Origin of the sequence: Enterobacter sp. JS8-1 (assembly GCF_049187015.1) — a bacterium.
Taxonomy (GTDB): Bacteria; Pseudomonadota; Gammaproteobacteria; order Enterobacterales; family Enterobacteriaceae; genus Enterobacter; species Enterobacter mori.
On record NZ_CP185805.1, the window covers coordinates 285,509 to 341,983 of the forward strand.

Consider the following 56,475-nt stretch of genomic DNA (forward strand, 5'->3'; position numbering starts at 1 on the left):
GCTGTGGCCAACGTTATGGGCGCTGTGGGTGGCGACGCCGGGCGTGCCGCCGCTGTGGATCCTGGCGGTGTTTGTTGCCGGTGTCTGGCTGATGCGTGCTGCAGGCTGTGTAGTAAATGACTACGCAGACCGGAAATTTGACGGACATGTAAAGCGAACGGCTAATCGTCCGTTGCCCAGCGGCCAGGTGACGGAAAAAGAGGCGCGCACGCTGTTTGTGGTGCTGGTGCTGCTCTCCTTCCTGCTGGTGCTAACGCTTAACACCATGACGATCCTGCTGTCTGTCGCCGCGTTGGCACTGGCCTGGATTTACCCGTTTATGAAGCGCTACACCCATCTGCCGCAGGTGGTGCTGGGCGCGGCATTTGGCTGGTCGATTCCAATGGCGTTTGCCGCGGTTAGCGAATCTGTCCCGCTCAGCTGCTGGCTGATGTTCCTGGCGAATATTCTTTGGGCAGTGGCGTACGATACGCAGTACGCGATGGTCGACCGCGATGATGATCTCAAGATTGGCGTCAAGTCGACGGCGATCCTGTTTGGCCGTCAGGACAAACTGATTATCGGCATATTGCAGGTGGCGGTGCTGGCGCTGATGGTGGCGATTGGTCGCCTGAACGGGCTGAACTGGGAATTTTACTGGTCCGTGCTGGTGGCGGGACTGCTGTTCGCGTATCAGCAGAAGCTGATTGCGAAACGCGAGCGTGAAGCCTGCTTCAAAGCGTTTTTAAATAATAACTACGTCGGTCTGGTGCTGTTTTTAGGGCTGGCGATGAGTTACTTCTCATAAAAGAACGGCAGCCGAATGGCTGCCGTTTTGTTTTCTCCCTCTCCCTGTGGGAGAGGGCCGGGGTGAGGGCATCAGGCTGCTGATGACATCACTCGTCCTGCGTCGCGCTCTCAATCGTCAAACGCACGTCCGAGGTAATCAGCTCGGCCAGCATCTGGTAAATCTTGAGCGTCTCTTCCGGTTCAGCATCGCCCGTATCGCTGATAAACCCTTCATCACGCAGCGTCAGCACCAGTGAGCTGAATACCGCTTTGTCGAAGAACTCCGGTGCGTTAATGCCGTGTAGAACAGACAGGCGCTGTGCCAGCGTCCTGCTCTCTTTTTCCAGCGTACCGCGGTTGATCGACGGGTTCGCGCTGAGCAGCCAGAAGGTGATGGCGTAGCGCTGCAGCGTTTCACGGGCACCGGCGGCCAGCAGCTGCAGGGTGCGGGAACGCGACGGGTTGATATGCAGCTCGTCATTAGTCAGGGTAATCAGCCCCTGACGGCGCATCTCTTCCGTCATTTTATCCAGCTCTACCGCCAGCTCATCTTTACTCCAGCGCAGGAACAGCTCCGCTTTCAGCATCGGGTAGATGGCTTCAAGATGGCGCAACAGTTCCTGACGCGAAATGCGGCGATGCTGGGTAATAATGGCCGCCATCAGCGACGGCAACATCAGCATATGCGTGATGTTGTTGCGGTAGTACGTCATCAGCACGGCCTGCTCGCGCGGCAGGATGATGATGTCACCGATGGTGTCTTTCTCGACTTCGAACTTGTTCATCTGCAGCGCGTGGTCGATAAGCTCGCTCGCGGTAGCAGAAGGCACGGTCGAATCAACCGAGTACGGCACGTTGCGCATAATGTTCAGGTAGCAATCAAGCTGCTCGGTCAACTGTTCACGGGTCAGTGAACGCTGGCGAGAGGCCAGAAGCGCGGTACAGCACAGGTTCATGGCGTTCGCCGCACCTGCGTTGTTGATGCGCACCATCAGCTCTGCAGCAATACCGTTTACCGTAGGCGTCAGCCACGCCGGACGTACCGCTTCGATAGGGTCGATAGACTCGCGCCACTCCGGAACATGATTGTTCAGATACGTCATCAGCGGCATCGGTTCGCCAAAGTTCACGTAGCCCTGGCCAAGATTGCGCAGCTTGCTCAGGCCGCGCAGCATCTGCGGCAGGCTCTCTTTCTCTTTGGTCGCACCGCGCAGCTCTTTGGCGTAAGTGCCCACTTCCATGACGTGTTCATAGCCAATGTAGATTGGCACCAGCGTGATCGGACGCGTGCCGCCGCGCAGCATGGCCTGGATGGTCATCGACAGCGTGCCGGTTTTCGGATCGAGCAGACGACCGGTACGGGAACGACCGCCTTCCACGAAGTATTCGACGGAATAGCCGCGGCTGAACAGCTCGCCGAGATATTCACGGAATACGGTGGAATAGAGCTTGTTACCCTTAAAGGTACGGCGAATAAAGAACGCACCCAGACGGCGGAAGATCGGGCCTGCTGGCCAGAAGTTCAGGTTGATACCCGCCGCAATGTGCGGTGGCACCAGCCCCTGGTGATACAACACATAGGAGAGCAGCAGGTAGTCCATGTGGCTGCGGTGGCAGGGCACATAAACAATTTCATGACCGTCATGGGCCAGCTGGCGTACGCGCTCGGCGTTGTGGACGTTAATACCCTGATAGAGACGGTTCCATGTGAAACTCAGGATACGGTCAGAGAGACGAATCATCTCATAGGAGAAGTTTGCCGCGATCTCTTCCATCAGTGCAATGGCGTTTTGCTGTGCTTTCTCGTGGGAAATCTTCTTGCTGCGCGCTTCGTCTTCAACTGCGCGGGCAATCGCTTTGGAGGCCAGCAGCTTGTTGAACAGATCCTGACGCGCCGGGAGACGAGGCCCAACGGCAGCCAGACGCTGGCGTGCGAAGTGCATACGCGCCACGCGCGCCAGTTTTTGTGCGATGATCTTGTCGGTGCCGTGCTCGTCTGCCATACGGCGCAGCGAAACGGAAGGGGAGAAGCGTACAAAGCTGTCGCGTCCCAGCCAGGAGACCGCGAAGAACTTCTGGATGCCGTTGAGCATACGCAGCGGCGGATTCTCTTCGCCTTTTTCGCGGCCCGGACGGCGACCAAACATCACTGAGACCGGCACCATCTGCACATCCAGATCGGGATTGCTGCGGTGCAGGTCGAGATAGTCATGGAACAGCTTGATGGACTCTTCTTTCGGCGTGTAATAGGTAAACACGCGCGGCCCGCCGTGAATAAACACGTAGCGCGGCAGCAGAGTGCCATCAACTTCAAGCGGTTCAAGTGGGTCAGGTAAATCATGCGCCAGACATTGGGCGCGAAGCGTCAGCAGGTCTGCCTTCGAGTTATAAGGCAAAACGTACATAATAGGGCGCGACGTATCGAGCCCTAATTCCAGCGCAGGTTCTGCTGGGATAGACTTACTTTTTACCAGGACGCTTAATGGTAAATTAAGTAATTTGTAGTAAATTCGTGGCCAGCCGGACATAAACGATGTAAAGCCTCTGGTTAATAATGCAATTGCGGCGCAAGGATAACAGAAAGCGCGCAAAATTTCTGTTGTTACCCGTCATACTTCAGGCTACAGCGAAACGCGCTGCTGCCAGAGTTACTGACGCTATTTCCAATAAAAGGTTCTATTAATGGCCAATAATACCACTGGGTTAACTCGAATCATCAAAGCTGCCGGCTATTCATGGAAAGGTTTCCGTGCCGCATGGGTCAATGAAGCCGCGTTTCGCCAGGAGGGCGTTGCCGCTATCGTCGCGGTTATCATCGCCTGTTTCCTTGATGTTGATGCTATTACCCGCGTACTTCTCATCGGCTCTGTTCTTTTGGTGATGATAGTGGAAATTCTCAATAGCGCTATTGAGGCGGTTGTGGACCGTATCGGTTCAGATTTCCACGAACTTTCTGGCCGTGCGAAAGACATGGGGTCTGCCGCTGTGCTGTTGGCGATTATCACGGCAGCGATCACTTGGGTTACGTTGCTTTGGTCACATTTCCGATGAGCCTCGAGGAATAATTAAGTCCCTGGTTTTTTGTGCAGTTTTTGGTTCCAAAATCGCCTTTGACTGTATATACTCACAGCATAACTGTATATACACCCAGGGGGCGGAATGAAAGCGTTAACGACCAGGCAGCAAGAGGTGTTTGATCTCATCCGGGATCATATCGGCCAGACGGGTATGCCACCCACGCGTGCGGAAATCGCTCAGCGTCTGGGCTTCCGTTCTCCAAATGCGGCCGAGGAACACCTGAAAGCGCTGGCGCGCAAAGGTGTGATTGAAATTGTGTCTGGCGCGTCTCGCGGCATTCGTCTGCTGGTGGAAGAAGAGACAGGTATTCCGCTGATTGGTCGTGTCGCCGCAGGTGAACCTCTGTTGGCCCAGCAGCATATTGAAGGTCACTATCAGGTTGATCCTGGTATGTTCAAGCCGAGTGCGGATTTCCTGCTGCGCGTCAGCGGGATGTCTATGAAAGATATCGGCATTCTTGACGGCGATCTGCTGGCCGTTCACAAAACGCAGGATGTACGTAACGGTCAGGTTGTGGTCGCGCGTATTGATGATGAAGTGACCGTCAAACGGCTGAAAAAACAGGGTAATACCGTACAGCTGCTGCCCGAAAATAACGAATTCTCCCCGATTGTGGTGGATCTGCGCGAACAGAACTTCTCCATTGAAGGTCTCGCCGTTGGTGTTATCCGCAACGGTGAATGGCTGTAACTTCTTCCTGACAGGCTACGGGTCTCCGTAGCCTGGATCATTTCCCATTCCCGGTATTTTTCATGTCACTGCTGACGGCTTCTGATAAGGCATTGTGGCGTCTTGCACTGCCGATGATTTTTTCCAATATCACCGTTCCCCTGCTTGGCCTGGTGGACACCGCGGTGATTGGTCATCTGGATTCTCCCGTTTATCTGGGCGGCGTGGCGATTGGCGCAACGGCGACCAGTTTTCTCTTTATGCTCCTGCTCTTCTTACGCATGAGTACCACGGGGCTTACGGCACAAGCCTATGGCGCGAAAGATCCGCTGCGACTGGCGCGGGCGCTGGTTCAGCCACTCATTCTGGCGCTTGGGGCAGGCGCGTTAATCGTTCTGTTTCGCACGCCGCTGATTGATCTGGCTCTGCACATTGTGGGCGGCAGCGAGGCGGTGCTGGAGCAGGCCAGGCGCTTCCTTGAAATCCGCTGGCTCAGCGCGCCCGCATCGCTGGCAAACCTGGTTCTGCTGGGCTGGCTGCTGGGCGTGCAGTACGCTCGTGCGCCGGTCATCCTGTTGGTGGTGGGAAACCTTTTGAACATCGTGCTCGACCTCTGGCTGGTGATGGGCTTGCACATGAACGTACGGGGCGCGGCGCTGGCAACCGCAGTTGCAGAATACAGCACGTTTCTCATCGGACTGTGGATGGTCTGGCGCGTACTGGTCATGCGTGGAATCTCCCTCGTCATGCTGAAAACCGCGTGGCGCGGCAACATCCGCGAGCTGCTGGCGCTGAACCGGGACATCATGTTGCGCTCGCTCCTGCTGCAACTCTGTTTTGGTGCGTTAACGGTTTTTGGTGCCCGTCTTGGGCCTGAGATCGTTGCGGTCAACGCGGTACTGATGACATTGCTGACGTTTACCGCGTATGCGCTGGATGGCTTTGCTTACGCCGTGGAGGCGCACTCCGGGCAGGCATACGGTGCGCGTGAAAGTGGCCAGCTCCGCGAGGTGTGGCGAGCGGCTTGCCGTCAGTCAGGTCTGGTCGCGCTGGCATTCGCACTGATTTATGCCTGTTTCGGCAGCGATATTATCGCGTTACTCACGTCGTTACCGGCTTTACGCGAACTGGCGGGCCACTATCTCATCTGGCAGGTGATCTTACCGGTGGTGGGCGTCTGGTGTTATCTGCTGGACGGCATGTTTATTGGCGCAACGCGCGGCGCGGAGATGCGTAACAGCATGGCGGTCGCGGCTGCAGGTTTTGGCATGACGCTGCTGACCTTACCGTATTTGGGCAACCATGGTTTATGGCTGGCACTGGCGGTTTTCCTGTCGCTGCGCGGATTGTCGCTGGCATTCATCTGGCACCGCCACTGGCAAAACAATACCTGGCTCCCTTCCCGTCACGATATATCGTGACGGTTAAAGATTCCGAATATGAAATCAACCGCCGAATCCTTAACTACAATTATTATCACGTCCAGCAGAAAAGAACGTAACGGACGTTACGACCCAACGCTTAACTAAGAGGACACGATGATGAATAAAGACGAAATCGGCGGCAACTGGAAGCAGTTTAAAGGTAAAGCGAAAGAACAGTGGGGTAAGCTGACGGATGACGATATGACCGTCATTGAAGGTAAACGCGATCAGCTTGTCGGTAAAATCCAGGAGCGTTACGGCTACGCAAAAGACCAGGCGGAAAAAGAAGTGGGCGACTGGGAAAAACGCAACGACTACCGCTGGTAACCGGGCTATACCCGAGAGTACAAGGAAGTACACCCTGAGGGCGGCCCTGAGCCGCCTTTTCTTTTGCCGTTAACGCGGCTTTTTCTTCACGAGAATGGAGTGATCGTGTTGGCATTCATCCTGATGACGACAGGATTCCACCTCCACGCACGCCGAGCACAGCCCGTGCGCTTCAATCACGTTATGACGCAGGGCGAAGCCCATTTTAGCCGCCAGCGTATGCATAATATCTTCCACGCCTTCCGCACACTCTTCCTTTACCGCGCCGCAGCGGTCGCAGATAAACATGGCTGAGGTATGGGTTGGCTGATCGAACAGATGGCACAGTACATAGCTGTTGGTCGATTCAACTTTGTGCACAAACCCTTGTTCCAGCAGGAAATCCAGCGCACGATAAACCGTAGGCGGTTTTGCCTGCGGCTCGCTTGCACGCAGCAAATCCAGCAGGTCATATGCGCTGATGGCACTCTGTTGCAGGCTCATCAGGCGCAATACCTCGAGGCGCTGCGGAGTCAGGCGCACATTGCGTTGCGCACACAGCTTTTCGGCCTGCGCTAACAGCTCTTTTGTGGACTTATCCATTTAGCACCTCGGATGTATAGGATGGAAAACCCTCACTTTATCATGTTCTGGTAAAAACACCGAGATCCACCAGGCTGTGCTATACCTGACGCATCGCAATTCGGGGAATTAACCATGAAAAGACCTGACTGTATTAAGCACTGGCAAGATGTGGAAGGTGCTGACGATTCGACCTATCCCGACAGTAACGAACTTTTTTCCATCGGCGCGCCCCTTGCTCGCAGGCTGGGCTTAGGCCGCATCGGTATTCATCATGAGCGTTTGCCGCCAGGGCGTCGTACGTCTTATCCGCATGCGGAAAGCGACGAAGAAGAGTTTATTTATGTGCTTGAAGGGCATCCGGAGGCCTGGATAAACGGCTACCTGTGGAAGCTTGAGCCAGGAGACAGCGTGGGGTTCCCCGCCGGGACGGGCGTTTGCCATACCTTTATTAACAATACCGACGAAGAGGTGCGGTTGCTGGTTGTCGGCGAGGCCAACAAAAAGCAAAACCGTATCTACTATCCGCTGAACCCGGTTTATGCCGCGACGCGTGAGGACCGCTGGGTAGATCATCCTCCTCAATTTTTTGGGCCGCACAATGGAAAACCCGAGCGGAAATAATTTTCCTCTTCTATAAATATTGAGGGCCGTCACAAATTACAACAGGCCGTAAGGGAATTTTACTTAGGGAAAGAAATAGCGGGTCTTTTACTTCTTATTCACAGCAATAGTTCGTTCCTGTTTGGGTGATAACAGACAGGGGTTATTTCATAACAGACTATAACGGGCATACTGTGAAAAAATATTTTAAATTTTCGGTGGTTAGCATTGCTGTCTCCTTTTTTATGGCAAATCAGGCGGGAGCAGCCAATACCTGGACAGAATCACGTAGCGACGCAATGGGTGGCACGGGCGTCGCTTCGGGCAGCTATGGCAGCGGGGCGTTAATCAACCCCGCGTTGTTGGCAAAGGCGAAACCGGACGATGATGTGACGGTTATTTTACCGTCCGTTGGCGTGCAGGTGACGGATGAAGACAATCTCCAGGATGAGATTGATACCATCAACGATAAAATCAATCACTATAAGGATGTGGTTGATAGCCTTACCCCCATCGAAGTGATTACCAACCCGCTGGGCTCAATCGATCAGTTCCAGGGAGCGGCAAAAGATCTTGCCGATGAACTGGACTATCTCAAAGGCAAAACCGCACGCGCTACGGCAGGCGCGGGGATTGCGGTGAGTATCCCTAACGATATGCTCTCAGTGGCCTTTATGGCGAAAGGCTATGCCCACGGGCGCGTCAGCTCTTCTATCGATCAGCAAGATATTGATTACCTGCGTAGTATCCAAAACAGCGATGCGGTGGCGGCGGGCGTGGCACTGGATGCGGCGCTAAACGGTACCGATCAAATTACGAAAAACCTTAACTCTACAGCGTCTGGCCGGGCGGCAATTGTCTCCGATTATGGTGTTGCCATTGCCCGTCAGTTCGATCTGGGGGGCGTCCCGGTTTCCCTTGGCGTCACGCCAAAACTGCAGAAAACCTGGATCTATAACTACACCACCTCAATTTACGATTACGACAGTAACAAGTGGAACGACAGTCGCTACCGGAAAGACGATACCGGCTTTAACGTGGATGCCGGTATCGCGGCCGATTTCGGCGAGCACTGGACGGTCGGGGTGAGCGGGCAAAACCTGATGTCGCGCGATATCGACACCAAAGACATTCGCATCCGCAACGGGCGCACGGGGGAAGTGGTGAGCTATAAAGACACCTATCAAATCCGTCCGCTGGTGACGGCCGGTGCCGCCTGGCACAACGATCTGGTGACCCTGACCGCCGATGGCGATCTAACTGAAACCAAAGGCTTCAAAAGCGAAGATACCTCGCAGTATGTTGGCGTGGGTGCGGAAGTGACGCCGCTAAGCTGGCTGGCCGTGCGGGCGGGTTATCGTGCCGATATGAAAGGCAACGACAGCAATGTCTTTACCGGCGGTGTTGGCTTTGCGCCATTTAACACCGTCCACGTTGACCTGATGGGCCTGTACGGCGAGGACGAAACCTGGGGCGCAGGAGCACAGTTAAGCATGACGTTTTAACGTGAACCGGAGGCGCTGCGTCTCCGGCTTTTCTTTGTGCTATAGTAGCGCCCCTTTTCCACCAGATGCTTAAAACTTCGCCATGTCGTCAGAACTACAGACTGCTTTCTCCGCACACCGTTTCTCCATTGCGCCGATGCTCGACTGGACGGACAGACACTGCCGTTACTTCCTGCGTCAGCTCTCCCGCCATACGCTGCTGTATACCGAAATGGTGACTACCGGGGCAATTATTCACGGTAAGGGCGACTATCTGGCCTATAGCGAAGAAGAGCATCCGGTTGCGCTGCAGCTGGGCGGCAGCGATCCGGCTGCGCTGGCGCAGTGCGCGAAGCTGGCCGAAGAGCGCGGCTATGACGAAATAAACCTGAACGTGGGTTGCCCGTCCGATCGCGTGCAGAACGGCATGTTCGGCGCGTGCCTGATGGGCAACGCGCAGCTGGTGGCGGACTGCATCAAAGCCATGCGTGACGTCGTCTCTATCCCGGTAACGGTCAAAACCCGTATCGGCATTGATGACCAGGACAGCTACGAATTTCTGTGCAATTTCATCAATACCGTTGCCGGAAAGGGCGAGTGCGAGATGTTCATCATCCACGCGCGTAAAGCCTGGCTTTCCGGCCTCAGCCCGAAAGAGAATCGCGAAATCCCGCCGCTGGACTACCCGCGCGTATACCAGCTGAAGCGCGATTTCCCGCACCTGACGATGTCAATTAACGGCGGCATCAAGTCTCTGGAAGACGCGAAAACGCATCTGGCGCATATGGATGGCGTGATGGTCGGGCGTGAGGCGTATCAGAACCCCGGTATCCTGGCGACGGTCGATCGTGAGATCTTTGGTGTTAAAGATGCAGATACCGATCCGGTTGCGGTCGTGCGTGCCATGTATCCGTATATTGAGCGTGAGCTGAGCAACGGCACCTACCTTGGCCATATCACCCGCCATATGCTTGGCCTGTTCCAGGGTATTCCGGGCGCACGCCAGTGGCGTCGTTACCTGAGCGAGAACGCGCACAAAGCCGGAGCCGATATTGACGTGCTCGAGCATGCGCTGCGCCTGGTGGCAGATAAGCGATAAATTTCACTAAAAGATCGTCAAATTCACCACGCCCCGCCCAACGTTGCGGGGCATTTTGCTTTCAGAACAATACGTTACGTTTGGCATGATTCTTGTAATGCTTTCTGCATCATTCGGGGCTCGTGGGAGAACACCATGCTGGAACTACTTTTTGTGATTGGCTTTTTTGTGATGCTGATGGTGACGGGCATTTCGCTGCTCGGCATTCTCGCGGCGATCGTTGTGGCGACGGTGGTGATGTTTATCGGCGGGTTATTTGCGTTGACGCTCAAACTGTTACCGTGGTTGCTGCTGGCTGTCGCGGTGGTATGGGTGATACGGGCGATTAAATCGCCAAAAGTGCCCAGTTATCAGCGCAATAACCGCTTCCGTTACTAAGGTATTGAGGGGTTCGTCACATACTTGTAACTTTTCCGGCAGTATGCCTTAGAACAGAATAGGATTTACTTATCGAATCTGTCACTATGACTGCCGCTAAAGAATTCATCGAGCTGTACCCTACATACAGCCGAACTAAAAAAAGAAAGGGCTTCCCACGGGAAGCCCAATTTCTTTTTAGGGCCTAGGGGATCAGCAGGCTTGAGCCCTGCGTCGCCCGGCTTTCCAGCACCTCATGCGCGCGCTGCGCATCGGTCAGTGCGTATTTCTGCGCATCCGCCACGTCCACCTTGATCACACCGCTGGCGATCAGCGAGAACAGTTCGTTGCTGGCTTCCTCCAGTTCTTCCCGGTTGGTGATGTATCCTTGCAGGGAAGGGCGAGTCACATACAGAGAACCCTTCTGGTTCAGAATGCCCAGATTAACGCCGGTTACCGCGCCTGACGCATTCCCGAAGCTCACCATCAGACCACGGCGCTGCAGACAGTCCAGCGAGGCTTCCCAGGTATCTTTCCCCACCGAGTCATACACGACCCGCACTTTTTGACCGTGCGTGATCTCTTTTAGCCGTTCAGCAATGCTCTCTTCACGGTAGTTGATGACCTGCCATGCACCGGCCTGCAGCGTACGCTGTGCTTTCTGGGCGCTGCCGACGGTGCCGATGAGCTTCGCGCCCAGCGCCTTCGCCCACTGGCAGGCGATCAGCCCCACGCCACCCGCAGCGGCATGGAACAGGAACTGCTCGTCGGGTTTGATTTCATAGGTTTTGCGCAGCAGGTAAAAGACGGTCAGTCCTTTCAGGAATGAGGCGGCAGCCTGTTCAAAAGAGATGGCATTAGGCAGAAGGGCGGCTTTGTCCGCCGGGACGTTATGAACGGAGCTGTAAGCCCCCAGGGCAGACTGCGCATACACCACGCGGTCGCCCTCTTTGATATGTTTTACGGCGCTGCCAACTTTGATGACCACACCAGCCGCCTCCGTTCCCAGCCCGCTTGGCATCGACGGAGGTGGGTAGAGACCGCCGCGAATGTAGGTGTCGATGTAGTTAATACCAATCGCCTTGTTTTCAACCTGGATTTCATTTTCGCCAGGTGCGGCGGGGGTAAACTCCACCGCTTTAAGCACCTCTGGTCCACCGTGTTTCTGGAATTCAATGCGCGTTGCCATGCTCCCTCCGTAAGAAAAATATGGTAATCTTTCGACCCACTCTTTATCTCGGTAACTCCATTCACTATGGCAGGAAACAAACCCTTCAACAAACAGACTGAACCCCGCGAACGTGATTTCCAGGTCGCCGGGTTAAAAGTCCCGCCGCACTCGATTGAAGCGGAACAGTCGGTGTTGGGCGGTTTAATGCTGGATAACGAACGCTGGGACGACGTCGCTGAGCGCGTCGTGGCGGAAGATTTCTACACCCGTCCGCATCGCCATATTTTTACCGAAATGGCGCGCCTGCAGGAGTCGGGTAGCCCGATCGACCTGATCACGCTCGCGGAATCGCTTGAGCGACTGGGGCAGCTTGATAGCTGTGGCGGGTTCGCCTACCTGGCAGAACTGTCAAAAAATACGCCAAGTGCCGCGAACATTAGCGCTTACGCCGACATCGTGCGTGAACGTGCCGTTGTGCGCGAAATGATCTCGGTAGCGAACGAAATCGCCGAAGCCGGTTTTGACCCGCAGGGTCGCTCCAGCGAAGATCTGCTCGACCTTGCCGAATCCCGCGTCTTTAAGATTGCCGAAAGCCGTGCAAATAAAGACGAAGGCCCAAAAAACATTGCCGATGTGCTCGACGCTACCGTTGCGCGTATCGAACAGCTGTTCCAGCAACCGCACGATGGTGTAACCGGCGTAAACACCGGCTATGACGATCTCAATAAGAAAACCGCCGGTTTGCAGCCGTCGGATTTGATTATCGTCGCCGCGCGTCCGTCGATGGGTAAAACCACTTTTGCAATGAACCTCGTTGAAAACGCGGCGATGTTGCAGGATAAGCCGGTGCTGATCTTCAGTCTTGAAATGCCCTCCGAACAGATCATGATGCGTTCCCTGGCGTCGCTGTCACGCGTGGATCAGACCCGCATTCGTACCGGTCAGCTCGACGATGAGGACTGGGCGCGTATTTCCGGCACCATGGGCATTCTGCTGGAAAAACGGAACATCTATATCGATGATTCCTCCGGCCTGACGCCGACGGAAGTGCGCTCCCGCGCTCGTCGTATCGCCCGCGAACACGGCGGCATCGGCCTTATCATGATCGACTACCTTCAGCTGATGCGCGTCCCGTCGCTCTCCGACAACCGTACGCTGGAAATTGCAGAGATTTCCCGCTCGCTTAAGGCGTTAGCCAAAGAGTTGCACGTGCCGGTGGTGGCGCTGTCGCAGCTTAACCGCTCGCTGGAACAACGTGCCGACAAGCGCCCGGTCAACTCCGACCTGCGTGAATCCGGCTCCATTGAGCAGGATGCCGACTTAATCATGTTCATCTACCGTGATGAGGTTTATCACGAGAACAGCGATCTGAAAGGGATTGCTGAAATTATTATTGGTAAGCAACGTAACGGCCCCATCGGTACGGTACGTCTGACCTTTAACGGACAATGGTCGCGCTTTGATAACTATGCGGGACCGCAGTACGACGACGAATAAGGATTTTACATGCAAGCGGCAACTGTAGTGATTAACCGCCGCGCTCTGCGACACAACCTGCAACGTCTGCGCGAACTGGCACCCGCCAGCAAGCTCGTTGCAGTCGTGAAAGCGAACGCTTACGGACACGGTCTTCTCGAGACCGCGCGAACGCTCCCCGATGCCGACGCCTTTGGCGTCGCCCGTCTTGAAGAAGCTCTCCACCTGCGCGCGGGCGGTATTACCCAACCGATTCTGCTCCTTGAAGGCTTTTTTGAAGCGTCGGACCTGCCAACCATTGCCGACCAGCATCTGCACACGGCGGTACACAATGAAGAACAGCTTGCGGCACTCGAAACCGCCGAGCTGAGCGAGCCGGTGACCGTGTGGATGAAGCTCGACACGGGCATGCACCGTCTGGGCGTGCGCCCGGAAAACGCAGAAGCGTTTTATCATCGCCTGTGTCAGTGCAAAAACGTGCGCCAGCCGGTAAATATCGTCAGCCATTTTGCTCGCGCCGATGAACCGGAGTGTGGTGCGACAGAGAAGCAGCTCGATATCTTCAACACCTTCTGCGAAGGCAAGCCGGGGATGCGTTCCATTGCGGCTTCCGGCGGCATTCTGCTGTGGCCGCAGTCGCACTTCGACTGGGCTCGCCCGGGCATTATCCTTTACGGCGTGTCGCCGCTGGAGGGCAAACCCTGGGGGCCAGATTTCGGTTTCCAGCCGGTGATGTCCCTTGTCTCTAACCTGATCGCCGTGCGCGAGCATAAAGCCGGTGAGCCAGTGGGTTACGGCGGCACATGGACCAGTGAACGCGATACGCGCCTGGGCGTAGTGGCGATGGGGTATGGTGACGGTTATCCGCGTGCCGCACCGACGGGTACGCCGGTTCTGGTCAATGGTCGTGAAGTGAAAATTGTTGGTCGCGTCGCGATGGACATGATCTGTGTTGACCTCGGGCCGGAAGCGCAGGACAAAGCAGGCGATGCAGTGGTGATGTGGGGTGAAGGTTTGCCCGTTGAACGCATTGCTGAATTAACGAAAGTGAGTGCTTACGAACTTATTACACGCCTGACCTCGCGGGTGGCAATGAAGTACATCGACTAACACCTCTTACCAGGGAAGGACAATGTCCCCTTCAGAAATCGCTGCATGTCTGGCTTACGCGCTCTCCGTTTGGCTGGCTGCCAGAAATAACATCCATACGTGGTGGATTGGCATCATAGGCAGCGGGCTTTACGCCTGGGTCTTTTATTCTGTGCAGCTTTATGCGGACGTTTCCCTCCAGTTTTTCTTCATCATCACGAGCATAACGGGGTGGATACACTGGCTTAAAGGGCACCGTGGGGATGTATTACCTGTTCGCCGAACCAGGCCTGGGCATATTGTTATTTTGCTTGCCTGCGCCACAATCGTGGCGGCGGGGTACGGACTGATATTGCATCTCTACACCAATGCCTGGGCGCCTTGGCTGGACTCCCTTATTTTAACATTCAGCATTCTTGCGCAGTTCATGTTGATGGGACGGCGTCTGGAAAATTGGTATGTGTGGCTGGCAGTAAACACGCTGGCAGTTCCGCTGTATGCGACAAGAGAGCTGTATCTGACAGCCGGTTTATACCTGGTGTTTTGGTGTAATGCCTGGCACGGGCTGTATCAATGGCGTAAGGAAATCCGGACGCAATGAAGCGTTACGCAACCGGCCTGGTCGTGGGCAAATTTGCACCTTTACATTTAGGTCATGAAGCGCTTATTCATGCAGCGCTTGCGCAGTGCGAGACGGTCGTTATCATCAGCTATTCATCGCCGGAAATACCGGGCTACGAGCCAGAAAAGCGACTTCACTGGTTACAAACGCTTTTTCCTCAATGCCGCCACCTTGTGCTGTCTCAGCAGGTGATGGCGACCCACGATATTGCGCCACCGCCACCGAATGACGCTGGCGACGACCTCCATCGTCATTACGTTGCCACGCTGTGTGAAGACGTTCTGCACTGTCAGCCACAGGTAGTATTCACCGCCGAAGATTACGGTGACGGCTTTGCCGTTGTGTTAAGCCAGCGTTTCGGGCAGCCGGTTGCGCACATACGGCTCCAGCGACCACAGGGGCCTGAAGCCCCCTCGGGTACACGCATACGCTCTGATGTTCACCGCTACCGTCAGATGATCTCCCCTGAGGTGTATCGCAGCTTTGTTTTTCGTATCTGCTTATTAGGCGGCGAATCGACGGGTAAAAGCACGCTTTCTCAGGCGCTCTCGCAAACCTTAAACGCCCCGTATGTAGCAGAGTTTGGTCGCGAACACTGGGAGGCAAAGAACGGCGTGCTGGAGAAGGACGATCTGCTGCATATTGCCCGGGAGCAGGTGCGCAGAGAGGAATTAGCCTGCACAGCTCCGTATCTGGTGTGTGATACCTCGCCTTTAACCACCCTGTTCTATATGCTCGACCAGTTCGGCAGCGCGCCGCAGGAGCTCATGGCGTTAGCAGAACGAGACTACGCTCTGGTCGTACTCTGTGGCGATGAGTTTCCTTTTGTGCAGGATGGCACCCGACAAGGCGAGGCGTTTCGCCGTCGACAGCAGGCATGGTATGAAGTAGAGCTAACACAGCGAAAGATACCATTTTTGCGCGTACGGGGCTCGTTGTCGGAGCGCATCGCTCAAATTTGCCAACATATCCCGTGGCCGGGCTGATATCGCTCTCGACCTTCTCCCACTTCCGGTTTATTGTTGAAATCCCTGCCTCATCGAATTCCGGAGAACCATCGCGTGTTTCAGAAAGTTGACGCCTATGCCGGCGACCCTATTCTCTCCTTAATGGAGCGTTTCAAAGAAGATCCTCGCAGCGACAAAGTGAACCTCAGTATTGGCCTGTATTACAACGAGGATGGCATTATCCCTCAGTTGAAGGCCGTTGCTGAAGCGGAAGCGCGTCTGAATGCTGTTCCGCACGGCGCCTCTCTTTATCTGCCGATGGAAGGGCTAAATGCCTACCGCAATACCATCGCACCGCTGCTGTTTGGTGCCGATCATGCGGTGCTCGCGCAAAAACGCGTGGCGACCATCCAGACGCTGGGCGGCTCGGGTGCGCTGAAAGTGGGGGCCGACTTCCTGAAAAAATATTTCCCGGATTCAGGCGTATGGGTCAGTGACCCGACGTGGGAAAACCACGTCGCGATCTTCGAGGGCGCAGGCTTCAAAGTGGCGACCTATCCATGGTTCGACAGCGAAACCAACGGCGTGCGCGTTGAAGCGCTGCTGGAAAAACTGAACACGCTGCCTGAGCGCAGTATTGTTCTGCTGCACCCGTGCTGCCATAACCCGACCGGGGCGGATCTCACCCATGCCCAGTGGGATGCGGTGATTGAGGTACTGAAAGCCCGCAACCTGATCCCGTTCCTCGACATTGCCTATCAGGGCTTTGGTGCGGGCATGGGAGACGATGCTTACGCCATCCGCGCCGTGGCCAGCGCCGGGCTGCCAGCGCTGGTCAGCAACTCCTTCTCCAAAATCTTCTCGCTTTACGGCGAGCGCGTGGGCGGTCTGTCCGTGGTGTGTGAAGACGCCGAAGCGGCGGGTCGCGTGCTGGGTCAGCTCAAAGCAACGGTGCGCCGCATCTACTCCAGCCCGCCAAACTTTGGTGCGCAGGTGGTGGCGACGGTTCTCGGTGACGAAAAGCTGAAAGCGTCCTGGCTTGCTGAAGTGGAAGCAATGCGTAAGCGCATTCTGTCGATGCGTCAGGAGCTGGTTAACGTCCTGAAAGAGGCCGTGCCGGGGCATAACTTCGACTACCTGCTCAAGCAGCGCGGAATGTTCAGCTACACCGGACTGAGCGCGGCGCAGGTCGATCGCCTGCGCGAAGAGTTCGGCGTCTACCTGATCGCCAGCGGTCGTATGTGTGTGGCGGGTCTGAATGCCAGCAACGTCCAGCGCGTAGCGCAGGCGTTTGCCGCTGTGATGTAAGTACTCACTTACTCCCTCTCCCGTGGGAGAGGGCCGGGGTGAGGGCATCAGGTCGCTCAGGACTCTTGCCCGGTGGCGCTTTGCTTACCGGGCCTACGGGCTGGGTGTTCTCCCTCTCTCTGTGGGTGTACGGTCCGGGGACATAGTGAACACTTGTTCGGGGACATGGTAGACACTTACAACTAAGGCATAAGAACCCGTTTATGGAGTCGCTTATGCCCTGGGATGCGAGAGATACCATGTCATTACGTACCGAGTTTGTTTTGTTCGCCTCGCAGGACGGGGCGAACATCCGTTCCCTCTGCCGTCGCTTCGGCATTTCACCGGCCACCGGCTACAAGTGGCTTCGCCGCTGGGCGGAGGAAGGGGCCGCCGGCCTTCAGGACCGCCCGCGCATACCGCACCATTCCCCGAACCGCTCATCTGACGACATCACTGCCCTGCTGCGTATGGCCCATGACCGCCATCAACGCTGGGGCGCACGCAAGATAAAGCGCTGGCTCGAAGACCAGGGGCACACCATGCCCGCCTTCAGCACCGTCCATAACCTGATGGCCCGTCACGGCCTGCTGCCGGGCACTTCACCGGGCATTCCCGCCACGGGACGCTTCGAACACGACGCGCCGAACCGCCTCTGGCAGATGGACTTTAAGGGCCACTTTCCCTTTGGCGGTGGCCGCTGCCATCCGCTCACCCTCCTGGACGACCATTCCCGTTTTTCCCTGTGCCTGGCGCACTGTACCGATGAACGGCGCGAGACCGTGCAGCAGCAACTGGTCAGCGTGTTTGAACGTTACGGCCTGCCGGACCGGATGACGATGGACAACGGCTCACCGTGGGGAGACACCACCGGCACCTGGACGGCGCTGGAGCTGTGGCTGATGCGCCACGGTATCCGGGTGGGGCATTCCCGGCCTTATCATCCGCAGACGCAGGGCAAGCTGGAGCGTTTTCACCGCAGCCTGAAGGCGGAAGTGCTGCAGGGCAAGTGGTTCGCGAGCGAGGGTGAACTGCAGCGCGCCTTCGACCACTGGCGGACGGTGTACAACCTTGAACGCCCGCATGAGGCGCTGGATATGGCGGTACCGGGCTCGCGGTATAAGCCGTCTGCACGACAATACAGCGGCAACACCACGCCCCCGGAATACGACGAGGGCGTGATGGTCAGGAAAGTGGATATCAGCGGAAAGCTGAGCGTGAAAGGGGTAAGTCTGAGCGCAGGCAAGGCGTTCAGGGGAGAACGGGTCGGGCTGAAGGAGACGCAGGAAGACGGCAGCTACGAGGTGTGGTGGTACAGCACGAAAGTGGGGGTGATCGACCTGAAGAAAAAGTCGATCACCATGGGTAAAGGATGTTAAAAAGTGTTCACCATGTCCCCGAACACCTGTCTACCATGTCCCCGGACCGTACAGTGGGAGAGGGTTGGGGTGAGGGCATCAGGCTGCTCAGGTCTATGTCACGCTCTGTGATCGTCTTCTTTTTATTCAGCTCCATAAGCAAAAACTCCTTCCCTTCACCTCCCGCTGGGGTTATGGTCGGATAGTTTTTTGACCATCCGCTCAAATTAAAACGATAACAAACTGAATATTCAGGGGAAAATATGCGCAAGATCACACTGGCGCTCAGCGCCGCCTGCTTATTGTTCTCGCTTAATAGCGCCGTCGTCGCGCGTGCTTCAGCACCGACGCCACTTTACACCGGTACTACCGCCGCCATTCTTGCCGAGCAGGCACCCATTCACTGGGTCTCTGTGGCACAAATCGAAAACAGTCTGGTAGGCCGTCCGCCGATGGCCGTTGGCTTCGACATTGACGATACCGTCCTCTTCTCGAGTCCGGGCTTCTGGCGAGGCAAAAAAACCTGGTCGCCAGACAGCGAAGCGTATCTGAAGAACCCGGAGTTCTGGGAAAAAATGAACAACGGCTGGGACGAATTCAGCATCCCGAAAGAGGTGGCACGCGCGCTGATCGCCATGCATGTTAAGCGCGGCGACAGCATTTACTTTGTCACCGGACGGAGCCAGACCAAAACGGAAACCGTTTCAAAGACGCTGCAGGATGATTTCCTGATCCCGGCTGCCAGCATGAACCCGGTCATTTTTGCGGGTGATAAAGAAGGGCAAAACACCAAAACCCAGTGGCTGGAACAGAAAAATATCAAAGTGTTCTACGGCGATTCAGATAACGACATCACCGCCGCTCACGACGCAGGAGCCAGAGGGATCAGGGTATTACGCGCCTCTAACTCGACCTATCGACCGCTGCCAATGGCCGGGAAATTTGGCGAAGAGGTGATCGTCAACTCGGAGTATTAAGTACACGGCAGCGAGTTTGACTCTTTTTTAATCAAATCTCGCTGCTTCGGGTTTTACCTTTCGTCTTCTTGCTGCACACTTAGAAAGATTCATCTTTCATCACGGAGCAGCATATGTGGTACCAACAGACCCTGACCTTAAGCGCTAAATCACGCGGATTTCACCTGGTGACGGATGAAGTCATCGGGCAACTCCGCGACCTGTCGCGCGTCAGAACGGGTTTGCTGCATCTGCTGCTTCAGCACACGTCCGCCTCTCTCACGCTTAATGAAAATTGCGATCCCACCGTCCGGTCCGACATGGAGCACCATTTTCTGAAGAGCGTCCCGGACAACGCGCCTTATGAGCATGACTATGAGGGGGCTGACGACATGCCTTCGCATATTAAATCTTCTTTGCTGGGCGTATCGTTGATGCTGCCGGTTCACAATGGACGGCTGGTATTGGGAACGTGGCAGGGGATCTGGCTGGGAGAGCATCGCATTCACGGTGGTTCGCGTAAAATTATCGCCACGCTACAAGGGGAATAAAGATGACAATTTCGGAGATACTTCAGTACTGCATGAGCAAGCCGGGCGCGGAGCAAAGCGTCCACAGCGACTGGAAAGCCACGCAGATTAAGGTGGGGGATGTGCTGTTTGCGATGGTGAAAGAGGTGGAAGGCCGTCCGGCGGCGTCACTGAAGACCAGCCCGGAGCTGGCCGATTTATTGCGTCAGCAGCACGATGATGTCAGACCAAGCAAGCATCTGAATAAAGCGCACTGGAGCACTGTGTATCTCGACGGTTCCATTCCCGGGTCGCAAATTTACTACCTGGTGGACGCGTCCTATCAGCAGGCGGTTGAGCTGCTGCCGGAAACGACCCGACAGCAGCTCTCCGTGTGATAATTACAGCAACGGTTTGAGGAAGCGTGCAGTGTGCGAGGCTTCGCACTCTGCAACGGTCTCTGGCGTACCGGAGACGAGGATTTCACCGCCGCCGCTGCCGCCTTCCGGGCCGAGATCGACAATCCAGTCCGCGGTTTTAATCACGTCCAGGTTGTGTTCGATGACCACGATGGTGTTGCCCTGATCGCGCAACTGATGCAGCACCTCAAGCAATTGCTGAATGTCGGCAAAGTGCAGACCGGTCGTCGGCTCATCAAGAATGTACAGCGTCTGACCGGTGCCGCGTTTTGACAGCTCACGCGCCAGCTTCACGCGCTGCGCTTCACCGCCGGACAGCGTGGTGGCGGACTGTCCCAGACGAATGTAGGTCAGGCCCACGTCCATCAGCGTTTGCAGCTTACGCGCCAGCGCAGGGACGGCGTCAAAGAACTCGCGCGCCTCTTCGATGGTCATGTCCAGCACTTCGTGAATGGTCTTGCCTTTGTACTTAATCTCCAGCGTTTCGCGGTTATAGCGCTTGCCTTTGCACTGGTCGCACGGCACGTAAATATCCGGCAGGAAGTGCATCTCAACCTTGATCACGCCATCGCCCTGGCACGCTTCACAGCGGCCGCCGCGCACGTTAAAGCTGAAACGTCCTGGCGTATACCCGCGCGAACGTGATTCCGGTACGCCGGCGAAGAGTTCACGTACGGGCGTGAAGACGCCGGTATAGGTCGCCGGGTTAGAGCGCGGGGTACGGCCAATCGGGCTCTGGTCGATGTCGATAACCTTATCGAAATGCTCCAGCCCCTGAATGTCGCGGTACGGCGCAGGCTCGGCCAGCGTCGCGCCGTTCAGCGCCGTCTGCGCAATCGGGAACAGCGTATCGTTGATCAGCGTCGATTTACCGGAACCGGACACGCCGGTGATACAGGTAAACAGGCCAACCGGCAGCGTCAGGGTGACGTCTTTCAGGTTGTTACCGCGTGCGCCGGTCAGCTTCAGCACTTTTTCCGGATCTGCCGCTACGCGCTGTTTCGGCACTTCAATTTTGCGCTTGCCGCTCATGAACTGGCCAGTCAGCGACTCGGGCACCGCCATAATGTCTTTCAGCGTCCCTTCAGCAACGACCTGGCCGCCGTGCACGCCAGCGCCTGGACCGATGTCTATGACGTGATCAGCCGCGCGGATCGCATCTTCGTCGTGCTCGACCACGATGACCGTGTTGCCGAGGTTGCGCAGGTGAACCAGCGTGCCGAGCAGACGCTCGTTGTCGCGCTGGTGCAGGCCGATGGACGGCTCATCCAGCACGTACATCACGCCAACCAGACCGGCGCCAATCTGGCTCGCCAGGCGGATACGCTGGGCTTCACCGCCGGAGAGCGTTTCTGCCGAGCGGGAAAGCGTCAGGTAGTTCAGGCCGACGTTCACGAGGAACTTCAGGCGATCGCCAATCTCTTTCAGCACTTTTTCGGCAATTTTCGCACGCTGGCCGGAGAGCTTCAGGTTGTTGAAGAAGTCCATCGCGTGGCCGATGCTCATGTCTGAGATGGTTGGCAGCGCCGTGTTTTCAACAAACACGTGGCGTGCTTCGCGACGCAGACGCGTGCCCTCACAGGTGGCGCAGGAGCGGTTGCTGATGAACTTCGCCAGCTCTTCACGTACCGCGCTGGATTCGGTCTCTTTGTAACGGCGCTCCATATTGTGCAGCACCCCTTCGAACGGGTGGCGACGCACGGAGGTATCGCCGCGATCGTTCATGTACTTGAACTCGATGTTCTCTTTACCGGAACCGAACAGGATCACTTTGTGCACGTTCGGGCTCAGGCTCGCCCACGGCGCTTCAACGTCGAACTTGTAGTGCTCTGCCAGCGATTTCAGCATCTGGAAATAGTAGAAGTTACGCTTGTCCCAGCCGCGAATGGCACCGCCCGCCAGCGACAGCTCCGGGTTCTGGATCACGCGGTCCGGGTCGAAATATTGTTGAACGCCCAGACCGTCACACGTCGGGCAGGCACCGGCCGGGTTGTTGAAGGAGAACAGACGCGGTTCCAGCTCGCGCATGCTGTAGCCGCAAATCGGGCAGGCAAAGTTGGCGGAGAAGAGCAGCTCTTCCGCTTTCGGGTCGTCCATGTCGGAGACCACGGCCGTGCCGCCAGAGAGTTCCAGCGCCGTTTCAAAGGACTCCGCGAGACGCGTGGCGAGATCGTCACGCACCTTAAAGCGATCAATGACTACTTCGATGGTGTGCTTCTTCTGCAGCTCCAGCTTTGGCGGATCGGACAGGTCACACACTTCGCCGTCGATACGGGCGCGGATATAGCCCTGGCTTGCCAGGTTTTCCAGCGTTTTGGTGTGCTCGCCCTTACGCTCTTTAATGATCGGTGCCAGCAGCATCAGGCGTTTGCCTTCCGGCTGCGACAGCACGTTATCCACCATCTGGCTCACGGTCTGGGCCGCCAGCGGGACGTCGTGGTCCGGGCAGCGCGGCTCGCCTACGCGGGCATACAGCAGACGCAGGTAGTCGTGAATTTCGGTAATGGTACCGACCGTTGAACGCGGGTTATGCGAGGTGGACTTCTGCTCAATAGAGATAGCAGGGGACAACCCTTCAATATGGTCGACATCCGGTTTTTCCATCAGCGACAGGAATTGACGCGCGTACGCGGAGAGTGATTCAACGTAACGACGCTGTCCTTCGGCATACAAAGTGTCGAAAGCCAGTGAGGATTTGCCAGACCCCGAAAGCCCGGTCACGACGATGAGTTTGTCGCGAGGGATTATGAGGTTGATATTCTTGAGATTGTGGGTGCGGGCGCCCCGAACTTCGATCTTATCCATTCACCTTTCCCGGTTGGAACACGGATTGCCTGATTTGTTTGAAGGACAAACGGCTGTCAGAAACGGCTAATTATGACACAATTTAACCTGTTTGAATATACAGTATTGGAATGCATTTTCTGAATGGCTGTGTAACAATGTCGAGTTGCGAGAGAACTCTGGAACGTGCTACGCAACTATCAAAGTGCAGCATGGAAATGGTACACTCGCGCGTTTACACTATTAAGAAACGTATTCAGGAGACACGAACATGGCCAGCAGAGGCGTAAACAAGGTGATTCTCGTCGGTAATCTGGGCCAGGACCCGGAAGTACGCTACATGCCGAGTGGTGGCGCAGTTGCCAACATTACGCTGGCTACTTCCGAATCCTGGCGTGATAAAGCGACCGGTGAGATGAAAGAGCAGACCGAATGGCACCGCGTTGTGCTGTTTGGCAAACTGGCCGAAGTGGCCGGTGAGTATCTGCGTAAAGGTTCTCAGGTCTATATCGAAGGCCAGCTGCGTACCCGCAAATGGACCGATCAGTCCGGCGCTGAGAAGTACACCACGGAAGTCGTGGTGAACGTGGGTGGTACCATGCAGATGCTGGGTGGCCGTCAGGGCGGTGGCGCACCGGCAGGTGGCGGACAGAGCCAGCAGCAGGGCGGTTGGGGTCAGCCTCAGCAGCCGCAGGGCGGCAACCAGTTCAGCGGCGGCGCGCAGTCTCGTCCGCAGCAGCAGTCTGCTCCGGCCCCGTCTAACGAACCGCCAATGGATTTCGACGACGACATTCCGTTCTGATTTTCTTCAGCGATGATGAAAAGCCCTGCTGTCGCAGGGCTTCTTGTATTACCCGGTGGTTGATAACTACATTCATAACGGTAAATGTTGTCTGAATAATATCGTCCGCGAGGTGCTATGCCACAACAACTCTTTGATCCTGCTGACGTCCAGAAAACATTCTCAATGCTGACAGTGGACAACCATAATACGACGTTGCTGAATGAAATTTCCCTTCGTGCATCCGTCGATGATGAGCTGAGCTTTGGCCCATTTCCTCCAGGCTATCATTTTGTCAGGGCTGAAAATCGTATTGCGGGTATTCCTAACAAGCATTTTGAACTGGCCTTAGTTAATGAAATCACCAGCGAGATTGTTTACTACAATCGCGTGATTTATCAGAAAGATGCGTTCTTAAATTACATGCCGGTGACGCAAATCCTGATATGGCGATCGCCTAAACCGTCGCATCGTGGCGTGTTGCGCGACCTGCCTGGAAAAGTGTTTTCCCAATATTTACTGGAAAAATACAACGTCATTATCACTGACCGTCATCAAACGCGTGACGGTATGAGCTTCTGGCAATCTCGACTGTACGACGCTATCGCCAGCGGCCATCATTTATATGCCTACGACATGATCACCTGTGAAATGAGGTCGATTAAGAAGGACAGCGATATTGGCAACCAGGTTGACTGGCTATGGGGTGATGAAGAGCACCACCAGAACCGCCTTGCGATAATCAGTAAATTCCCGCTGCCTGCGGTGGACTGATGCCCTGAAAAATAAAAAGCCTCTTAAAAGAGGCTTTAAAACATGGTTGTAAAACGACCATCAGGTAATCACCATCGGCCAGTCTGGCGGCGTGTGGCTCATGGCTTCCACCATCACCACTTTTATATTTTCCCAAACGGCAGCGATATCCACCAGGGTAATGCCAAGCAGGCCCGTTGCAAACCAGCAGGCTGCGCCCAGCCCCAGCAGGGTGCTGATCACCGCAAGGCCAGCGTAGTCAGATTTACGAAACTGAATGTTCAGCGTGCTGGCTAAAAACATCAAAACTGCACTTAACAATGGCCAGCGAAGGAGAACCATGCTGGTGGTAATGGTCGCCATAAACCCATCCTCAACAAAACAGACGAACTGAAATGAAACAATGTTTCTCGTTACACAAGATGTGTGAACTATATCACATTTGCTGTTTTATTCGCCAGTCTCACGGCGTGGAAAAATGGGCGATTTATCACCATGGAGAATATATCTCTGTCAGCGAGGCTGACGCCTCAACGCAACGCCTGCCTGGGCAAGTGCGGCGAGAGTGTGGCTCGCGCAAGAGACATGTCTGGTCAGCCCTTTTTACTGGCGAAGTGAAGCGTTATTTTTACGCCCTTCATAAAAATATGCTGGTTGCGTTTGATTATTAATAAATCAAACGACAAAGCAGAGGGGAACAATTATCACGAAATTTCATCTTCATCTTGTTCTTTTTTCATGCGGCCAGAATTTTGGTTTAATCAACGATCCGCTGTTGTGCTATCTAAAACCACCCGCCTGTACTGGATAATTATTTTCCTTAATTGAAACGGAACGAATACTTTCAGTTTAGCTTACGGGAAAATATTATCGTCATAAGCAATTTTAAGATTTTTAATACTAAAAGTCGGTTGCTAACTTCGCATGATTCATGCAACGTAATCATCTGTTTATCAAAGCATCCGGCCTTCATTACTACAGGCGTACAACATGCAGGGATATAGGGCGGGAAATGAATCGTAGCGCGCGGCGCAAGATGCTCAGGGTGGTAGGGATCATCATGGTAGTTATGCTACCGGTGATGCTTGCGCTATGGTTTGCCCAGCTCAGAGCCGTGTCGGAAACAAGCGCCCAACTACGCACATTTGCTGGACTTGCGTTAGACAAAACAGAACTTGTCATTCAACAGGTTGATTTAGCACGCGATGGCGCTGAACAATATCAGGGTAAACTGTGTACACCTGAGCACCGGCAATATATGTTGAATGTGGTTCGTGGCCGTCTTTTCGTCGCCGATTTAATTTATGCACAAGGCCAACGTTTTCTTTGTTCAACGGTTTTTACCCCCGACCAGCCCTATCTGATTTCTGTCGCCAATTACAAACGTAAACCCGACATTGCCATCTATTATTATCGCGATACGCCATTTTTCACTGGCTATAAAATGACATATATGCAGCGCGGAAATTATGTTGTGGTGGTCAATCCGCTTTCATACAGTGAAGTGATGTCAGCCGATCATTCTCTGTCGTGGGGGGTATACGACACGGTAACTAATGCATTCTTTTCCGTCAGCCAGCAGGCCAATATTACATTATTGAATGCGCTAATCCGGGATAAGGAATCGACATTTCAAAAAGATGACCGTTTTTATACCATCGTTAAATCCGATAAACGTCCTATCGCGGCCATCGTTTCCACATCGAATACGCGCTTTTATGAAACGCTTTATCATCAGGCCACACTGACGCTGCCGCTGGGGATGATCTGCAGCATTATTATTCTGCTGGTGTGGTCACGCACCCACCGTGAACTCAACTCCCCAGGCCGTTTGCTGCACCGTGCGCTGAATAAGCGCCAGCTTTGCGTCCATTATCAGCCAATTATTGATATTAAAAATAATCGGTGCGTGGGGGCAGAAGCGTTACTGCGCTGGCCTGGCTTTAACGGACAGGTGATGAGTCCGGTGGAGTTTATCCCGCTGGCGGAAAAAGAGGGCATGAGCGAACGTATTACGGATTACGTCGTCGAAGAGGTGTTCAGCGATCTGGGGCATTTCCTGGCGACGCATCCCGATCTCTATATTTCCATTAACCTGTCGGCGACTGATTTCCACTCTTCGCGCCTGATCGCGATGATCTCAGACAAGGCCAGACACTATGCCGTGCGCGCGCAGCAGATAAAGATTGAAGTGACGGAACGCGGGTTTATCGATGTTCCTAAAACCACACCCGTTATTCAGGCTTTCCGTCAGGCGGGCTATGAAGTGGCCATCGATGATTTCGGGACCGGTTACTCCAACCTGCATAACCTTTATTCGCTGAACGTCGATATCCTGAAAATCGATAAATCCTTTATCGATACCTTAACCACCAACAGCACCAGCCACCTGATTGCCGAGCACATCATCGAGATGGCGCAAAGTTTGCGTCTTAAAACGATTGCGGAAGGTGTGGAAACGGCAGAGCAGGTCAGCTGGCTGTTGAAGCGTGGCGTGCAGTATTGTCAGGGATGGCACTTCGCGAAAGCGATGCCGCCCCAGGAATTTATGGCCTGGCAGCAGCAACCCTTGCACTGATACACATTAATTCAACTGGTGGCGGTAATCGCTCGGGGTGCGGTCAAATTCACGGCGAAACACGCGGGAAAAGGTTTGTTGCGAGACATAACCCAGATCCATCGCGATATCAAAAATAGGCCGCTGCGTCGAACGTAGCGCCTGCGCTGCCAGCAGCAGTCTGCGCTGGCGAATGTACTCACCCAGCGTCTGATGCATGACGGTGCGGAACATCCTCTGTAAATACCATTTCGAATAGCCCGATTTTTTAGCGACCACATCAATGTTCAACGGTTGGTCGATATGTTCATCAATCCATTCAATAAGCGTCTGAATAATTTGCTGATGCGACATAAGGTTGCCCCTCTGTAGATACATCTATCCTGGTGGATTCGTCGTTTTCTCTGCGGGGGAGTATAATTCCTCAAGTTAACTTGAGGTAAAGAGGTTTTATGGAAAAGAGATTGCCGCGAATTAAAGCGCTCTTAACCCCCGGTGAAGTGGCAAAGCGCAGCGGCGTTGCGGTGTCGGCGCTCCACTTCTATGAAAGCAAAGGGTTAATTAAGAGTATCCGTAATGCCGGAAACCAGCGGCGTTACACCCGCGACGTGCTCCGCTACGTGGCGATTATCAAAATTGCGCAACGAATCGGAATCCCCCTGGCCACCATCGGCGATGCGTTCGGCGTGCTGCCGGAAGGACACACGCTTAGCCCGAAAGAGTGGAAAGAGCTGTCGTCCCAGTGGCGTGAAGAGCTGGACCGACGCATTCACACACTGGTCGTGCTGCGTGACGAACTGGATGGCTGTATTGGCTGTGGGTGTTTATCTCGCAGCGACTGCCCGTTGCGTAACCCCGGCGACAGGCTGGGCGAGCAGGGAACGGGCGCGCGGTTGCTGGAGGAGGATTGAGTATGTGCGGCCGGTTTGCCGGGTGGCGGCTGCGCCTTACCCGACCTACAAAACCTATAACGTAGGCCGGGTAAGCGGAGCGTCACCCGGCAAAAAGCATAATAAAGAACTAAAGCGCCACAAAGGGCGCTTTAGTTTTTCCCGGTCTTTGTCTTTCTCTCTATCCCGCTGGTTCACGGGAGGGTTTCCCCCGACATCAGCACCCCTCATGTCGAGCAAGTTGGGGAGGTTCCGGTTTGTGCTGACACTTTAATTCTATGCAAGACCCCGATTTTCGCCAGCGTGGAGGGTTTCTTTTTAGCCAAAATTTTTTCGCGATGTTGTTCGATTTTCTATAGTTAGAAAGTATGAATTACAGGAGACAATCATGCTCACGGTACATCACCTTAACCAGTCACGCTCGCACCGCGTGATCTGGGCGCTGGAAGAACTTGCCCTGCCTTATGAGATCGTTCATTACCAGCGTGAAAAAACTATGCTGGCGCCTGAGTCTCTCAAAAAAGTGCATCCGCTGGGCAAATCACCGGTCATTGAAGACAACGGGCTGATCCTTGCCGAGTCCGGTGCCATTCTGGAGTATCTCCAGGAAACCTACGACGCAGAATCGCACCTTAAACCGCGGGATCCTGCCCACAAGGTGCAATATCGTTTCTGGCTGCACTACGCAGAAGGTTCGCTTATGCCATTGCTGTTAATGAAGCTGGTTTTTAACAGCCTGGGCAAACCCCCCGTGCCGTTTGGGATGCGCACGCTGGGGAAAGCGCTGGGGCAGGGAGTACAAAAAGCTTACCTCAACCGCCAGCTGGAAACCCATGCGCGTTATATCGAATCGCACCTTTCAGAGAACAGTTGGTTTGCCGGTGACACGCTCAGCATGGCCGATATTCAAATGAGTTTCCCGATCTTTGCCCTGCTGGCGCGCGGCGGCGTCGACAACCTCCCACATACCCATGCCTGGAAGAAAAAGGTCGAAAATCGCTCCGGCTGGCAAAAAACACTGGAACAGGGCGGGCCGCTCACTATCCCTGGCGAAGGGTGAAATGTAACTAAATTGCGCATAGACGATAACGTTTGCGCATCGTCTGTTTATTTCTTCATCGTCATAAGGGAATTTTAGCGAAAAACGAGAAAGTTCAGTTGAAAAGGGCGGGGATTAGGCTAGATAATCGTTTGCCTTAATTTGACCACCCGTTTCGTAAGCGCGGAGCTAAACGTTTGCTTTTTTTGTGACGCCCCTTTTGTCGCAAACGCAAGATATGGATTTGACGTTATAGCTGGCAGTGGCGTCTCCACCACGCTTATGGACGTTCTATAAAAACTCTCAGGGGATGTTTTCTATGTCTACGCCATCTGCGCGTACCGGCGGTTCGCTTGACGCCATCTTTAAAATTTCTGCTCGCGGCAGCACAGTGCGCCAGGAAGTCGTAGCGGGTCTGACGACGTTTCTGGCGATGGTGTACTCCGTCATCGTTGTACCGGGCATGTTGGGCAAAGCGGGCTTCCCGCCTGCGGCTGTCTTTGTTGCCACCTGTCTCGTGGCCGGTGTTGGCTCTATCGTGATGGGCCTGTGGGCGAACCTGCCGCTGGCAATCGGCTGTGCCATCTCTCTGACCGCGTTTACCGCGTTCAGCCTGGTGCTGGGTCAGCACATCAGCGTGCCCGTTGCGCTCGGTGCCGTTTTCCTGATGGGCGTGCTGTTTACTGTGATTTCCGCAACCGGCATCCGTAGCTGGATTTTGCGCAACCTGCCGCAAGGCGTGGCGCACGGTACGGGTATCGGTATCGGCCTGTTCCTGCTGCTGATCGCCGCGAACGGCGTGGGCCTGGTGATCAAGAACCCGCTGGACGGCCTGCCGGTGGCGCTGGGTCACTTCGCCAGCTTCCCGGTGATCATGTCCCTGATTGGTCTGGCGGTGATTATCGGTCTGGAAAAACTGAAAGTGCCGGGCGGCATTCTGCTGACCATTATCGGCGTTTCTATTGTTGGCCTGATCTTCGACCCGACCGTGCACTTCTCCGGTATCTTCGCCATGCCGTCCCTGAGCGATGACAAAGGCAACTCCCTGATTGGCAGCCTGGATATTGTCGGCGCGCTGAACCCGGTGATCCTGCCAAGCGTGCTGGCGCTGGTGATGACAGCCGTGTTTGACGCGACCGGTACCATCCGCGCGGTGGCCGGTCAGGCAAACCTGCTGGATAAAGACGGTCAGATTATCGACGGTGGCAAAGCGCTGACGACCGACTCCCTGAGCAGCGTTTTCTCTGGTCTGGTGGGCGCGGCGCCTGCGGCGGTGTACATCGAGTCCGCAGCGGGTACGGCAGCAGGCGGTAAAACCGGTCTGACGGCAATCACCGTCGGCGTGCTGTTCCTGCTGATCCTGTTCCTCTCTCCGCTCTCTTATCTGGTCCCGGCTTATGCGACCGCACCTGCGCTGATGTACGTCGGCCTGCTGATGCTGAGCAACGTGGCGAAAATCGATTTTGCGGACTTCGTGGACGCGATGTCCGGCCTGATCACCGCAGTCTTTATCGTGCTGACCTGCAACATCGTGACCGGCATTATGATCGGTTTCGCTTCGCTGGTGATTGGTCGTCTGGTCTCGGGTGAATGGCGCAAGCTGAACATCGGCACCGTCGTTATCGCTATCGCACTGGTGGCGTTCTACGCGGGCGGCTGGGCAATCTAAGTTATCCATTGATGCGAAAACGGGTGGCTCAGGCCGCCCGTTTTTATTTTCAGGACTCATCCCGTTGCCTTTTGCGTTACTCTGGAGAAGATAGAATAAAAGGCACGACGCCTTAGGTTTGGCTTATAAGCAACACAGCAAACAGGGAACGCATGGAAATCTTCTTCACAATACTCATCATGACCCTTGTGGTCTCGCTATCCGGGGTGGTTACACGCGTACTACCCTTTCAAATTCCCCTGCCATTAATGCAAATTGCCATCGGTGCGCTGCTGGCGTGGCCGACGTTTGGCCTGCACGTTGAGTTCGATCCGGAACTGTTCCTCGTGCTGTTTATTCCGCCGCTGCTGTTTGCCGATGGCTGGAAAACCCCCACGCGCGAATTCCTCGAACACGGGCGAGAGATCTTCGGTCTGGCGCTGGCGCTGGTGGTCGTTACCGTGGTCGGGATTGGTTTCCTGATCTACTGGATGGTGCCGGGCATTCCGTTAATCCCTGCCTTTGCGCTGGCCGCCGTGCTGTCGCCAACCGATGCTGTGGCGCTTTCCGGCATTGTGGGCGAAGGCCGTATTCCGAAGAAAATCATGGGCATTTTGCAGGGCGAGGCGTTGATGAACGACGCCTCCGGCCTGGTGGCTCTGAAGTTTGCCGTGGCGGTAGCCATGGGCACCATGGTCTTTACCGTTGGCGGTGCGACCCTGGAGTTCTTTAAGGTAGCGATTGGCGGCATTCTGGCTGGCTTCGTGGTGAGCTGGCTGTACGGTCGCTCCTTGCGCTTCCTCAGCCGCTGGGGCGGTGATGAACCTGCAACGCAAATCGTTCTGCTGTTCCTGCTGCCGTTTGCTTCCTACCTGATTGCTGAACACATCGGCGTGTCGGGCATTCTGGCGGCGGTGGCGGCAGGGATGACCATCACCCGCTCCGGCGTGATGCGCCGCGCGCCGCTGGCGATGCGCCTGCGCGCCAACAGTACCTGGGCGATGCTCGAATTCGTGTTTAACGGCATGGTATTTCTGCTGTTGGGCCTGCAGTTGCCCGGCATTCTGGAGACCTCGCTGGTGGCGGCTGAGGCCGATCCGAATGTTGAAACCTGGCTGCTGTTCACCGATATCGTGCTGATCTACATGGCGCTGATGCTGGTGCGTTTTGGCTGGCTGTGGACGATGAAGAAATTCAGCGTGCGCTTCCTGACCAAAAAGCCGATGGAGTTCGGTTCATGGTCAACGCGTGAGCTGCTGATTGCCTCGTTTGCGGGCGTGCGCGGGGCGATCACCCTTGCTGGTGTGCTCTCTATTCCACTGCTGTTACCGACAGGAGATGTTTTCCCGGCACGTTACGAGCTGGTATTCCTGGCGGCAGGCGTCATTCTGTTCTCGCTGTTTGTCGGCGTGATTATGCTGCCGATTTTACTCCAGCATATTGATGTCGGTGATTCGACCCAGCAGCATAAAGAAGAACGTATTGCGCGGGCGGCTACCGCTGAAGTGGCAATTGTCGCCATCCAGAAAATGGAAGAACGCCTGGCCGCGGATGCGGAAGAGAACATCGATAATCAGCTGCTGACGGAAGTGAGTTCCCGCGTGATTGGTAACCTGCGTCGTCGGGCCGACGGGCGTAACGACGTGGAAAGCTCGCTGCAGGAGGAGAACCTGGAGCGCCGGTTCCGCCTGGCGGCGCTGCGCTCAGAGCGTGCCGAGCTTTATCACCTGCGCGCCACGCGGCAGATCAGCAACGAAACGCTGCAAAAGCTGCTGCACGATCTGGACCTGCTGGAAGCGCTGTTGATAGAGAATCAGTAGCGCTGTTTTTGCCCGGTGGCGCTGCTGTATGACCGGATACATAGGTGACAGATCAGACCGGGAACATAGGTAACACTTTTCAGTCTATCCGGAGCACACTCTCGGTTTTTCGGTCGTAGTACGCAAGCGTTATTCCGTTAAAGATGATGGCCTCAAGGCCATCATCCTGTTCTTCCAGCATGATGTACTCATCAGTCAGCGCTTCACTCAGGAACACCGTCCCCTTTTTCCCCATATAGAGTGTCCCCCGCGATTTCACCCTGTAGACCGTACCGCCTTCCGGATACGCGTATTCAGGAACACGGCCATCCCAGTGTCGGTTCGAGGGGTGCCATACCGTTCCGGGCGTTGCACCCGCCAGAGCTTCGTGCGGCCTTTCGTAGTTAAATTCTTCCCGGTAGTCACTGAACCACCGCTGTTGTTCTTCCATCGTCATGAAGGTGTTGCCCTGTTTCACCGCACTTTTCAGGGAGCGGTGCATTCGCTCATGACGGCCATTTTCTTCCGGATGCCCCTTCCTGATACGCTCAGGCCTGATGCCCAGTTTGATTAGCCAGACGGCAAGACGACTTAGTCCGGCTATCCCTGTTCCCGCGAAGGGCTGACCGTTATCGGTTCTGAGCACTTCCGGCAGACCGTATTCCAGGAACGCATCCGTCAGGCACTGTCTGACGAAGGGCTCACTCTCCCGGTCCGTTCCCCGGCAGCTCAGAAGATACCGGCTGTGATTGTCGGTCAGGGTGAAAGGATGACAGTATTCCCGGCTCAGCAGCCTGAACTTGCCTTTAAAATCAGCACTCCAGACCTGATTGTTCTCACTGATGGTGGTCAGGGGCTGGCGATTGCCCGGGGTCCTGCGTTTTCGCTTTTTATCCGGAACCAGGCCTTCACGCTTGAGGATATCGCCGATAGTGCTGGCAGCAGGTACGGTAAAATCGACATGATGATTGAGCAGCCACATCCGCAGTTTTTTGGGGCCCCAGTCAGGGTGTTTTTGCCTCAGGGCCGTAAGCTGTCCGGCGATATCATCAGGAACCGTCCGGGAGTGGGAGTGTGGTGCGCGCGACCGGTCAGAGAGAGATGACAGGTCAGAGGGGTCAAAACGCCGAAGCCATTTATAGCCGGTTTTACGGCTGATGCCAAAAAGACGGCAAAGCGCGGAGAAGGAGTCCGTACCTGCATGGCAGGCACGGATAAAATCAAGGCGTTGCATAGGTCGGGTCTCAGTCCAGGGCATAGCGAGTCTCCTCTTCTATGCCAGTTATAACTGTTACCCATGTATCCGGTCTAAAGTGTTACCCATGTTTCCGGTTCATACCCTGCGCTTACCGGGCCTATGTGCTCGAACGGTTCCCTCTCCCTGTGGGAGAGGGTTAGGGTGAGGGCACCCAAAACCCCTCACAACACTGCAACCACGCCTGCGCGCTGTGCGACAGATACACCCCTTCTCGCCAGATCATCCCTAGCTGCCAGTGCAGGTCGCTCTCCAGCGGGATCCAGCGTAGCGTGTTTTTATCCAGCCGCTCGCAGATAGGCTGCGGCAGAATGGCAATCCCCACGCCTGCCTGTACCATCGCCGCCAGGAAATCCCACTGGCCGCTGCGTACCGCGATGCGGGGCTTGACGTTGTGTTGATTAAACAGCGCCATCAGCTGGCGGCTGAGGGCGAAATCTTCGTTGTAAATCAGCAGAGGGTGCTCGCCGAGCAGTTCGGGCTTCACCGAGTCTATCTTCAGCCATTCACCGGAGCGGGGAACCAGCACGCACAGCGGGTGGCTAAAGAGCGGCAGCGTCGCCAGTCCGCTCTCCTCCTCAACGGGAAGGGCGGTCATCGCCACGTCCAAATCGCCGTTGGTGACCGCCTGCTGAACGGTTAAGCCGCCAAATTCTGAAATTTTCAGCTCAACGCCGGGGTAACGCTGGCGGAACAGGCTAATCGGCCCGGCCATCATCATCCCCACCATCGGTGGAATGCCGAGGCGCAGCACCCCTTTCGTCAGGTGGTTGATGTCGTCCAGCTCCGCTTCCAGCTGGCGGAACTCCGCCAGAATCGCCAGCCCGCGTTCGAACACCACGCGTCCGGTGTCGGTCAGCAACAGCTTGCGCCCGTCGCGGATCAGCAGAGTACAGTTCAGCTCGTCTTCGAGGTTTTTCAGCATCTTGCTGATGGTAGGCTGGGTAACGAACAACTTCTCCGCTGCGCGGGTAAAACTTTGCTGGCGAACCACTTCGACAAAATAGCGCAGCGTTCTTATGTCCATGATTATTCCTCGAAACTATACCTTCGATGATTTTAATTCATTTCAGTCCACACCGTGCGGTCTCTATACTGGCGCCTCGTCTCATTTTTGAGGAAACCCTCCATGGCCGTGGCGTTAAGCCGTGTTACGCCTGCCGTTGTGCAACGACTCCAGGTACCGGTTCAGGTACTGCTCTACGCGGGACTGTTTGTTTTTGCTGAATATCTTGTCGGCTGGCTCCATCTGCCGCTGCCCGCCAACCTGGTGGGGATGCTGCTGATGCTGACGCTCATCCTCTGTCGCGTTATTCCTCTTAACTGGGTACGCGCCGGGGCGCGCTGGCTGCTGGCGGAGATGCTGCTGTTCTTTGTCCCTGCCGTAGTAGCGGTAGTGAACTACGCGCAGTTGCTGAAGGTCGACGGATGGCGCATCTTTGCGGTCATCGCGTTAAGCACGCTGATGGTGCTGGGGGCGACCGCCTGGGTGGTGGATAAAGTGTATCGCTTTGAAATCAGCAGGCAGAAGCATGACTAACTTTCAGATTAGCGTGCTGTGCCTGGTTGCCACGCTAATTATCTACTTTGCCAATAAGCGACTGTACCGCCGCTTTCACGCCCTGCCGCTGATGCCGCTGGTCTTCACGCCGATCCTGCTGGTACTGATGCTGGTCTTCGGCCATATCTCCTGGCAGAACTACATTGGTGAATCCCACTGGCTGTTGTGGCTGCTGGGCCCGGCGACCATCGCTTTTGCCGTCCCCGTTTACGACAACCTGGCGATTATCAAACGTCACTGGATGTCGCTCAGCGCAGGTGTGATCACCGCCACGGTGGTCGCAGTGTGCAGCTCCGTCTGGCTGGCGCGGCTGTTTACCTTGTCCGATGAAATTCAGCGCAGCCTCGCCGTGCGCTCCGTGACCACGCCGTTTGCGCTGGCGGCGGCCAAACCGCTCGGCGGGCAGCCGGATCTGGTGGCGCTGTTTGTGGTGGTGACGGGCGTGTTTGGCATGGCGGTGGGCGATGTGCTGTTCCTGCGGCTTTCCATTCGCGAAGGCATGGCGAAAGGGGCAGGGTTCGGCGCGGCGTCGCACGGCGCGGGAACGGCGCGTTCGTATGAGCTGGGTCAGCAGGAGGGCGTGGTCGCGAGCCTGGTGATGATGCTTTCGGGCGTGGTAATGGTACTGATTGCGCCGCTGGTGGCGTGGGCGATGTTTTAAGCTCCCCGGCCGGAATGACCGGGGAGAAAGGCTTAGTGCGCGCGGCCCTGCTCGACGCCGAGACCGGTTTGTGAACGGATAAACTGGGCGCGGAATTTCTCACGCTCCAGGTTACCCTCCGGCGAATTGTCGGTGGCTGAGAAGAACCAGATCCCGATAAACGCCACGGCAATGGAGAACAGCGCCGGGTATTCATACGGGAAGATGGCGCTTGCGTGACCGAGGATCTGCACCCAGATGGTTGGACCGAGAACCATCAGGATCACCGCCGTCAGCAGACCCAGCCAGCCGCCAATCATCGCCCCACGGGTGGTCAGTTTTGACCAGTACATGGAGAGCAGGATGATCGGGAAGTTACAGCTTGCCGCAATCGAGAAGGCCAACCCCACCATAAAGGCGATGTTCTGCTTCTCGAACAGGATACCCAGCAGGATCGCCACCACGCCCAGCACCAGCACGGTGATTTTCGAGACCTTCAGCTCATCGCGCTCGCTCGCGCCTTTGCGGATGACGTTGGCGTAGAGGTCATGCGACACTGCAGACGCGCCTGCCAGCGTCAGCCCTGCAACCACCGCGAGGATGGTGGCGAAGGCCACGGCGGAGATAAAGCCGAGGAACAGGTTACCGCCAACCGCGTCGGCCAGGTGCACCGCCGCCATGTTGTTACCGCCAATCAGCGCGCCCGCCGCGTCTTTAAACGCCGGGTTCGCCCCCACCAGCATGATCGCGCCAAAGCCGATGATAAAGGTCAGAATGTAGAAGTAACCCATAAAGCCGGTGGCATAGAAGACGCTTTTACGTGCTTCACGCGCATCGCTCACGGTAAAGAAGCGCATCAGGATATGCGGTAAACCCGCGGTGCCGAACATCAGGCCGAGACCGAGTGAGAGCGCGGATATCGGATCTTTTACCAGCCCGCCCGGGCTCATGATCGCTTCCCCTTTCGGGTGGACCGCCATCGCTTCGGTAAACAGGTTATTGAAGCTGAAGCCGACGTGCTTCATCACCATAAAGGCCATAAAGCTGGCCCCGAACAGCAGCAGGACGGCTTTGATGATCTGCACCCACGTCGTCGCCAGCATGCCGCCGAACAGGACGTACATCACCATCAGCACGCCGACCAGCACCACCGCGACGTGGTAGTTCAGGCCAAACAGCAGTTCGATAAGCTTGCCCGCGCCCACCATCTGGGCAATCAGATACAGCGCCACCACCACCAGCGAGCCGCAGGCGGAGAGGGTGCGAATCGGCCCCTGCTTCAGGCGATAGGATGCCACGTCAGCGAAGGTGTAACGGCCCAGGTTGCGCAAGCGTTCGGCAATCAGGAACAGAATGATCGGCCAGCCGACGAGGAAGCCGAGGGAGTAGATCAGGCCGTCATAGCCGGAGGTGTACACCAGCGCGGAGATCCCGAGGAACGAGGCGGCGGACATAAAGTCACCCGCAATCGCCAGACCGTTCTGGAAGCCGGTAATGTTGCCGCCCGCCGTGTAGTAATCGTTTCGAGAACGCACGCGTTTTGACGCCCAGTAGGTGATATACAGCGTCAACAGGACGAAAATCAGGAACATCACAATCGCCTGCCAGTTGGTTGGCTGACGCTGGACCTCGCCGGTAATGGCATCTGCCGCATGGGCAGCAAAGGGAAGTGTGGCGGCAAGCGCCGTCAGGACTCGCTTCATGATGCTTTTACCTCATGCAGAACCGCTTTATTAAGACGATCGAATTCACCGTTCGCACGCCAGACGTATACGCCGGTCAGCACAAACGAAATCACAATCACGCCGATGCCGATGGGAATACCGCGCGTGACGCTGGTACCCGCGTGCAGCGGGGTGCCCAGCCAGTGCGGGGCGAAGGCGATGAGCAGAATAAAGCCGACGTAAATAACCAGCATGATGATGGACAGGATGAAGGCAAACCGTTGCCGTTTTTCGACGAGCTCCCTGTAGTGCGCACTATTCTCTATCTGCTGACAAATATGGTCATTCATCACAGAGTCTCCAAAGGTAAGGTTGGTTTGTTTTTATCCCCTCTCCCCTATGGGGAGAGGGCTAGGGTGAGGGGAGAAAGGTGCGGTCTGATGCCCTCACCCCGGCCCTCTCCCACGGGGAGAGGGAGAAAACGTTAGGAAGGCATTGCGATGGCCTGCTTCTCTTCGAGCAGTTTGTCCACCACGCCAGGATCCGCGAGCGTTGAGGTATCACCGAGATTGCTGGTGTCCCCGGCCGCGATTTTGCGCAATATACGGCGCATAATTTTCCCGGAGCGTGTTTTCGGCAGCGAGTCGGTCCAGTGCAGCACGTCCGGTGTCGCCAGCGGGCCAATCTCTTTACGCACCCAGTTGCGCACTTCGGTATACAGCTCTGGTGACGGCTCTTCGCCGTGGTTCAGGGTGACGTAGGCGTAGATCGCCTGGCCTTTGATGTTGTGCGGAATACCGACAACGGCGGCTTCGGCAATTTTCGGATGCGACACCAGCGCCGACTCAATCTCCGCGGTGCCGAGACGGTGGCCGGAGACGTTCAGCACGTCGTCCACGCGTCCGGTTATCCAGTAATAGCCGTCTTCATCACGACGCGCGCCGTCGCCGCTGAAGTACATGTTTTTAAAGGTCGAGAAGTAGGTCTGCTCGAAGCGCTCGTGGTCGCCAAACAGCGTGCGCGCCTGACCCGGCCAGGAGTCGACGATCACCAGGTTGCCTTCGGTGGCCCCTTCCTGCGGATTGCCTTCATTATCCACCAGCGCAGGCTGCACGCCGAAGAACGGACGGGTGGCGGAACCCGCTTTCAGCTGGGTGGCACCCGGCATCGGGGTGATCATAAAACCGCCGGTTTCGGTCTGCCACCAGGTGTCCATCACCGGGCATTTCTCGTTTCCGATTTTCTTCCAGTACCACTCCCAGGCTTCCGGGTTGATGGGCTCACCCACGGAACCGAGGATGCGCAATGATGAGCGGTCGGTGCCCTCGATGGCTTTGTCGCCTTCCGCCATTAACGCGCGGATCGCCGTTGGCGCGGTGTAGAGAATGTTGACCTGATGCTTGTCGACCACCTGACACATGCGCGCCGGGGTCGGCCAGTTCGGGACGCCTTCAAACATCAGCGTCGTTGCGCCGCAGGCCAGCGGGCCGTACAGCAGGTAGCTATGGCCGGTGACCCAGCCCACGTCGGCGGTACACCAGTAGATGTCACCCGGATGGTAGTCGAAGACGTATTTGAAGGTGGTGGCCGCATAGACCAGATAGCCGCCGGTGGTGTGCAGCACACCTTTCGGTTTGCCGGTTGAGCCGGAGGTGTAAAGGATAAACAGCGGGTCTTCCGCATTCATCTCTTCCGGCTGATGCTGGTCACTCGCTTTTTCAATCAGGTCGCTCCACCAGAGGTCGCGCCCTTCATTCCAGTCGATCTTGCCGCCGGTACGCTTGAGCACGATGACGTTGCTGATGGTTTTCACATTGGGGTTTTTCAGCGCTTCGTCGACGTTTTTCTTCAGGGGGATACCGCGACCGGCGCGCACGCCTTCGTCAGCGGTGATCACCAGCTTCGAGTTAGAGTCAACGATACGCCCGGCAACCGCCTCGGGTGAGAAGCCGCCAAAGATAACGGAGTGGATCGCACCGATGCGCGCGCAGGCCAGCATGGCAACCGCCGCTTCCGGTACCATCGGCATATAAATAGCAACAACGTCGCCTTTTTTAATACCCTGTTCCAGCAATACGTTGGCGAAGCGGCAGACATCGCGATGGAGTTCGTTATAGGTGATATGTTTACTCTGCGAGGCATCATCGCCTTCCCAGATAATGGCCGTTTCGTTGCCGCGCTCGGCGAGGTGGCGGTCAAGGCAGTTCGCCGCCAGATTCAGCGTGCCGTCTTCATACCATTTAATGGAGACGTTACCCGGTGCAAAGGAGGTGTTCTTCACCTTCTGATACGGTTTGATCCAGTCAAGGATATGGCCCTGCTCACCCCAGAAGAGGTCAGGGCTGGAGATGGATTGCTGATACTTCTCGTGGTACTGCTCCGGGTTTATCAGGCAACGGTCCGCAATATTTGCGGGAATGTCGTGTTTATGGATTTGGCTCATGGCTTTTTTTCTCCGTGTAAGATGTTAATAATATGTCGCAAAAACGTTAATTGTAGGGGCTTTACAAGCTTTGTTTAGTATTTGGGCGGCAGATCACGCATTGTTTGAATAGGCTGAAAAATGAGCGAATGAAACTTTGAAGGGAAATAATTTACGCTAACGATTATTCACATTTATGTTTAAAAAAGCTTTTTTATAACAAAAGGTTATTTATCAGAATTAGGACAAACTCCCGTCATCCCCGCTTTTTCGAGTGAAATGCGTCGTTCTTTAAGGCTTGCGCAACAGGCCGCGCAAATGATACTCATACGCCGCGTTAAAAAATCCCATAAACCAACGCAACACAATTCATACCCTTTCAGTATGTCCCCATATTCATGCAGTTTGAGTGAATAAGGCGCTTCATTGAGGAAGTCAGTTTCTATGAAAAACGTTAAAGTCAGCCTTGCCTGGCAGATCTTAATCGCCCTTGTGCTGGGCATCTTGCTGGGCAGTTACCTGCATTATCATAGCGACAGCCGCGAATGGCTGATTGCGAACCTGCTTTCACCTGCAGGGGATATCTTTATTCATCTGATTAAGATGATTGTGGTACCGATTGTGATCTCGACGCTGGTGGTCGGTATTGCGGGCGTCGGTGATGCGAAGCAGTTAGGCCGCATCGGTGCGAAGACCATTCTTTATTTCGAAGTGATCACTACGGTTGCGATTATCCTCGGTATTACGCTGGCGAACGTGTTCCAGCCAGGTTCCGGGATCGATATGTCGCAGCTGGCGACGGTGGATATTTCGAAATATCAAAGCACGACCGCTGACGTCCAGAGCCACGCGCACGGCCTGATGGGGACTATTCTTTCGCTGGTGCCGACCAACATCGTGGCATCAATGGCGAAGGGCGAGATGCTGCCGATCATCTTCTTCTCAGTGCTGTTTGGTCTGGGGCTTTCTTCCCTGCCGGCGACGCACCGTGAGCCGCTGGTCACCGTGTTCCGTTCTATCTCTGAAACCATGTTTAAAGTGACCCACATGGTGATGCGTTACGCGCCGGTCGGGGTGTTCGCGCTTATTGCCGTCACCGTGGCGAACTTCGGTTTTGCCTCCCTGTGGCCGCTGGCGAAGCTGGTGATCCTGGTGCACTTCGCCATCCTGTTCTTCGCGCTGGTGGTGCTGGGCATTGTGGCGCGCCTGTGCGGGCTGAGTATCTGGATCCTGATCCGTATCCTGAAGGATGAATTGATTCTGGCGTACTCCACGGCAAGCTCTGAGAGCGTGCTGCCGCGTATCATTGAGAAGATGGAAGCCTACGGCGCGCCTGCCTCTATTACCAGCTTCGTGGTACCGACCGGCTACTCCTTTAACCTGGACGGTTCAACGTTGTACCAGAGTATCGCCGCTATCTTTATTGCGCAGCTGTACGGCATTGACCTGTCGCTGTGGCAGGAGATCGTGCTGGTGCTGACGCTGATGGTAACGTCCAAAGGTATTGCAGGCGTTCCGGGCGTCTCCTTCGTAGTGCTGCTGGCGACGCTCGGCAGCGTCGGGATCCCGCTGGAAGGCCTGGCGTTTATCGCCGGTGTTGACCGTATCCTCGACATGGCGCGTACCGCGCTGAACGTGGTGGGGAATGCCCTGGCGGTGCTGGTTATCGCCAAGTGGGAACACAAATTCGACCGCAAAAAAGCGCTGGCGTATGAACGTGAGGTGTTGGGTCGTTTTGATAAGACGGCTGACCAGTAACATCCTAAGCCCGGTGGCGCTGCGCTTACCGGGCCTACGGGTTTTGTAGGCCGGGTAAGGCGAAGCCGCCACCCGGCACGTTATTCTCCGCTCAACGCATCAAACTCTTCACATCCCGTATCAAATCCTTCCGTACAGCTCAGGTTCAACCAGTAGAGCGCTTTCTGTTTATTTGGCGTGATAAAGCCTTTCTCGCCCTGCTGGAACAGCATCCCAGCCCAGTATTCTGCGTAGCCCGTACGTGAAAGAGACGAACTGCGCTTAAACCACGCAGCTGCCTGAGCGTCATCCTGCACCACTTCCACGCCGTTGGCATAAATCAGCCCCAGCAGCAGTTGCGCATCAACCGCGGAGTCGTTGTCGATATCCTCGGTAGCCGTTTGCAGCAGTTTGATCGCCTGCGGATAGTCAGTTTTCCCCGCCTGGGTGTTCACCAGCACGCGCGCCAGCATGATTGCGCCACGCTTGCTGCCCGCGATGGTTGCCTGCTGCGCCAGTGCCTTAGCTTGCGCATAATTTCCCTGGGTAAAGAGGATTTGCGAGAGCAGCCCCATGGCGTCAACATCGCCGCCTTTTGCGGCCTTCTCGGCCCACAGCGCCGCTTGCTTGCTGTCGCCGGAGCTAAAGTACGTATCGGCCAAATAATACTGGGCACGGGCGTCACCCGCTTCAGCCTGTTCCTTGTACTGGCTGCCAATCTCATCGGCACGGACAAGCGATGTAAAAAGTAACAACAACAGAAAAATATGTTTCATGGGTTCTTATCATCTGGGTACATGCCGCGCAGTATAATCGCGGCGACAGAAGAAAAAAATGGGTGCATTAAGACCTCAGCATCCTACAAGCCGGGCGGAACCGTCGTTCCGCCCGCAGAGGTTAGCCTGCGTTGCAGGCTAATTTCGCCGCCACCTCCTGATGCTCACTCTTTATTGAAAACTCGCAGAGCCTGCCGCGAGTAATAAAGGTAAAGATCACTATCGTCAGGCAAATAATAAAGACGATGCCTAACGCAGTTTTTAATGGCGTCATGCCTTTTACTCCTTGTGTAAAAAAGAATAAGAGGCTACTCTCAACCTGTTGGTAGTTGAGGGAGTAGCCTCGGGTAAATGAAAATTTCCCGGGGCTTTCCACTTTCTGTCCCTCAACAATGCTCAAGACAGAAAGTCTTAAGCACCCGCCGCACATCTTATCCCTATGAATTAAAATGCAAAGATGTAATTCTTTTTCGCACGAATTACATTATTTCTGCGAGCCGCTATCCAGAATAATAATTGATATATTTAATGGGTTAGGCGGAAATAAAAAGGGAGTGAATATCTCACTCCCTTTATTCATCGTTTAATTAACGGCATCAACCCATTGCGCTTTCGCGCAGTCGGGCTTTCAGCTTGTTATATTCGTCGATCACATACTGTTCCGCAGCGTGCTGATCCGCAATCGGCTCCACGTTTACGGCGCAGTATTTATACTCCGGCGTTTTGGTTATCGGGCTTAAGTTCTCCGTCACCAGCTCGTTACAGGCGCCAATCCACCACTGGTAGGTCATGTAGACCGCCCCTTTATTCGGACGGTCGCTGACCTGCGCACGGGTGATGATGCGGCCCTTACGCGAGTTCACCCACACCAGCGCTTCATCCTCAATGCCGAGGCGCTCTGCGTCTGCGGTGTTGATTTGTGCGTATCCCGGTTCGTCCGCCAGCGCCGCCAGCGCGGCGCAGTTTCCGGTCATCGAACGGCAGGAGTAGTGGCCCACTTCACGCACGGTGGAGAGCACCATCGGATACTCATCGGTGAGCTTATCGATTGGCGCGACCCAGTCGCAGGTGAAGAACTGCGCCAGTCCGTTCGGGGTGTCGAATTTCTCTTTGAAAAGGTACGACGTTCCCCGGTCGGCTTCGGACTCATCGCGACACGGCCACTGGATGTAGCCCAGCTCACCCATTTTTTCATAGGTTGCCCCAAAAAAATCCGGACACAGACTGCGCAACTCGTCCCAGATCTCCTGAGTGTTGTTGTAATGCATCGGGTAGCCCATGCGGGTGGCAATTTCACTGATAATCTGCCAGTCGGTTTTCAGATCCCACTTCGGCTCGACCGCCTTAAAGAAGCGCTGGAAGCCGCGGTCTGCCGCCGTGTAGACGCCCTCATGCTCGCCCCAGGAGGTCGACGGTAAAATCACATCCGCCGCCGCCGCGGTTTTGGTCATAAAGATATCCTGGACAATCACCAGCTCCAGATCCTCAAACCCTTTACGCACCGCAGACAGCTCGGCGTCGGTCTGGAGCGGATCTTCACCCATGATGTAGGCCGCACGCACTTCGCCGTGCGCCGCGCGGTGCGGCAGCTCGCTGATGCGATACCCGGTATGTTCCGGCAGGCTATCCACGCCCCAGGCCTTCGCGAATTTCTCGCGATTTTCAGGGAACTTAACGTACTGATAGCCCGGATAGGTGTCCGGCAGCGCGCCCATATCGCAGGCACCCTGGACGTTATTCTGACCGCGCACCGGGTTCACGCCGACGTGCGCCTTGCCCAGATTGCCCGTCAGCATCGCGAGGCTGGTCAGGGAACGCACGGTTTCTACGCCCTGGTAGAACTGGGTGACGCCCATGCCCCACAGAATGGCCGCGGTTTTCGCTGCCGCGTACATGCGTGCCGCCTGGCGGATCTCCTGCGCGCTGACGCCGGTTATCGTTTCAACCGACTCTGGCGTATAGCCTTCGACGATTTTCCGATACTCTTCAAAGCCTTCCGTACGGGTCGCGACAAACGCCTGGTCGTACAGGTTCTCCTCAATAATGACGTGCCCCATTGCGTTCAGCAGCGCGATGTTCGAGCCGTTTTTTAACGCGATGTGCATATCCGCAATGCGCGCGGTTTCAATTTTGCGCGGATCGCAGACGATGATTTTCGCCCCATTCTGTTTAGCGCGAATAACGTGGTTCGCGACGATAGGGTGAGAATCCGCCGGGTTATAGCCGAAAATAAACACGAGATCGGTATTATCTATCTCGTTGATGGCATTACTCATTGCGCCGTTACCGACCGACTGGTGCAGACCTGCAACCGATGGGCCGTGTCAGACGCGAGCGCAGCAGTCGACGTTATTGGTACCAATAACGGCGCGCGCGAATTTTTGCATCACATAGTTGGTTTCATTCCCCGTCCCGCGTGAGGAGCCGGTGGTCTGAATCGCATCCGGGCCATACTTGGCCTTGATGGCGCTGAGGCGCGTGGCGACGTAATCGAGCGCCTCGCTCCAGGTGACGGCTTCCAGCTTGCCGCCGCGCTCGCGGCGGATCATAGGGGTTTTCAGGCGCGGGGTGAGGATTTGGGTATCGTTAATAAAATCCCAGCCGTAGTAACCTTTCAGGCACAGCGTGCCCTGGTTGGTTTTCCCCTGTGCGGCCTCTGCCCGGACGATTTTGCCGTTATCGACCACCAGGTGGATCTTGCAACCTGAGGCACAATAAGGGCAAACCGTGACGACTTTTTTCATCAGTCTGCTCCAGTTAATCGAATCTTTCGCACCCACTATGCAGCTTCTATGCCATGTTTTTAATGTGAGTATATTCAGACTGTACGGCTGATATGCGCGCAAAACCCTGACGAAAAACAGGCAATCGTCAAAATTGACGTGTCGAAAGGGTTACGGATGTGACATGGGTTGAAATTCCGTCACGTAAAAAACAATTTGGCTGGAGCCGACGGCAGAATGGTTCAGACTTAACATAATCCCCTGACGGAAGCATACGATGAAACCGGCGATTCTGGTGGTTGATGACGATACGGCAGTGTGTGAATTGCTGCAGGACGTGCTCAGCGAGCACGTCTTTACCGTGCTCGTCTGCCATAACGGACAGGACGCGCTGAACCGGGTACATCAGGAACCGGGTATCGCACTCGTGCTGCTGGACATGATGCTGCCGGATATCAACGGCCTGCAGGTCTTACTCCAGTTGCAAAAGCAGCGGCCAGAACTACCGGTGGTCATGTTGACGGGGCTGGGCAGTGAATCAGACGTGGTCGTGGGTCTGGAGATGGGCGCCGATGATTACATTGGCAAACCGTTTAACCCGCGCGTGGTAGTTGCCCGCGTGAAAGCGGTACTGCGCCGGACGGGCGTGCTGGCAGCAGAAGCCCCCGCGCCGCGTGCGGCGGGCGTTGCTTTCAATGGCTGGACGCTGGATACCACCCGCTGCGAGCTGAGCGATCCGCAGCGTAACACCGTCCCTTTAACGCAGGGGGAGTACGGCCTGCTGCTGGCGCTCACGCAAAATGCCCGCCGGGTACTCAGCCGCGAGCAGCTGCTTGAACTCACCCACAGTGAAAGTACCGAGGTGTTCGACCGTACGATTGACGTGCTGATCATGCGCCTGCGACGAAAAATCGAGGCCAACCCACATCAGCCAGCGCTCATCAAAACCATCCGTGGGTTAGGTTACGTGTTTGCCACCGATGTATCCCATAGCGAGAAAGCGGCCTAGGTATTCTCTTTGATAAACAGCTGAAGCTCCTCCAGCGTTTTCGCACCGTCAATTGCGTTGGCGGCCAGCAGGCTTGCCCGCGCGCAGGCGTGCGCCAGATAAATACTCTCGGTAAGCGACAGCGATTCATGGCAGCCGTATAAAAACCCCGCGCAGAACGCATCGCCCGCGCCGACGCTGCCGATAATCTCCTCCTGCTCCAGCATCCACGACGGGATCCAGCGGCCTTGCTCACCGTGTGTTTCTCCCCATGCTCCTTCCGGGCAGTGGATCACCACCCGCTGACGAACGCCTGCCGCCAGCAGCTGCGCGGCGGCTTCTGCAATATGGGCTGTGTTCAGCGTATCGCTGCCGTCACGCATCTCCAGCCCGCTAAACTCCCCGGCTTCCAGCTCGTTAATAACCAGATAATCAAGATGGCGCAGGGCAGGGAGCACCAGCGGCTGGTAGCGCGGGTCGCCCTTGCGGGACACCAGGTCGAGCGAGGTTTCATACCCCTGGTCGCGCATCTGCGCCAGCAGCCGCGCGCTGCGGGTGCCGAACTCGTCATCGGGCATATCCAGGCTGTCGAGCAGTAGCAGGTAGCCGAGATGGAAGATCTTCATCGATTCGTCTAAGCGATCGAAGGCGGGAAGATCCAGCAGGCGGTTGGCGCCCGGCGAGTGGAAGAAGGTGCGCTGTCCGCTGGGATCGGTCATGACCTGCGACATGGAGGTCGGGGCAAAGGTGGTGCGCTGCACGCGCTGGCGGTTGACGTGGTACTGGTCGAGCATCGCCAGAATGTAATCCCCGTCGCCGTCTTCGCCAATCAGCCCCACCGCCTGCAGCGGCAGGCCAACGTGCATTTTCGCCAGCGTCAGCAGCACGTTGAGCGGCGCGCCGCCGGTTGAGCGTTCGCTGTGGGTGATTTCCGCCAGCCAGCCGCGCTCCGGCCACTGCACGATCTGGTGGACGTGATCCACCAGCATGTTGCCTGCGGCAATGATCCCTTTACGTTCCATCAGGCTTTCCCCGTGCTGCCGAAGATGCGCATCTGTTCGGCGACCGTATCCGTAATCGCCTCTTCAATGCCCAGCAGCAGCTCGGCAAATTCATCGTACAGCGGCTGGCGGTTTGCCATGCGCTGCTCAACGGCGGCAAGCGCGGCCTGCGACATGCCGGTATAGAAGTTGATTTTATGAATGCCCAGCTCGATAGCGCGGCGGAAGTCGGCATCGCTAATCCCTGAGCCGCCGTGTAAAACCAGCGACAGCCCCGTCTGCTGGCGAATGGCGTCCAGGCGCGGGAAATCGAGTTTCGGCTCGCCTTTGTATTTGCCGTGCGCGTTGCCGATAGCAACCGCCAGCGCGTCAATGCCGGTTGAATCGACAAATTCGCGCGCCAGCTGCGGGTCGGTAAAGAACGCTTCGTCCGCATGCCCGTAAAGCGCGCCGCCTTCATCACCACCGACCGCGCCCAGCTCCGCCTCCACCGACACGCCCACCGCGTGGCACATCTTCACCACTTCCCGCGTCTGGCGAATGTTTTCCTCGTAGCTTAGCGTCGAGCCGTCGAACATCACCGAGCTGAACCCTAAGCGGAGGGCGCGTACGACGGCCTCAAAATGCAGCCCGTGGTCGAGGTTAAGCACCACGGGAATGTCGTGACGAGCGGCTTCGAACTTAACCGCCTCGACAAGAGAATCCAGAGACACGTACTTAAAATGCACTTCGGCGATGTTGATGATAAACGGCGAGCGTTCCTGCTTCGCGGCGGCGAACAGCGCGCGCAGGAAGTGGGAGTCGAGCACGTTGAACGCGCCCAGCGCGTAGCGATGTTGCCGGGCGTGCTCAAGACCGTCGGCAAGAGAAATCAATGGCATCATTCACTCCTTATATCCGAAACAGGTTGTACTCGTTGCACAGCACCAGCACTGCCGGTTCGTCTTCTTCGATGTTGTTATAGCGGGCAACGGGCTGCAAAAAGTGGTTATCGTGCTCGTCGTCGTTTACCGATGACACTTCGCCGACCAGCACGTCTCCGAAGCCGCGTTCGCCCCAGAAACTGTGGTACAGACCGGGCGTCAGGCAGATGCTTTCCCCGGGCAGCAGGCGCAGCTGGCTGCCGGGCGCGTGGGTCTGACGGCAGCCGTCTATCGTGACGGTCACATCCGTGTTTTCGGTTTCTTCATGCGCGCCCGCATTCCATAACTCAATAATCAGATTCCCGCCGCCCCGGTTGATAATGTCTTCTCGCTTGCGCCAGTGAAAATGCATCGGCGTGACCTGGCCGTCGCGCACGTGCATGATTTTTTCGGCATAGCCTTTTTCATAAGGCACACCGTTGGGCGAGCCGTTGCGCAGGGTAAACAGCGTTAACCCCTGTGCGGCAAAGCTGTTGCTGCCGAACGCCGTCACGTCCCAGCCGAGCTTGAGATCGAACACTTCCTGCCATGCGGCCTGGTCAAGCTGCTGCCATTTTGTGGGTGGAAAGCTGGCAAAAGTCGGGAGATGCACGTCGTGCATGGAAAAGAACTGTCGCGTGTGACCGAGAATTTCATTGATGTCGGAGCGTTTCATGGGGACTCCTTGAGTTTTATGCCACCCCCTCACCCCGGCCCTCTCCCCGTGGGAGAGGGTTAGGGTGAGGGCATCAGGCCGCAACGAGGTTACTTAACCGTCCACCCCTTATAGGTCCCGACGTTCTTTTTATCGATCATCGTCACCGGGATCAGCACAGGCGCTTTCGGCGCAGGTTTGCCCTGTAGAATGTCATAGCCGATCTCCACCGCTTTTGCCGCCATCACCTGCGGATCCTGCGCTGGGGTCGCCACAAACAGGGAGTTTTCGCGCTTCAGCGCTTCCTCACCGTCCGGGGAACCATCCACGCCGACGATAAAGAACTCGTTGCGCTGCGCCTGTTTCGCCGCCAGATCGGCACCGATCGCGGTCGGATCGTTAATGGCGAATACGCCGTCGATCTTCGGATTGGCCGCCAGCAAAGAGGTCATGACCTCCAGACCACCTTCACGGCTGCCCTTGGCGTTCTGGTTATCCGAGAGCACCTTGATATCCGGGTGTTTTTTGAATTCCGTCTGGCAACCTTCCACGCGGTTCTGCACCGCAGAGACCGGTGGCCCGTTGATGATCACCACATTGCCTTTGCCTTTCAGGCGGTCGGTAATGTACTTACAGGCCATTTCGCCCGCCTGGGTGTTATCGGAGGTGATGGTGGCATCAGCCCCTTCCGCCGCCACGTCAACCGCAACGACCACGATCCCGGCGTCCTTCGCGCGCTTCACCGCCGGGCCAATCCCTTTGGAATCCGCAGCATTGAGAATGATCATGTCCACCTTCGCGGCGATGAAGTTATCGATCTGCGCCACCTGCTGGCCCAGATCGTAACCGCTGGAAACCAGCGTCACCTTGACGTTATCGCCAGCCAGCTTGCGCGCTTCCAGCTCGGCACCTTTGGTGATCTGCACGAAGAACGGGTTAGCCAGGTCGCCCACCGTCACGCCGATGGACTTCAGATCTTTCGCCTGCGCAAACGGTGTTGCGGCAAGCAGTGCGCCAGCACAGAGCGCGGTCACTAAGGGTTTCAAACGCATATGGTTTTCCTCGAAGCTGTAGGGTGTTGTTGTTATGCACTTTGATGGTGTCGGGTACGGTATTTGTCGATCAGCACCGCTATGATGATCACCGCCCCTTTGATCACCAGCTGCCAGAAGTAGGAGACGCCCATTAGCGTCATGCCGTTGTTGAGGGTGGCGATGATCAATGCACCCACCAGCGTGCCGGTGATCGTGCCGATCCCGCCGACGAAGCTGGTCCCGCCGAGGATCACTGCCGCAATCGCGTCAAGCTCATAGCCCATACCGAGGTTGCCGTTGGCGCTGTAGAGGCGCGAGGCGCTCATCACCCCGCCAAGCCCGGAGAGCAGGCCGCTCATGCCGTAAACAAACAGCAGCACCAGCCAGACCTTGATGCCGGTTAAGCGCGCCGCCTGCATGTTGCCGCCCACCGCGTAGATGTGAACGCCCAGCGTGGTACGGCGCAGGATGAACCAGCAGATAGCAATGACCGCCAGGGCGATCACCACCAGCCAGGGAATGGGGCCGAGGTAGTTATTGCCGATCCACTCGAAGCTGATGTTCGAGTTAATGACCGTCGTGCCGTCGGCCAGCAGATACGCCGCGCCGCGCAGCGCCGTATAGGTGCCGAGCGTAACGATAAACGGCGGCAGCCCGGCAAAGGCCACCAGCGCGCCGTTGAACAGGCCCAACACCATGCCGAGCATCAGCGCGGCCGGAATGGAGAGCATCGCAAATTCAGGAATAAGCGAGACCACCATCGCTGCAACCGCCGTAGTACCCAGAATCGAGCCCACGGAGAGGTCAATCCCGCCGGTTAAAATGATGAAGGTCATTCCCGCCGCCAGCACGATGTTGATCGACGCCTGGCGGGTAATATTGAGCAGGTTGCTCTCGGTGAAAAAGTTAGGGGCGATAAAGCCAAATACCGCCACAATCAGGATAAGAATCGGCAGGATACCGACCGTTTGCATCAGATCGCTCATCAGCATTTTTTTGGCGGAGGCGGATTTCGCCACCTGCTGCGGATGGGTTGGAGTTGTCATGATTGCACCGCCTGATGATGTGTGTCGTTCACGCCGGTTGCCAGCGTCATAATGTTTTCCTGAGAGATGTCGCGCCCGTGCAGTTCACCCGCGATGCTGCCTTCGCGCATCACGTACACCCGGTCGCTCATCCCCACCACTTCCGGCAGCTCGCTGGAGATCATCAAAATCGCCACTCCTTTGCGCGCCATCTGGTTCATGATGCGGTAGATCTCGCTTTTCGCGCCGACGTCCACGCCGCGCGTGGGTTCGTCCAGAATCAGAATGCGCGGGCCGATGGCCACCCATCGGGAGATCAGCAGCTTTTGCTGGTTGCCGCCGGAGAGCCCGCCCGCGCGCACCTGAGAATGCGGCACGCGGATGTTGAGCAGGGCAATCGCGTCATCGGAAATCGACTGGGCTTTTTTGCGGTTTAGCATGCCGAAGGTGGCGTCGCGCTCCAGCGTCGCCATGGTGATGTTTTCCTGGGCCGCCAGCTCCAGAAACAGCCCCTGCTCCTTGCGGTTTTCGGTGAGAAAACCGATGCCGTTATCAATGGCCGCGCGCGGGGAGTGGATCACCACCGGCTCGCCGTCCACCTCAATCATGCCGCCCGTGGCTTTGCGCACGCCGAAGATGAGCTGCGCCAGTTCGGAGCGTCCGGCCCCGACCAGGCCCGCCAGCCCGACGATTTCGCCGGAACGCACCTGCAGGCTGCAGGGAAGCACTTTTTTGCCGTCAGTCAGGTGATGCACGTTGAGACGCGGGCTGCCTAACGGGATGTCGCGCTCTTTGTTGAACAGGTCGCTTAACGGACGACCGACCATCATGCGCACCAGCTCTGAGGCATTCAGCTTGTCGCGCGTCAGGCTGCCGACGTACTGCCCGTCGCGCAGGACGCTGACGCGGTCAGAGAGTTCATACACTTCCGCCATGCGGTGGCTGATGTAGATAATCGCCATCCCTTCGTCGCGCAGGCGCAAAATCAGTTCAAACAGGCGGTGCGTTTCCCGCGAGGAGAGGGCGGCGGTGGGTTCGTCCATCACCAGAATGCGGCTGTTGCGGTGCAGCGCGCGGGCGATTTCTACCTGCTGCTGCTCGGCGATGGTCAGCTTCATCACCAGGTCGGTGGCGCTGAACTGCGCGCCGAGACGGTCAATCACCGCCTGCGCCTGGGCGGCCATCTCTTTGCGCTGCACCATCCCGCCGCGCGACAGCTCGCTGCCGAGAAAGATATTTTCGGCAACGGTCAGATTGGGCGCGAGCTGCATCTCCTGATAAATCAGCGTAATGCCTGCGGCCAGCGCATCTTTCGGCCCTTTGATATGAAACGGCTGACCGTCGATCAGGATTTCGCCGCTGGTGGCGGTATAGGCTCCCGCGAGGATTTTCATCAGCGTGCTTTTTCCCGCGCCATTTTCTCCCATCAGCGCGTGGATCTCACCGGGGAAAACCGTCAAATCCACACCCTTGAGCGCGTGGAAATTACCAAACGTCTTGGCAATATTGCGCATCTCTAAAACCGGGGTTCTGCTCATGGCGGAGCTCCTGCGAATGTCGATATCTGCACTTCATCACAGGTGCGTAAATGCAAAATGTCAGAAGCCATTCATATTTGTCATAGTTATGAATAGCTAATCGCCGTCACATTTCTCTTTTCCCTCTCCCTGTGGGAGAGGGTTAGGGTGAGGGGACACCAAATCGCAGAGGAGCCCAAATCCATGCCATCACGCCCCCCGTTTTTTGCCAGCGCTCGCGGACGCCTGCTGATTTTCAATCTGCTGGTGGTCGCCGTTACGCTGATGGTGAGCGGCGTGGCGGTACTCGGCTTTCGTCACGCCAGCCAGATCCAGGAGCAGGTGCAGCAGCAAACGCTGGATGACATGACCGGTAGCATGAACCTGGCCCGTGATACCGCTAACGTGGCGACCGCGGCGGTGCGGCTCTCCCAGGTCGTCGGGGCGCTGGAGTACAAAAGCGAAGCCGAGCGGCTGAAGCAGACCCAGATGGCGCTGCGTCACTCGCTGGAGCAGCTTGCGGAAGCGCCGCTGGCGCAGCAGGAACCGGCGCTGGTGGCGCGTATTATTCAAAGAAGCAATGAATTACAGCAGAGCGTGACGGAGATGCTTGAGCGCGGGCAGCGACGCCATCTGGAGCGTAACGCGCTGCTCAGCTCACTATATCAAAGCCAGAGCTATCTGCGTCATCTGCAGGACATCAACCGCCGCTACAGCAGCAACGTACCGGACGCGCAGCAGCTGATGGAAATGGACAGGCTGATCGCTGCCGCCATCGACACCCCTTCGCCGCGCGCGACCGTTCAGCAGCTTGACGCCGTAACGGCAACCCTTCCCCGGCGCGCCATCCAGCCTGTCGTGAACAGGGTTCTGCCTGATTTTAACGTCGAGCTGCATAAACTCGCCCCTCTGTCGAAGCAGCTGGAAGAGAGCGATCTGGCGATCAGCTGGTATATGTTCCACATCAAGGCGCTGGTGGCGATCCTCAACAGCGACATCAATCAGTACGTAGAACAGGTGGCAAACGCCTCCACGCTTCGTACCGCTCAGAGCCATCAGGAGCTGCGCTCAATCAGCGTGTTTATCAGCATTTTCGCCGTGCTGGCGCTGATCATCACCGGGTGCGCCTGCTGGTATATCTACCGCAATCTGGGCTCTAACCTGACGGCTATCTCCAGAGCGATGTCGCGCCTTGCGCATGGCGAGCAGGATGTTTCGGTGCCCGCGCTGCAGCGGCGCGATGAGCTGGGCGAGCTGGCGCGCGCGTTTAACGTTTTTGCCCGCAACACCGCCTCGCTTGAGCACACCACGCGCCTGCTGAAAGAGAAAACCACGCAGATGGAGATTGACCGCATCGAGCGTCAGGGGCTGGAAGAGGCGCTGCTGCACAGCCAGAAGATGAAGGCGGTCGGGCAGCTGACCGGCGGGCTGGCGCATGATTTTAACAACCTGCTGGCGGTGATCATCGGCAGCCTTGAGCTCACCGACACCGAATCAAAAGACGCGCAGCGCATTACCCGGGCGCTGAAGGCGGCCGAACGCGGCGCGCTGCTGACCCAGCGCCTGCTGGCGTTTTCCCGCAAGCAATCCCTGACGCCGCATGGGGTAGAGATGCTGCCGCTGCTGGAGAACCTCCGGGAACTGATGCGTCACTCACTGCCTGCCACCCTGACCCTGGAGATTGAAGCACAAACCCCGGCGTGGCCCGCGTGGATAGACGTCAGCCAGCTTGAAAACGCCATTATCAACCTTGTGATGAACGCGCGTGATGCGATGGAAGGGCAAAGCGGGGTGATAAAAATTCGCACCTGGAACCAGCGCGTGACCCGCAGCGACGGACGCAGGCAGGACATGGTGGCGCTGGAGGTCATTGACCACGGCAGCGGCATGTCGCAGGAGGTGAAATCCCGGGTCTTTGAACCATTCTTCACCACCAAGCAGACCGGAAGCGGGAGCGGGTTAGGCCTGTCGATGGTCTATGGATTTGTGCGTCAGTCCGGCGGTCGCGTGGAGATTGAAAGCGCGCCGGGACAGGGCACCACCGTGCGGCTTCACCTTCCGCGATCGACGCTTCCCGCCGCTTCCGAGGATGAAGCGCTCTCAACCACCGCTACCGTTGAGAATGAGCGGCTGGTACTGGTGCTGGAGGACGAAACCGATGTCCGCCAGACCCTGTGCGAGCAGCTGCATCAGCTCGGCTATCTGACGCTCGAAGCGGACAACGGCGAGCAGGCGCTGAACATGCTGGCGGCGTCACCGGATATTGGCATGTTTATCAGCGACCTGATGTTGCCGGGAAGCCTGAGCGGCGCTGAGGTGATAAACCAGGTGCGCAGCCATTATCCGCAGCTTCCGGTTCTGCTGATCAGCGGTCAGGATTTGCGACCAACGCATAATCCGCAGCTGCCCGACGTTCAGTTACTGCGTAAGCCGTTTACACGTGTGCAGCTGGCACAGGCGCTGCGGAAGGTCATGGTAATTTGAGATTCCTCCGCTACCCCGGTTCCCCGCTGTTCATTATCGTAAGGCCAGTTCACCTGCGAGTCTGACCGTATGAAACGTTACTCAACTGCTCTGTTATTTGGTCTGCTGTCACTCACCAGCCAGCTGGCTCATGCCGATATTGTTGATGATGCTATTGGCAACATTCAACAGGCGATCAACGATGCTTATAACCCCAGCAGCAGTCGCAGCAGCGATGACGACGACGATCGTTACGATCGCAGCCGCCAGACCGACAGCCGCCAGTACGACGATCGCCGTCGGCAGCTTGAGGACAGACGCCAGCGCTTAGATGAGCGCCAGCGCCAGTTGGATGACGATCGCCGTCGGTTAGAAGAAGATGAGCGCAGGTTAGAAGACGATTACGATCGAGGCTAAGTGCGGCCTGTTGCCCTCACCCCAACCCTCTCCCACGGGAGAGGGAGAAAACCTAATCCAGCACCAGCGCCATGCCGTCGTAGCCCGCTTCAATGCCCTGCGGCAGCGGGTTATCCATCATCCATACGTCAAACTGATGGCTGATATGCGTCAGGATCACCTGCGGGCAGCTAATGACCTCGTTCAGCGCAATCACGGTAGTTAAGTCGCAATGGTTGCGCGGCGTTTCCTCGCGCGGTTCATGGCTGCAGTCAATAATCATCGCCTGCGGCGGGTTGTTGAGCAGGAACTTCACCGTTTTCTCCGGCAGTCCGGCGGTGTCGGAAAGCCAGGCCACCCGGCTGTGGGCCGATTCAAGCAGATAGCCAAACGTCAGCTTTGAGTGGTTCAGGGGTAGCGGCGTGACCCGCAGCCCCTGGAGTTCGAACATCACAAACGGCTCCAGCGTGTGGCTGAAATCCAGGATCCCCGGATGTTTAAACAGGTCGTCGCATCCCGCTTCGTCCGGCGGACCGTAAACCGGAATCGTCGCGCCCACGCCCCAGCGCAGGGGGAACAGCCCCTGAACGTGATCCATATGGTAGTGCGTGAGCAAAAACTGCTGAAAGCTGCCCGCGGGCCAGTCGTCCATCAGGTGCGGAATTCCCGCGTCCAGCAGCGTCACCGCATCGTTGAATTTGACCACCGCGCTGCAGGGGCGACGGCGATAGTTGTCCTGCAGGCGCGCCCGGCGGCAGGCCGCGCAGTCGCAACCAAAGACCGGCACCAGCTGGGCGCTACCCGTCCCCGTGAGCGTGATTGTCAGACTCATAACGCACCTCTATAGCGGTTTGGTGAATCGGAAATGGCTCTGCGTGTACCCTTCACGCACGTAAAAACGGTGGGCATCAGTGCGCTTTACGCTGGTGGAGAGCTCCGTTAGCTCAGCACCAGCCTGGCGAGCGATCGCTTCTGCCCATGCCAGAAGCTGGCTGCCCACGTTGTGCCCACGCGCCTGCGGCATCACCACCAGCTCCTGGATCTCACCGATCCAACGCGCATGGTGCAGGTGAAACTGCATGTGCAGACCGATCATGCCGATGACCTGCCCGTCCAATTCGGCAAGCTGGTAGCGCATGTTGTGATCCTGCAGGTTGGCAAGGTAGCCCGCGTGAAACGCCTGATGATCGAATTCTGCCTGCTTAAGTTCGCAGATGAGGGCGTAAACACTCTGCGCATCGTCGGCGGTGGCGGGGCGAAG

At 56.4% G+C, this 56,475-nt stretch carries 53 protein-coding genes and 1 pseudogene (2 of these 54 only partly in view); 32 read left to right on the top strand and 22 right to left on the bottom strand.

What is annotated here, in order from left to right:
• A protein-coding gene (gene ubiA / locus ACOQH0_RS01375) for a 4-hydroxybenzoate octaprenyltransferase (protein WP_089598608.1) crosses the window boundary here: on the top strand, positions 1–787 show its 3' portion. It extends 83 nt beyond the left edge of the window; only the last 787 of its 870 coding nucleotides appear in the window; the start codon falls outside the window, past its left edge; its stop codon occupies positions 785–787.
• Positions 788–875: 88 nt separating this feature from the next.
• On the opposite strand, the gene plsB is transcribed toward ubiA, so the two are convergent.
• Complete coding sequence (gene plsB, locus ACOQH0_RS01380; protein ID WP_089598609.1) at positions 876–3,296, bottom strand: glycerol-3-phosphate 1-O-acyltransferase PlsB; 2,421 nt, start codon at positions 3,294–3,296, stop codon at positions 876–878.
• A gap of 154 nt (positions 3,297–3,450) precedes the next feature.
• Here plsB and ACOQH0_RS01385 point away from each other — a divergent pair, with 154 nt between their 5' ends.
• From ACOQH0_RS01385 to ACOQH0_RS01405, 5 genes and pseudogenes are all read left to right on the top strand, one after another.
• The gene (locus ACOQH0_RS01385; protein ID WP_014830281.1) at positions 3,451–3,819 is read left to right on the top strand and encodes a diacylglycerol kinase; all 369 of its coding nucleotides are present in this window, start codon (positions 3,451–3,453) and stop codon (positions 3,817–3,819) included.
• A gap of 108 nt (positions 3,820–3,927) precedes the next feature.
• Complete coding sequence (gene lexA / locus ACOQH0_RS01390; protein WP_089598610.1) at positions 3,928–4,536, top strand: transcriptional repressor LexA; 609 nt, start codon at positions 3,928–3,930, stop codon at positions 4,534–4,536.
• A gap of 62 nt (positions 4,537–4,598) precedes the next feature.
• Complete coding sequence (gene dinF / locus ACOQH0_RS01395; protein ID WP_420985701.1) at positions 4,599–5,936, top strand: MATE family efflux transporter DinF; 1,338 nt, start codon at positions 4,599–4,601, stop codon at positions 5,934–5,936.
• A pseudogene (locus tag ACOQH0_RS01400) lies at positions 5,933–6,007 on the top strand (hypothetical protein); the annotation flags it as partial. The gene dinF and the pseudogene ACOQH0_RS01400, both read left to right, overlap by 4 nt.
• Positions 6,008–6,056: 49 nt before the next feature.
• Positions 6,057–6,266 carry a CsbD family protein gene (locus ACOQH0_RS01405; protein WP_014830284.1) on the top strand — a complete coding sequence of 70 codons (210 nt, stop codon included), beginning with the start codon at positions 6,057–6,059 and terminating at the stop codon, positions 6,264–6,266.
• Positions 6,267–6,335: 69 nt separating this feature from the next.
• Here the strand turns inward: ACOQH0_RS01405 and zur are convergent, their stop codons facing one another.
• Positions 6,336–6,848 (bottom strand): zinc uptake transcriptional repressor Zur, encoded by a 513-nt coding sequence (gene zur / locus ACOQH0_RS01410; RefSeq protein WP_218309057.1) that lies wholly within the window; start codon positions 6,846–6,848, stop codon positions 6,336–6,338.
• Positions 6,849–6,962: 114 nt separating this feature from the next.
• Here zur and ACOQH0_RS01415 point away from each other — a divergent pair, with 114 nt between their 5' ends.
• The 4 genes from ACOQH0_RS01415 to pspG all read left to right on the top strand — a co-directional run bounded on the left by ACOQH0_RS01415 (position 6,963) and on the right by pspG (position 10,391).
• Complete coding sequence (locus ACOQH0_RS01415; protein WP_089598613.1) at positions 6,963–7,451, top strand: cupin domain-containing protein; 489 nt, start codon at positions 6,963–6,965, stop codon at positions 7,449–7,451.
• Positions 7,452–7,675: 224 nt separating this feature from the next.
• The gene (gene traF / locus ACOQH0_RS01420) at positions 7,676–8,935 is read left to right on the top strand and encodes a conjugal transfer protein TraF (RefSeq protein ID WP_109492561.1); all 1,260 of its coding nucleotides are present in this window, start codon (positions 7,676–7,678) and stop codon (positions 8,933–8,935) included.
• A gap of 82 nt (positions 8,936–9,017) precedes the next feature.
• Positions 9,018–10,013: a tRNA dihydrouridine(20/20a) synthase DusA gene (gene dusA, locus ACOQH0_RS01425; protein ID WP_421511377.1), complete on the top strand. Its 996-nt coding sequence runs from the start codon at positions 9,018–9,020 to the stop codon at positions 10,011–10,013.
• Positions 10,014–10,148: 135 nt separating this feature from the next.
• Positions 10,149–10,391: an envelope stress response protein PspG gene (gene pspG, locus ACOQH0_RS01430; protein ID WP_109492555.1), complete on the top strand. Its 243-nt coding sequence runs from the start codon at positions 10,149–10,151 to the stop codon at positions 10,389–10,391.
• Between the two features lie 184 nt (positions 10,392–10,575).
• Here pspG and ACOQH0_RS01435 read toward each other — a convergent pair whose 3' ends face one another.
• On the bottom strand, positions 10,576–11,559 hold the full coding sequence (locus ACOQH0_RS01435; protein ID WP_421511378.1) for a quinone oxidoreductase: 984 nt from the start codon (positions 11,557–11,559) through the stop codon (positions 10,576–10,578).
• Between the two features lie 66 nt (positions 11,560–11,625).
• Between ACOQH0_RS01435 and dnaB the strand changes: the two genes are divergently transcribed.
• The 9 genes from dnaB to ACOQH0_RS01480 all read left to right on the top strand — a co-directional run bounded on the left by dnaB (position 11,626) and on the right by ACOQH0_RS01480 (position 20,183).
• On the top strand, positions 11,626–13,038 hold the full coding sequence (gene dnaB / locus ACOQH0_RS01440) for a replicative DNA helicase (RefSeq protein ID WP_042718383.1): 1,413 nt from the start codon (positions 11,626–11,628) through the stop codon (positions 13,036–13,038).
• A 9-nt stretch (positions 13,039–13,047) separates the two neighbouring features.
• Positions 13,048–14,127, top strand: a complete 1,080-nt coding sequence (gene alr / locus ACOQH0_RS01445; RefSeq protein ID WP_411777659.1) for an alanine racemase — start codon at positions 13,048–13,050, stop codon at positions 14,125–14,127.
• A gap of 22 nt (positions 14,128–14,149) precedes the next feature.
• Positions 14,150–14,707, top strand: a complete 558-nt coding sequence (gene pnuC / locus ACOQH0_RS01450; protein ID WP_172701645.1) for a nicotinamide riboside transporter PnuC — start codon at positions 14,150–14,152, stop codon at positions 14,705–14,707.
• Entirely contained in the window at positions 14,704–15,714 is a 1,011-nt protein-coding gene (locus tag ACOQH0_RS01455; protein ID WP_421511379.1) for an AAA family ATPase, read from the top strand. Before pnuC ends, ACOQH0_RS01455 begins: the two co-directional genes overlap by 4 nt.
• Before the next feature lie 75 nt (positions 15,715–15,789).
• Positions 15,790–16,983 carry an aromatic amino acid transaminase gene (gene tyrB, locus ACOQH0_RS01460; protein WP_421511380.1) on the top strand — a complete coding sequence of 398 codons (1,194 nt, stop codon included), beginning with the start codon at positions 15,790–15,792 and terminating at the stop codon, positions 16,981–16,983.
• A 215-nt stretch (positions 16,984–17,198) separates the two neighbouring features.
• Positions 17,199–18,341: an IS481 family transposase gene (locus ACOQH0_RS01465; protein ID WP_421510610.1), complete on the top strand. Its 1,143-nt coding sequence runs from the start codon at positions 17,199–17,201 to the stop codon at positions 18,339–18,341.
• 242 nt (positions 18,342–18,583) lie between these two features.
• The gene (gene aphA, locus ACOQH0_RS01470) at positions 18,584–19,297 is read left to right on the top strand and encodes an acid phosphatase AphA (protein WP_172701648.1); all 714 of its coding nucleotides are present in this window, start codon (positions 18,584–18,586) and stop codon (positions 19,295–19,297) included.
• Positions 19,298–19,410: 113 nt separating this feature from the next.
• Positions 19,411–19,827 (top strand): secondary thiamine-phosphate synthase enzyme YjbQ, encoded by a 417-nt coding sequence (locus tag ACOQH0_RS01475; RefSeq protein WP_172701649.1) that lies wholly within the window; start codon positions 19,411–19,413, stop codon positions 19,825–19,827.
• 2 nt (positions 19,828–19,829) lie between these two features.
• Positions 19,830–20,183, top strand: a complete 354-nt coding sequence (locus ACOQH0_RS01480) for an MmcQ/YjbR family DNA-binding protein (protein WP_023310053.1) — start codon at positions 19,830–19,832, stop codon at positions 20,181–20,183.
• A 3-nt stretch (positions 20,184–20,186) separates the two neighbouring features.
• Here the strand turns inward: ACOQH0_RS01480 and uvrA are convergent, their stop codons facing one another.
• Positions 20,187–23,009, bottom strand: a complete 2,823-nt coding sequence (gene uvrA / locus ACOQH0_RS01485) for an excinuclease ABC subunit UvrA (protein ID WP_108418088.1) — start codon at positions 23,007–23,009, stop codon at positions 20,187–20,189.
• 250 nt (positions 23,010–23,259) lie between these two features.
• On the opposite strand from uvrA, the gene ssb1 reads away from it, so the two are divergent.
• Both ssb1 and ACOQH0_RS01495 read left to right on the top strand, forming a co-directional pair.
• Positions 23,260–23,790 carry a single-stranded DNA-binding protein SSB1 gene (ssb1, locus tag ACOQH0_RS01490; protein WP_023310055.1) on the top strand — a complete coding sequence of 177 codons (531 nt, stop codon included), beginning with the start codon at positions 23,260–23,262 and terminating at the stop codon, positions 23,788–23,790.
• A gap of 117 nt (positions 23,791–23,907) precedes the next feature.
• The gene (locus ACOQH0_RS01495) at positions 23,908–24,543 is read left to right on the top strand and encodes a hypothetical protein (protein ID WP_421511381.1); all 636 of its coding nucleotides are present in this window, start codon (positions 23,908–23,910) and stop codon (positions 24,541–24,543) included.
• A gap of 60 nt (positions 24,544–24,603) precedes the next feature.
• Here ACOQH0_RS01495 and ACOQH0_RS01500 read toward each other — a convergent pair whose 3' ends face one another.
• Entirely contained in the window at positions 24,604–24,885 is a 282-nt protein-coding gene (locus ACOQH0_RS01500) for a YjcB family protein (protein ID WP_003860282.1), read from the bottom strand.
• A 649-nt stretch (positions 24,886–25,534) separates the two neighbouring features.
• On the opposite strand from ACOQH0_RS01500, the gene ACOQH0_RS01505 reads away from it, so the two are divergent.
• Entirely contained in the window at positions 25,535–27,100 is a 1,566-nt protein-coding gene (locus ACOQH0_RS01505) for an EAL domain-containing protein (RefSeq protein ID WP_100167220.1), read from the top strand.
• A 6-nt stretch (positions 27,101–27,106) separates the two neighbouring features.
• Here ACOQH0_RS01505 and soxS read toward each other — a convergent pair whose 3' ends face one another.
• Positions 27,107–27,433 carry a superoxide response transcriptional regulator SoxS gene (soxS, locus tag ACOQH0_RS01510; RefSeq protein WP_013095071.1) on the bottom strand — a complete coding sequence of 109 codons (327 nt, stop codon included), beginning with the start codon at positions 27,431–27,433 and terminating at the stop codon, positions 27,107–27,109.
• A 98-nt stretch (positions 27,434–27,531) separates the two neighbouring features.
• Here soxS and soxR point away from each other — a divergent pair, with 98 nt between their 5' ends.
• The 4 genes from soxR to ACOQH0_RS01530 all read left to right on the top strand — a co-directional run bounded on the left by soxR (position 27,532) and on the right by ACOQH0_RS01530 (position 32,476).
• Positions 27,532–27,990: a redox-sensitive transcriptional activator SoxR gene (gene soxR / locus ACOQH0_RS01515; RefSeq protein WP_089598624.1), complete on the top strand. Its 459-nt coding sequence runs from the start codon at positions 27,532–27,534 to the stop codon at positions 27,988–27,990.
• 367 nt (positions 27,991–28,357) lie between these two features.
• Positions 28,358–29,029, top strand: a complete 672-nt coding sequence (locus tag ACOQH0_RS01520) for a glutathione S-transferase family protein (protein WP_421511382.1) — start codon at positions 28,358–28,360, stop codon at positions 29,027–29,029.
• Between the two features lie 298 nt (positions 29,030–29,327).
• On the top strand, positions 29,328–30,677 hold the full coding sequence (gene ghxP / locus ACOQH0_RS01525; protein ID WP_042719170.1) for a guanine/hypoxanthine transporter GhxP: 1,350 nt from the start codon (positions 29,328–29,330) through the stop codon (positions 30,675–30,677).
• Positions 30,678–30,829: 152 nt separating this feature from the next.
• A complete protein-coding gene (locus ACOQH0_RS01530) occupies positions 30,830–32,476 on the top strand; it encodes a Na+/H+ antiporter (protein ID WP_042719168.1) in 1,647 nt (548 codons plus the stop codon).
• 79 nt (positions 32,477–32,555) lie between these two features.
• Here ACOQH0_RS01530 and ACOQH0_RS01535 read toward each other — a convergent pair whose 3' ends face one another.
• Both ACOQH0_RS01535 and ACOQH0_RS01540 read right to left on the bottom strand, forming a co-directional pair.
• The gene (locus tag ACOQH0_RS01535; protein WP_421511020.1) at positions 32,556–33,713 is read right to left on the bottom strand and encodes a DDE-type integrase/transposase/recombinase; all 1,158 of its coding nucleotides are present in this window, start codon (positions 33,711–33,713) and stop codon (positions 32,556–32,558) included.
• A gap of 136 nt (positions 33,714–33,849) precedes the next feature.
• On the bottom strand, positions 33,850–34,737 hold the full coding sequence (locus ACOQH0_RS01540) for a LysR family transcriptional regulator (RefSeq protein ID WP_278435246.1): 888 nt from the start codon (positions 34,735–34,737) through the stop codon (positions 33,850–33,852).
• 102 nt (positions 34,738–34,839) lie between these two features.
• Here ACOQH0_RS01540 and ACOQH0_RS01545 point away from each other — a divergent pair, with 102 nt between their 5' ends.
• Both ACOQH0_RS01545 and ACOQH0_RS01550 read left to right on the top strand, forming a co-directional pair.
• Positions 34,840–35,250 (top strand): CidA/LrgA family protein, encoded by a 411-nt coding sequence (locus tag ACOQH0_RS01545; RefSeq protein ID WP_421511383.1) that lies wholly within the window; start codon positions 34,840–34,842, stop codon positions 35,248–35,250.
• Positions 35,243–35,932, top strand: coding sequence for an LrgB family protein (locus tag ACOQH0_RS01550; protein WP_089598627.1), 690 nt, complete (start codon positions 35,243–35,245; stop codon positions 35,930–35,932). The genes ACOQH0_RS01545 and ACOQH0_RS01550 overlap by 8 nt, the downstream gene beginning before the upstream one ends.
• Before the next feature lie 32 nt (positions 35,933–35,964).
• On the opposite strand, the gene actP is transcribed toward ACOQH0_RS01550, so the two are convergent.
• From actP to acs, 3 genes are all read right to left on the bottom strand, one after another.
• Positions 35,965–37,614, bottom strand: coding sequence for a cation/acetate symporter ActP (gene actP, locus ACOQH0_RS01555; RefSeq protein WP_063624406.1), 1,650 nt, complete (start codon positions 37,612–37,614; stop codon positions 35,965–35,967).
• A complete protein-coding gene (locus ACOQH0_RS01560; protein ID WP_108418084.1) occupies positions 37,611–37,925 on the bottom strand; it encodes a DUF485 domain-containing protein in 315 nt (104 codons plus the stop codon). The genes actP and ACOQH0_RS01560 overlap by 4 nt, the downstream gene beginning before the upstream one ends.
• A gap of 134 nt (positions 37,926–38,059) precedes the next feature.
• The gene (gene acs / locus ACOQH0_RS01565) at positions 38,060–40,018 is read right to left on the bottom strand and encodes an acetate--CoA ligase (RefSeq protein ID WP_100167225.1); all 1,959 of its coding nucleotides are present in this window, start codon (positions 40,016–40,018) and stop codon (positions 38,060–38,062) included.
• A 423-nt stretch (positions 40,019–40,441) separates the two neighbouring features.
• On the opposite strand from acs, the gene gltP reads away from it, so the two are divergent.
• The gene (gltP, locus tag ACOQH0_RS01570; protein WP_089598629.1) at positions 40,442–41,755 is read left to right on the top strand and encodes a glutamate/aspartate:proton symporter GltP; all 1,314 of its coding nucleotides are present in this window, start codon (positions 40,442–40,444) and stop codon (positions 41,753–41,755) included.
• 80 nt (positions 41,756–41,835) lie between these two features.
• Here gltP and ACOQH0_RS01575 read toward each other — a convergent pair whose 3' ends face one another.
• From ACOQH0_RS01575 to fdhF, 3 genes are all read right to left on the bottom strand, one after another.
• Positions 41,836–42,510 (bottom strand): tetratricopeptide repeat protein, encoded by a 675-nt coding sequence (locus ACOQH0_RS01575; protein WP_182401831.1) that lies wholly within the window; start codon positions 42,508–42,510, stop codon positions 41,836–41,838.
• 121 nt (positions 42,511–42,631) lie between these two features.
• Positions 42,632–42,784, bottom strand: coding sequence for a Hok/Gef family protein (locus tag ACOQH0_RS01580; protein ID WP_042719158.1), 153 nt, complete (start codon positions 42,782–42,784; stop codon positions 42,632–42,634).
• 322 nt (positions 42,785–43,106) lie between these two features.
• Complete coding sequence (fdhF, locus tag ACOQH0_RS01585; protein WP_421511384.1) at positions 43,107–45,254, bottom strand: formate dehydrogenase subunit alpha; 2,148 nt, start codon at positions 45,252–45,254, stop codon at positions 43,107–43,109.
• 256 nt (positions 45,255–45,510) lie between these two features.
• On the opposite strand from fdhF, the gene ACOQH0_RS01590 reads away from it, so the two are divergent.
• Positions 45,511–46,242, top strand: a complete 732-nt coding sequence (locus ACOQH0_RS01590) for a response regulator (protein WP_042719155.1) — start codon at positions 45,511–45,513, stop codon at positions 46,240–46,242.
• On the opposite strand, the gene ACOQH0_RS01595 is transcribed toward ACOQH0_RS01590, so the two are convergent.
• The 6 genes from ACOQH0_RS01595 to ACOQH0_RS01620 form a co-directional block, all read right to left on the bottom strand.
• A complete protein-coding gene (locus ACOQH0_RS01595) occupies positions 46,239–47,246 on the bottom strand; it encodes a carbohydrate kinase family protein (protein ID WP_089598632.1) in 1,008 nt (335 codons plus the stop codon). The two genes, ACOQH0_RS01590 and ACOQH0_RS01595, sit on opposite strands and share 4 nt — an antisense overlap.
• The gene (locus tag ACOQH0_RS01600; RefSeq protein ID WP_421512318.1) at positions 47,243–48,103 is read right to left on the bottom strand and encodes a ketose 1,6-bisphosphate aldolase; all 861 of its coding nucleotides are present in this window, start codon (positions 48,101–48,103) and stop codon (positions 47,243–47,245) included. The genes ACOQH0_RS01595 and ACOQH0_RS01600 overlap by 4 nt, the downstream gene beginning before the upstream one ends.
• A gap of 10 nt (positions 48,104–48,113) precedes the next feature.
• A complete protein-coding gene (locus ACOQH0_RS01605; RefSeq protein WP_421511385.1) occupies positions 48,114–48,800 on the bottom strand; it encodes a D-lyxose/D-mannose family sugar isomerase in 687 nt (228 codons plus the stop codon).
• Positions 48,801–48,889: 89 nt separating this feature from the next.
• Positions 48,890–49,831: an ABC transporter substrate-binding protein gene (locus ACOQH0_RS01610; protein ID WP_021242935.1), complete on the bottom strand. Its 942-nt coding sequence runs from the start codon at positions 49,829–49,831 to the stop codon at positions 48,890–48,892.
• A 32-nt stretch (positions 49,832–49,863) separates the two neighbouring features.
• Positions 49,864–50,859: an ABC transporter permease subunit gene (locus tag ACOQH0_RS01615; RefSeq protein WP_042719147.1), complete on the bottom strand. Its 996-nt coding sequence runs from the start codon at positions 50,857–50,859 to the stop codon at positions 49,864–49,866.
• Complete coding sequence (locus tag ACOQH0_RS01620) at positions 50,856–52,376, bottom strand: sugar ABC transporter ATP-binding protein (RefSeq protein ID WP_089598635.1); 1,521 nt, start codon at positions 52,374–52,376, stop codon at positions 50,856–50,858. Before ACOQH0_RS01620 ends, ACOQH0_RS01615 begins: the two co-directional genes overlap by 4 nt.
• A 183-nt stretch (positions 52,377–52,559) precedes the next feature.
• Here ACOQH0_RS01620 and ACOQH0_RS01625 point away from each other — a divergent pair, with 183 nt between their 5' ends.
• Both ACOQH0_RS01625 and yjdP read left to right on the top strand, forming a co-directional pair.
• The gene (locus tag ACOQH0_RS01625) at positions 52,560–54,839 is read left to right on the top strand and encodes an ATP-binding protein (protein WP_421511386.1); all 2,280 of its coding nucleotides are present in this window, start codon (positions 52,560–52,562) and stop codon (positions 54,837–54,839) included.
• Between the two features lie 69 nt (positions 54,840–54,908).
• On the top strand, positions 54,909–55,235 hold the full coding sequence (gene yjdP / locus ACOQH0_RS01630) for a DDRRRQL repeat protein YjdP (protein ID WP_089598637.1): 327 nt from the start codon (positions 54,909–54,911) through the stop codon (positions 55,233–55,235).
• A 52-nt stretch (positions 55,236–55,287) separates the two neighbouring features.
• On the opposite strand, the gene phnP is transcribed toward yjdP, so the two are convergent.
• Positions 55,288–56,046: a phosphonate metabolism protein PhnP gene (gene phnP, locus ACOQH0_RS01635; protein ID WP_421511387.1), complete on the bottom strand. Its 759-nt coding sequence runs from the start codon at positions 56,044–56,046 to the stop codon at positions 55,288–55,290.
• Positions 56,047–56,055: 9 nt separating this feature from the next.
• Positions 56,056–56,475: the 3' portion of an aminoalkylphosphonate N-acetyltransferase gene (phnO, locus tag ACOQH0_RS01640; protein ID WP_420986361.1), read on the bottom strand. It continues 15 nt past the right edge of the window; 420 of the gene's 435 nt are visible here — the last part of the coding sequence; its start codon lies off the right edge, out of view; it ends in the stop codon at positions 56,056–56,058.

Bases quoted from the DNA above. Each gene is read 5' to 3' on its own strand.
- ACOQH0_RS01550 (WP_089598627.1), top strand. From the start codon at position 35,243: ATGACTAACTTTCAGATTAGCGTGCTGTGCCTGGTTGCCACGCTAATT.
- lexA (WP_089598610.1), top strand. From the start codon at position 3,928: ATGAAAGCGTTAACGACCAGGCAGCAAGAGGTGTTTGATCTCATCCGG.
- ACOQH0_RS01600 (WP_421512318.1), bottom strand. From the start codon at position 48,103: ATGCCATTGATTTCTCTTGCCGACGGTCTTGAGCACGCCCGGCAACAT.
- ACOQH0_RS01495 (WP_421511381.1), top strand. From the start codon at position 23,908: ATGCCACAACAACTCTTTGATCCTGCTGACGTCCAGAAAACATTCTCA.
- ACOQH0_RS01560 (WP_108418084.1), bottom strand. From the start codon at position 37,925: ATGAATGACCATATTTGTCAGCAGATAGAGAATAGTGCGCACTACAGG.
- ACOQH0_RS01475 (WP_172701649.1), top strand. From the start codon at position 19,411: ATGTGGTACCAACAGACCCTGACCTTAAGCGCTAAATCACGCGGATTT.
- ACOQH0_RS01625 (WP_421511386.1), top strand. From the start codon at position 52,560: ATGCCATCACGCCCCCCGTTTTTTGCCAGCGCTCGCGGACGCCTGCTG.
- ssb1 (WP_023310055.1), top strand. From the start codon at position 23,260: ATGGCCAGCAGAGGCGTAAACAAGGTGATTCTCGTCGGTAATCTGGGC.
- ACOQH0_RS01435 (WP_421511378.1), bottom strand. From the start codon at position 11,559: ATGGCAACGCGCATTGAATTCCAGAAACACGGTGGACCAGAGGTGCTT.
- pspG (WP_109492555.1), top strand. From the start codon at position 10,149: ATGCTGGAACTACTTTTTGTGATTGGCTTTTTTGTGATGCTGATGGTG.
- plsB (WP_089598609.1), bottom strand. From the start codon at position 3,296: ATGTCCGGCTGGCCACGAATTTACTACAAATTACTTAATTTACCATTA.
- ACOQH0_RS01615 (WP_042719147.1), bottom strand. From the start codon at position 50,859: ATGACAACTCCAACCCATCCGCAGCAGGTGGCGAAATCCGCCTCCGCC.
- ACOQH0_RS01415 (WP_089598613.1), top strand. From the start codon at position 6,963: ATGAAAAGACCTGACTGTATTAAGCACTGGCAAGATGTGGAAGGTGCT.
- soxS (WP_013095071.1), bottom strand. From the start codon at position 27,433: ATGTCGCATCAGCAAATTATTCAGACGCTTATTGAATGGATTGATGAA.
- ACOQH0_RS01505 (WP_100167220.1), top strand. From the start codon at position 25,535: ATGAATCGTAGCGCGCGGCGCAAGATGCTCAGGGTGGTAGGGATCATC.
- ACOQH0_RS01520 (WP_421511382.1), top strand. From the start codon at position 28,358: ATGCTCACGGTACATCACCTTAACCAGTCACGCTCGCACCGCGTGATC.
- zur (WP_218309057.1), bottom strand. From the start codon at position 6,848: ATGGATAAGTCCACAAAAGAGCTGTTAGCGCAGGCCGAAAAGCTGTGT.
- alr (WP_411777659.1), top strand. From the start codon at position 13,048: ATGCAAGCGGCAACTGTAGTGATTAACCGCCGCGCTCTGCGACACAAC.
- ACOQH0_RS01540 (WP_278435246.1), bottom strand. From the start codon at position 34,737: ATGGACATAAGAACGCTGCGCTATTTTGTCGAAGTGGTTCGCCAGCAA.
- ACOQH0_RS01530 (WP_042719168.1), top strand. From the start codon at position 30,830: ATGGAAATCTTCTTCACAATACTCATCATGACCCTTGTGGTCTCGCTA.
- uvrA (WP_108418088.1), bottom strand. From the start codon at position 23,009: ATGGATAAGATCGAAGTTCGGGGCGCCCGCACCCACAATCTCAAGAAT.
- dnaB (WP_042718383.1), top strand. From the start codon at position 11,626: ATGGCAGGAAACAAACCCTTCAACAAACAGACTGAACCCCGCGAACGT.
- acs (WP_100167225.1), bottom strand. From the start codon at position 40,018: ATGAGCCAAATCCATAAACACGACATTCCCGCAAATATTGCGGACCGT.
- pnuC (WP_172701645.1), top strand. From the start codon at position 14,150: ATGTCCCCTTCAGAAATCGCTGCATGTCTGGCTTACGCGCTCTCCGTT.
- ghxP (WP_042719170.1), top strand. From the start codon at position 29,328: ATGTCTACGCCATCTGCGCGTACCGGCGGTTCGCTTGACGCCATCTTT.
- ACOQH0_RS01405 (WP_014830284.1), top strand. From the start codon at position 6,057: ATGAATAAAGACGAAATCGGCGGCAACTGGAAGCAGTTTAAAGGTAAA.
- ACOQH0_RS01605 (WP_421511385.1), bottom strand. From the start codon at position 48,800: ATGAAACGCTCCGACATCAATGAAATTCTCGGTCACACGCGACAGTTC.
- traF (WP_109492561.1), top strand. From the start codon at position 7,676: ATGGCAAATCAGGCGGGAGCAGCCAATACCTGGACAGAATCACGTAGC.
- ACOQH0_RS01480 (WP_023310053.1), top strand. From the start codon at position 19,830: ATGACAATTTCGGAGATACTTCAGTACTGCATGAGCAAGCCGGGCGCG.
- phnP (WP_421511387.1), bottom strand. From the start codon at position 56,046: ATGAGTCTGACAATCACGCTCACGGGGACGGGTAGCGCCCAGCTGGTG.
- ACOQH0_RS01500 (WP_003860282.1), bottom strand. From the start codon at position 24,885: ATGGCGACCATTACCACCAGCATGGTTCTCCTTCGCTGGCCATTGTTA.
- actP (WP_063624406.1), bottom strand. From the start codon at position 37,614: ATGAAGCGAGTCCTGACGGCGCTTGCCGCCACACTTCCCTTTGCTGCC.
- ACOQH0_RS01385 (WP_014830281.1), top strand. From the start codon at position 3,451: ATGGCCAATAATACCACTGGGTTAACTCGAATCATCAAAGCTGCCGGC.
- ACOQH0_RS01590 (WP_042719155.1), top strand. From the start codon at position 45,511: ATGAAACCGGCGATTCTGGTGGTTGATGACGATACGGCAGTGTGTGAA.
- aphA (WP_172701648.1), top strand. From the start codon at position 18,584: ATGCGCAAGATCACACTGGCGCTCAGCGCCGCCTGCTTATTGTTCTCG.
- soxR (WP_089598624.1), top strand. From the start codon at position 27,532: ATGGAAAAGAGATTGCCGCGAATTAAAGCGCTCTTAACCCCCGGTGAA.
- dusA (WP_421511377.1), top strand. From the start codon at position 9,018: ATGTCGTCAGAACTACAGACTGCTTTCTCCGCACACCGTTTCTCCATT.
- ACOQH0_RS01620 (WP_089598635.1), bottom strand. From the start codon at position 52,376: ATGAGCAGAACCCCGGTTTTAGAGATGCGCAATATTGCCAAGACGTTT.
- ACOQH0_RS01575 (WP_182401831.1), bottom strand. From the start codon at position 42,510: ATGAAACATATTTTTCTGTTGTTGTTACTTTTTACATCGCTTGTCCGT.
- gltP (WP_089598629.1), top strand. From the start codon at position 40,442: ATGAAAAACGTTAAAGTCAGCCTTGCCTGGCAGATCTTAATCGCCCTT.
- ACOQH0_RS01465 (WP_421510610.1), top strand. From the start codon at position 17,199: ATGCCCTGGGATGCGAGAGATACCATGTCATTACGTACCGAGTTTGTT.
- ACOQH0_RS01580 (WP_042719158.1), bottom strand. From the start codon at position 42,784: ATGACGCCATTAAAAACTGCGTTAGGCATCGTCTTTATTATTTGCCTG.
- dinF (WP_420985701.1), top strand. From the start codon at position 4,599: ATGTCACTGCTGACGGCTTCTGATAAGGCATTGTGGCGTCTTGCACTG.
- ACOQH0_RS01610 (WP_021242935.1), bottom strand. From the start codon at position 49,831: ATGCGTTTGAAACCCTTAGTGACCGCGCTCTGTGCTGGCGCACTGCTT.
- ACOQH0_RS01535 (WP_421511020.1), bottom strand. From the start codon at position 33,713: ATGCCCTGGACTGAGACCCGACCTATGCAACGCCTTGATTTTATCCGT.
- yjdP (WP_089598637.1), top strand. From the start codon at position 54,909: ATGAAACGTTACTCAACTGCTCTGTTATTTGGTCTGCTGTCACTCACC.
- ACOQH0_RS01455 (WP_421511379.1), top strand. From the start codon at position 14,704: ATGAAGCGTTACGCAACCGGCCTGGTCGTGGGCAAATTTGCACCTTTA.
- ACOQH0_RS01545 (WP_421511383.1), top strand. From the start codon at position 34,840: ATGGCCGTGGCGTTAAGCCGTGTTACGCCTGCCGTTGTGCAACGACTC.